This is a genomic window from Photobacterium sagamiensis, from assembly GCF_050337085.1.
GTDB lineage: Bacteria > Pseudomonadota > Gammaproteobacteria > Enterobacterales > Vibrionaceae > Photobacterium > Photobacterium sagamiensis.
Genome location: NZ_JAKJSP010000013.1, coordinates 115343 through 173013, shown reverse-complemented (window position 1 = coordinate 173013; position 57671 = coordinate 115343). Strand labels below are relative to the sequence as shown.

General features: G+C 43.8%; 52 protein-coding genes and 2 pseudogenes (2 of these 54 running past the window's edge). 22 read left to right on the top strand and 32 right to left on the bottom strand.

Annotation, left to right across the window (positions count from 1 at the left end; all coding sequences use genetic code 11):
• From L4D76_RS04420 to L4D76_RS04375, 10 genes are all read right to left on the bottom strand, one after another.
• Positions 1–351 carry the 5' portion of a nuclear transport factor 2 family protein gene (locus L4D76_RS04420; RefSeq protein WP_428439725.1) on the bottom strand. Its footprint begins 27 nt before the window's first position, so the window shows 351 of its 378 coding nt (coding positions 1–351); it begins with the start codon at positions 349–351; its stop codon lies off the left edge, out of view.
• A gap of 252 nt (positions 352–603) precedes the next feature.
• On the bottom strand, positions 604–2748 hold the full coding sequence (locus L4D76_RS04415) for a methyl-accepting chemotaxis protein (RefSeq protein WP_428439724.1): 2145 nt from the start codon (positions 2746–2748) through the stop codon (positions 604–606).
• Between the two features lie 664 nt (positions 2749–3412).
• Positions 3413–4339, bottom strand: coding sequence for a LysR family transcriptional regulator (locus L4D76_RS04410; RefSeq protein WP_428439723.1), 927 nt, complete (start codon positions 4337–4339; stop codon positions 3413–3415).
• Positions 4340–4654: 315 nt separating this feature from the next.
• On the bottom strand, positions 4655–5929 hold the full coding sequence (locus L4D76_RS04405) for an FMN-binding protein (protein WP_428439722.1): 1275 nt from the start codon (positions 5927–5929) through the stop codon (positions 4655–4657).
• 65 nt (positions 5930–5994) lie between these two features.
• Complete coding sequence (locus tag L4D76_RS04400; protein WP_428439721.1) at positions 5995–6273, bottom strand: tetrachloroethene dehalogenase; 279 nt, start codon at positions 6271–6273, stop codon at positions 5995–5997.
• A gap of 11 nt (positions 6274–6284) precedes the next feature.
• Entirely contained in the window at positions 6285–7703 is a 1419-nt protein-coding gene (locus L4D76_RS04395; protein ID WP_428439720.1) for a reductive dehalogenase, read from the bottom strand.
• Between the two features lie 244 nt (positions 7704–7947).
• The gene (locus L4D76_RS04390) at positions 7948–8226 is read right to left on the bottom strand and encodes a tetrachloroethene dehalogenase (RefSeq protein WP_428439719.1); all 279 of its coding nucleotides are present in this window, start codon (positions 8224–8226) and stop codon (positions 7948–7950) included.
• Between the two features lie 11 nt (positions 8227–8237).
• Entirely contained in the window at positions 8238–9656 is a 1419-nt protein-coding gene (locus L4D76_RS04385) for a reductive dehalogenase (RefSeq protein ID WP_428439718.1), read from the bottom strand.
• 197 nt (positions 9657–9853) lie between these two features.
• A complete protein-coding gene (locus L4D76_RS04380) occupies positions 9854–10771 on the bottom strand; it encodes a LysR family transcriptional regulator (protein ID WP_428439717.1) in 918 nt (305 codons plus the stop codon).
• Between the two features lie 399 nt (positions 10772–11170).
• Entirely contained in the window at positions 11171–11938 is a 768-nt protein-coding gene (locus L4D76_RS04375) for a DUF4344 domain-containing metallopeptidase (protein ID WP_428439716.1), read from the bottom strand.
• Between the two features lie 727 nt (positions 11939–12665).
• Between L4D76_RS04375 and L4D76_RS04370 the strand changes: the two genes are divergently transcribed.
• Together L4D76_RS04370 and L4D76_RS04365 are read left to right on the top strand one after the other, a co-directional pair.
• Positions 12666–13295, top strand: a complete 630-nt coding sequence (locus L4D76_RS04370) for a LysE family translocator (RefSeq protein ID WP_428439715.1) — start codon at positions 12666–12668, stop codon at positions 13293–13295.
• A 310-nt stretch (positions 13296–13605) separates the two neighbouring features.
• Positions 13606–14244 carry a glutathione S-transferase family protein gene (locus L4D76_RS04365; protein ID WP_428439714.1) on the top strand — a complete coding sequence of 213 codons (639 nt, stop codon included), beginning with the start codon at positions 13606–13608 and terminating at the stop codon, positions 14242–14244.
• A 44-nt stretch (positions 14245–14288) separates the two neighbouring features.
• Here the strand turns inward: L4D76_RS04365 and L4D76_RS04360 are convergent, their stop codons facing one another.
• The 6 genes from L4D76_RS04360 to L4D76_RS04335 form a co-directional block, all read right to left on the bottom strand.
• Positions 14289–14780 carry a peptidylprolyl isomerase gene (locus L4D76_RS04360; protein ID WP_428439787.1) on the bottom strand — a complete coding sequence of 164 codons (492 nt, stop codon included), beginning with the start codon at positions 14778–14780 and terminating at the stop codon, positions 14289–14291.
• Positions 14781–14918: 138 nt separating this feature from the next.
• Positions 14919–15779 (bottom strand): DMT family transporter, encoded by an 861-nt coding sequence (locus L4D76_RS04355; RefSeq protein ID WP_428439713.1) that lies wholly within the window; start codon positions 15777–15779, stop codon positions 14919–14921.
• Positions 15780–16258: 479 nt separating this feature from the next.
• Entirely contained in the window at positions 16259–17689 is a 1431-nt protein-coding gene (locus L4D76_RS04350) for a discoidin/SUN/FTP domain-containing protein (RefSeq protein ID WP_428439712.1), read from the bottom strand.
• Between the two features lie 9 nt (positions 17690–17698).
• The gene (locus tag L4D76_RS04345; protein WP_428439711.1) at positions 17699–17917 is read right to left on the bottom strand and encodes a hypothetical protein; all 219 of its coding nucleotides are present in this window, start codon (positions 17915–17917) and stop codon (positions 17699–17701) included.
• A 323-nt stretch (positions 17918–18240) separates the two neighbouring features.
• Positions 18241–19125, bottom strand: coding sequence for an aspartoacylase (locus L4D76_RS04340; protein ID WP_428439710.1), 885 nt, complete (start codon positions 19123–19125; stop codon positions 18241–18243).
• A 154-nt stretch (positions 19126–19279) separates the two neighbouring features.
• Complete coding sequence (locus L4D76_RS04335) at positions 19280–19723, bottom strand: hypothetical protein (RefSeq protein WP_428439709.1); 444 nt, start codon at positions 19721–19723, stop codon at positions 19280–19282.
• A 255-nt stretch (positions 19724–19978) separates the two neighbouring features.
• Between L4D76_RS04335 and L4D76_RS04330 the strand changes: the two genes are divergently transcribed.
• Positions 19979–20197, top strand: a complete 219-nt coding sequence (locus tag L4D76_RS04330; RefSeq protein WP_428439708.1) for a VF530 family protein — start codon at positions 19979–19981, stop codon at positions 20195–20197.
• A gap of 87 nt (positions 20198–20284) precedes the next feature.
• On the opposite strand, the gene arfB is transcribed toward L4D76_RS04330, so the two are convergent.
• Both arfB and L4D76_RS04320 read right to left on the bottom strand, forming a co-directional pair.
• Entirely contained in the window at positions 20285–20698 is a 414-nt protein-coding gene (gene arfB, locus L4D76_RS04325) for an alternative ribosome rescue aminoacyl-tRNA hydrolase ArfB (RefSeq protein ID WP_428439707.1), read from the bottom strand.
• Positions 20699–20953: 255 nt separating this feature from the next.
• Positions 20954–21400, bottom strand: coding sequence for a c-type cytochrome (locus tag L4D76_RS04320; protein WP_428439706.1), 447 nt, complete (start codon positions 21398–21400; stop codon positions 20954–20956).
• A gap of 291 nt (positions 21401–21691) precedes the next feature.
• Here L4D76_RS04320 and L4D76_RS04315 point away from each other — a divergent pair, with 291 nt between their 5' ends.
• From L4D76_RS04315 to L4D76_RS04295, 5 genes are all read left to right on the top strand, one after another.
• Positions 21692–22054 carry a hypothetical protein gene (locus tag L4D76_RS04315; protein WP_428439705.1) on the top strand — a complete coding sequence of 121 codons (363 nt, stop codon included), beginning with the start codon at positions 21692–21694 and terminating at the stop codon, positions 22052–22054.
• 189 nt (positions 22055–22243) lie between these two features.
• On the top strand, positions 22244–22957 hold the full coding sequence (locus tag L4D76_RS04310) for an SGNH/GDSL hydrolase family protein (protein ID WP_428439704.1): 714 nt from the start codon (positions 22244–22246) through the stop codon (positions 22955–22957).
• Between the two features lie 108 nt (positions 22958–23065).
• The gene (locus L4D76_RS04305) at positions 23066–24040 is read left to right on the top strand and encodes a nucleoside hydrolase (RefSeq protein WP_428439703.1); all 975 of its coding nucleotides are present in this window, start codon (positions 23066–23068) and stop codon (positions 24038–24040) included.
• Positions 24041–24357: 317 nt separating this feature from the next.
• Positions 24358–26451, top strand: coding sequence for a methyl-accepting chemotaxis protein (locus L4D76_RS04300; RefSeq protein ID WP_428439702.1), 2094 nt, complete (start codon positions 24358–24360; stop codon positions 26449–26451).
• 261 nt (positions 26452–26712) lie between these two features.
• Positions 26713–27015, top strand: coding sequence for a hypothetical protein (locus L4D76_RS04295; RefSeq protein WP_428439701.1), 303 nt, complete (start codon positions 26713–26715; stop codon positions 27013–27015).
• Positions 27016–27198: 183 nt separating this feature from the next.
• Here L4D76_RS04295 and gcvT read toward each other — a convergent pair whose 3' ends face one another.
• The 3 genes from gcvT to L4D76_RS04280 all read right to left on the bottom strand — a co-directional run bounded on the left by gcvT (position 27199) and on the right by L4D76_RS04280 (position 30749).
• Positions 27199–28317: a glycine cleavage system aminomethyltransferase GcvT gene (gcvT, locus tag L4D76_RS04290; protein ID WP_428439700.1), complete on the bottom strand. Its 1119-nt coding sequence runs from the start codon at positions 28315–28317 to the stop codon at positions 27199–27201.
• A 77-nt stretch (positions 28318–28394) separates the two neighbouring features.
• A complete protein-coding gene (locus tag L4D76_RS04285) occupies positions 28395–29774 on the bottom strand; it encodes an alanine/glycine:cation symporter family protein (RefSeq protein WP_428439699.1) in 1380 nt (459 codons plus the stop codon).
• A gap of 348 nt (positions 29775–30122) precedes the next feature.
• The gene (locus tag L4D76_RS04280; protein WP_428439698.1) at positions 30123–30749 is read right to left on the bottom strand and encodes a helix-turn-helix domain-containing protein; all 627 of its coding nucleotides are present in this window, start codon (positions 30747–30749) and stop codon (positions 30123–30125) included.
• Positions 30750–31335: 586 nt separating this feature from the next.
• On the opposite strand from L4D76_RS04280, the gene L4D76_RS04275 reads away from it, so the two are divergent.
• The 7 genes and pseudogenes from L4D76_RS04275 to L4D76_RS04245 form a co-directional block, all read left to right on the top strand.
• Positions 31336–32631, top strand: coding sequence for a serine hydroxymethyltransferase (locus tag L4D76_RS04275; protein ID WP_428439697.1), 1296 nt, complete (start codon positions 31336–31338; stop codon positions 32629–32631).
• 93 nt (positions 32632–32724) lie between these two features.
• Positions 32725–33102: a glycine cleavage system protein GcvH gene (gene gcvH, locus L4D76_RS04270; RefSeq protein ID WP_428439696.1), complete on the top strand. Its 378-nt coding sequence runs from the start codon at positions 32725–32727 to the stop codon at positions 33100–33102.
• Positions 33103–33260: 158 nt separating this feature from the next.
• The gene (gene gcvP, locus L4D76_RS04265; RefSeq protein WP_428439695.1) at positions 33261–36158 is read left to right on the top strand and encodes an aminomethyl-transferring glycine dehydrogenase; all 2898 of its coding nucleotides are present in this window, start codon (positions 33261–33263) and stop codon (positions 36156–36158) included.
• A 532-nt stretch (positions 36159–36690) separates the two neighbouring features.
• Positions 36691–36993 carry a hypothetical protein gene (locus L4D76_RS04260; RefSeq protein WP_428439694.1) on the top strand — a complete coding sequence of 101 codons (303 nt, stop codon included), beginning with the start codon at positions 36691–36693 and terminating at the stop codon, positions 36991–36993.
• A 196-nt stretch (positions 36994–37189) separates the two neighbouring features.
• Entirely contained in the window at positions 37190–37537 is a 348-nt protein-coding gene (locus L4D76_RS04255) for a phasin family protein (protein WP_428439693.1), read from the top strand.
• A gap of 69 nt (positions 37538–37606) precedes the next feature.
• On the top strand, positions 37607–39394 hold the full coding sequence (gene phaC / locus L4D76_RS04250; protein WP_428439692.1) for a class I poly(R)-hydroxyalkanoic acid synthase: 1788 nt from the start codon (positions 37607–37609) through the stop codon (positions 39392–39394).
• A 200-nt stretch (positions 39395–39594) separates the two neighbouring features.
• Positions 39595–39773: pseudogene (locus tag L4D76_RS04245) on the top strand (DDE-type integrase/transposase/recombinase); the annotation flags it as partial.
• A gap of 99 nt (positions 39774–39872) precedes the next feature.
• On the opposite strand, the gene L4D76_RS04240 reads toward L4D76_RS04245, so the two are convergent.
• From L4D76_RS04240 to L4D76_RS04230, 3 genes and pseudogenes are all read right to left on the bottom strand, one after another.
• Positions 39873–40214, bottom strand: a complete 342-nt coding sequence (locus tag L4D76_RS04240) for a phasin family protein (RefSeq protein ID WP_428439691.1) — start codon at positions 40212–40214, stop codon at positions 39873–39875.
• A 68-nt stretch (positions 40215–40282) separates the two neighbouring features.
• Positions 40283–41021: pseudogene (locus L4D76_RS04235) on the bottom strand (SDR family oxidoreductase).
• A 488-nt stretch (positions 41022–41509) separates the two neighbouring features.
• Positions 41510–41629, bottom strand: a complete 120-nt coding sequence (locus L4D76_RS04230; RefSeq protein WP_428439690.1) for an Hsp20 family protein — start codon at positions 41627–41629, stop codon at positions 41510–41512.
• A 199-nt stretch (positions 41630–41828) separates the two neighbouring features.
• Here L4D76_RS04230 and hpf point away from each other — a divergent pair, with 199 nt between their 5' ends.
• Positions 41829–42185 (top strand): ribosome hibernation-promoting factor, HPF/YfiA family, encoded by a 357-nt coding sequence (gene hpf / locus L4D76_RS04225; protein ID WP_428439689.1) that lies wholly within the window; start codon positions 41829–41831, stop codon positions 42183–42185.
• 336 nt (positions 42186–42521) lie between these two features.
• On the opposite strand, the gene L4D76_RS04220 is transcribed toward hpf, so the two are convergent.
• The 7 genes from L4D76_RS04220 to L4D76_RS04190 all read right to left on the bottom strand — a co-directional run bounded on the left by L4D76_RS04220 (position 42522) and on the right by L4D76_RS04190 (position 53100).
• Positions 42522–43058: a GNAT family N-acetyltransferase gene (locus tag L4D76_RS04220; RefSeq protein ID WP_428439688.1), complete on the bottom strand. Its 537-nt coding sequence runs from the start codon at positions 43056–43058 to the stop codon at positions 42522–42524.
• A gap of 15 nt (positions 43059–43073) precedes the next feature.
• Positions 43074–44243, bottom strand: coding sequence for a MerR family transcriptional regulator (locus L4D76_RS04215; RefSeq protein ID WP_428439786.1), 1170 nt, complete (start codon positions 44241–44243; stop codon positions 43074–43076).
• A 416-nt stretch (positions 44244–44659) separates the two neighbouring features.
• Positions 44660–45805, bottom strand: coding sequence for a dipeptidase (locus tag L4D76_RS04210; protein WP_428439687.1), 1146 nt, complete (start codon positions 45803–45805; stop codon positions 44660–44662).
• A gap of 979 nt (positions 45806–46784) precedes the next feature.
• Entirely contained in the window at positions 46785–49898 is a 3114-nt protein-coding gene (locus L4D76_RS04205; protein WP_428439686.1) for an efflux RND transporter permease subunit, read from the bottom strand.
• A gap of 2 nt (positions 49899–49900) precedes the next feature.
• Complete coding sequence (locus L4D76_RS04200; protein WP_428439685.1) at positions 49901–51271, bottom strand: efflux RND transporter periplasmic adaptor subunit; 1371 nt, start codon at positions 51269–51271, stop codon at positions 49901–49903.
• A 9-nt stretch (positions 51272–51280) separates the two neighbouring features.
• The gene (locus L4D76_RS04195; RefSeq protein ID WP_428439684.1) at positions 51281–51910 is read right to left on the bottom strand and encodes a TetR/AcrR family transcriptional regulator; all 630 of its coding nucleotides are present in this window, start codon (positions 51908–51910) and stop codon (positions 51281–51283) included.
• A gap of 845 nt (positions 51911–52755) precedes the next feature.
• The gene (locus tag L4D76_RS04190; protein WP_428439683.1) at positions 52756–53100 is read right to left on the bottom strand and encodes a hypothetical protein; all 345 of its coding nucleotides are present in this window, start codon (positions 53098–53100) and stop codon (positions 52756–52758) included.
• Positions 53101–53506: 406 nt separating this feature from the next.
• Here L4D76_RS04190 and L4D76_RS04185 point away from each other — a divergent pair, with 406 nt between their 5' ends.
• From L4D76_RS04185 to L4D76_RS04175, 3 genes are read left to right on the top strand one after another with little or no spacing between them, the layout of a single operon-like run.
• Positions 53507–54286, top strand: coding sequence for a hypothetical protein (locus tag L4D76_RS04185; protein WP_428439682.1), 780 nt, complete (start codon positions 53507–53509; stop codon positions 54284–54286).
• A gap of 3 nt (positions 54287–54289) precedes the next feature.
• Positions 54290–54703, top strand: a complete 414-nt coding sequence (locus tag L4D76_RS04180) for a hypothetical protein (RefSeq protein WP_428439681.1) — start codon at positions 54290–54292, stop codon at positions 54701–54703.
• Positions 54693–54863: a hypothetical protein gene (locus L4D76_RS04175; protein ID WP_428439680.1), complete on the top strand. Its 171-nt coding sequence runs from the start codon at positions 54693–54695 to the stop codon at positions 54861–54863. The genes L4D76_RS04180 and L4D76_RS04175 overlap by 11 nt, the downstream gene beginning before the upstream one ends.
• A 193-nt stretch (positions 54864–55056) precedes the next feature.
• On the opposite strand, the gene L4D76_RS04170 is transcribed toward L4D76_RS04175, so the two are convergent.
• Positions 55057–55215, bottom strand: a complete 159-nt coding sequence (locus L4D76_RS04170; protein WP_428439679.1) for a hypothetical protein — start codon at positions 55213–55215, stop codon at positions 55057–55059.
• 109 nt (positions 55216–55324) lie between these two features.
• Between L4D76_RS04170 and L4D76_RS04165 the strand changes: the two genes are divergently transcribed.
• The 3 genes from L4D76_RS04165 to L4D76_RS04155 form a co-directional block, all read left to right on the top strand.
• Positions 55325–56170, top strand: a complete 846-nt coding sequence (locus L4D76_RS04165) for an enoyl-CoA hydratase/isomerase family protein (RefSeq protein ID WP_428439678.1) — start codon at positions 55325–55327, stop codon at positions 56168–56170.
• 186 nt (positions 56171–56356) lie between these two features.
• Positions 56357–56929 carry a TetR/AcrR family transcriptional regulator gene (locus L4D76_RS04160; RefSeq protein ID WP_428439677.1) on the top strand — a complete coding sequence of 191 codons (573 nt, stop codon included), beginning with the start codon at positions 56357–56359 and terminating at the stop codon, positions 56927–56929.
• 567 nt (positions 56930–57496) lie between these two features.
• On the top strand, positions 57497–57671 hold the start of the coding sequence (locus L4D76_RS04155; RefSeq protein ID WP_428439676.1) for a formate dehydrogenase subunit gamma. The gene runs 593 nt beyond the window's last position; the window shows 175 of its 768 coding nt (coding positions 1–175); it begins with the start codon at positions 57497–57499; the stop codon falls past the right edge of the window.

Here is a 57671-nt window from a genome sequence, read left to right as displayed (position 1 = left end):
GATCAGATTAATGGCCTTAAGCGGGCGCAACATCACCTTGAAGTCGATAATCTTGCCATTTTCATCCCAACGGATCATATCTACCCCGTTGACGACAATTCCGTCTATTTCGACGCTAAATTCCAGTACGGCATCACGATCATTCACAACTTCACGCTCATAGCTGAATGTATCGTTAAAAAGTATGCCAAACGCAGCTGTCAGGTATTGCAAAGTGATTGCCTTTCCCTTCTGAGGCGCGTGTACCACAGGAGAATGAAAGGTGACATCGTCAGCGAGCAGCTCTTTTAATGCCGACATGTTCCTTGAGTCTACAACCTGGTGCCAAGCTTCAATTACTTTCATATTCATTAAACTCTATCCTGAGAGGCAGAAGAACAAAATGTAAGCTTATGACATAAAATAATTTTAACCAGTTCAAACACAAAAACATTCATAAGATAAATGATTAACCAACGAGATCCAGAATTCAGCGGCCCCGCTCATATTAAATAAAACTGACTAACAACATAAAACTGACCAACTGATGTCAATAAGAACGCACGATACAAAAAAAGGACGATCAGTTTTATTTGATCGCCCCTTTCCACAACACTCAATCCACTAAACTTTAAACTGCTTCACAATCTGTTGCTGATCAACAGACAGCTGCTGAAGTTCTGTACTCAAATGTGATGATGATTCAGCCTCTTGAGTTATGGTGTGACTCGCTTCTCTGATATTTACCACATTGAGGTTAATTTCATTTGCGACAGTGCTCTGCTCAGCGGCAGCTTTGGCAATTTCAGTCCCCATCTCGCTGATACGCTGAATATGTTCGGCGATAACGGACAAGGCCTTGGTCATATCACTAACTTGCTGAACGGCCCCAATCGCTTTTTCATTACCGCTGCTAATAATCCCAACCACCTCACGAGTACCAGATTGAAACTGCTCAATAACCTCTCGGATCTGACCGATGGAGTCTTGAGTTCGCTCTGCAAGGTTACGCACTTCCGCAGCTACTACGGCAAATCCCCGCCCTTGCTCACCGGCACGGGCTGCTTCAATAGCGGCATTTAAAGCCAACAGATTGGTTTGCTCGGCAATCCCCTGGATCACCGATAGAATAGATTCAATATTTTCGCTGTCTTTAGACAGGCGCTCTATCATCGGCATCGCTGCTGAAACATCATCGACTAAAGATTCAACCGCCCGTGTTGTCGCATCAGCAACTTGCTGTCCATTAACGGCAGCCTGTTGTGCTTCTCCTGCAGAACCAGCACCCTGTGCCGCATGGTCAGAAACAGAACCGGCTGTTGCGGTCATCTGCTCAAGTGCGGTTGCCACCTGCTCTACATCTAAAAACTGCTGTTGGCTACTATTACTGGTTCGCCTTGCAATTTCTGAGGTTCGTTCAGAGGTTGCCTGTACACTTTTCACCGACTCGCCAATATGTTGCACGGTACTTTGTAACTTATCGAGGAACTGATTAAACCAATGTACCAATGTCCCAACTTCATCCTTACTTTCTACTTGCAGACGCTGGGTCAGATCCCATTCCCCTGAAGCAATACTTTGCAAACGGCCTGTAACCTGCCAAATAGGCTTAACTAAATAATAAGACGCTAGCCAGATAAGCAGCAGTGCTGCCAATGCTATCGCTAATGCAACAACTAACTGAAACCGTATTGCTTCAATATTGTGCTGTTCTACCTTCTGATTTAAGGCAATGGCACTTGCCAATACGCTCTCTCGGGGAGCGCTGAATATCAAGCCCCAAGGCGTTGCACTTCCGCTAAGAGATACCGGAACAAGTGCTTGAAGCGTTTTGTTATCCTCAGTCCAATCGATACGCATGAGTTTGCGGGGCAACCAGCTTTCGATGTCCGCTTGTTGGCTTAACGGTAACACCTTCTCCAACTTGCCAAGTTGAGACTTATCCTGATCATAACCGACAATCACACCATCTTGACTCAACAGCAGAACTTGTCCCTGTCCACTGACGAAGTGGCTGTCTGCAGTCTCGATCAAAGGTTGTAATGACCGCACCGACAGGTCTATCCCCACCATACCCACCAGCTGACCGTTTTCCAGCAACGGAACGGTGACAGATGTCATCAGCAACTCTTGTGAACCAACATCATCAAGATAGGGGTTTAGGACGCAAGACTGACGGGTTCGAATTGGGCAGGCATACCATTCATTTGCAGGGCGTCCAAACTCATCATGCTCTGTATCGGTAATATCTTCCTCTTTCAGCACCTCCAGTTCCACGTTGCCACTTTCGCCCCTAGCCCAATAAGGAGCAAAACGACCCGTGCTGTTAGATGCCAAATTCTCATTGTCAATATAGAGGCTGTCATCACCACCCAACGCACTGGTTTCCAGTACGATGTACATGCCAAGCACATCAGCTTGGTGCTCGACCAATTGTTTGAGGTATTGATTAACTGAGCTGCGGAATTGTTCACTGGAGGTATCATTAAGCAAGGCATTGTTACGCATGAACAATACCGTTTGGGCCAGTATCTCTGCACGGTTGTGATTTTTGTCTAATACTGCCTTCACCTTCTGCGCCTCCTCAGAGGCTAAAACAGAAACGTACTCCTTTGCGGCCTGTTGTATGTTTTCCGATGTTTGTTCATGAACCAGATCTTGGGCCTGATCTGAGTAGTATAAAGAAAAACTAACAAGAGCAGACAGTGCAATAAGCAGGCAGAGCCCTGCCAATAAAGTAAATTTCCAACGAATCGACAAATCTTTCATTACTCTTCCTTGGGAAGTTATTTTTATTTGTTATCACCAGAACCAATAGCTTTACGCTATTTACTGGCGCATAGTGCTATGTAGACAAATAGCTCAAACGTGAAATTACAGTTATTGAAATGGATTTATATAGGTCTTATTTTATAAATCTTAAGGTAATATCTAGATCAAACTTATTGAGAAGGAAAGTAACTTGGTAGCTAGCAATGGGATTTTATAATGTTCCAAATCGCACTCCCTGCAACAAAAGAACGACATGAATGTCACTCATTTTTATTTAAACAACTATTTTCAGCGAAAAAAAAACGATCATTGATCGTTTGTGAACGGATACTAACACACGTGACATTTGTCGGGTTAATATTAGTTGCGCGATCAATTGAAAATTTTGATGTCTGTCAATTGATAATACTTTGATATGAAACAGAAGTAATAATGGTTAACTATATCACCTGAGCTATTACGCTTAAAAACAGGCATCATAATATGTTTTATTAACAACTGTGTTTAATTATGTCTGATTATGAACAGATGTATTTAGGAATACCTTCATTGGTTTTCTTGTACAAGAAAGCTAAAACCAATAACAAGGTGATGAAAAATAGTATACAGATAATTAAGACTGCCATTTAGATTTAACGCCTCATGGCAAGTCTATCCCATATTATTGGGGCGAAGGTGGCAACGGCATACCAAACAGTTTGTTATAACGCATGAAATTAATAAAAGCCTTCGTTGTAGACGGGCAATACTGGCTTCTGGGATAGATAGCGTAAATAGGAACAGCATCGGCAAAGTTGCCGTCAAACAGGGAAACCAAACGCCCTTCCTTGACATATTGCCGACACAAAAAGTCGGGCAACCAGACAATACCGTAATCCTTCAGTGCCATATGCATGGCCACTTCAAGCTCATCGCACTGCATGCGGCTGTTGATCTTCACCTGATAGGATAAATCACCTTCATACCATGACCAGTAACCCATTTCACGTTCACGTGCCGATTCGGAACAATCAATGGTATGGTAAGCGCCCAGCTCTCTCGGGTGTTGAGGCACGCCGTTTTTTGCCAGATATGCCGGACTAGCATAAAACCTTCGATGACAGAGCACCAAGGGCTCACTAATAAATGCCTGTTCATCTAACGGGGAAATATGCAGCATAAGATCGGCATCGAACTTATTGGTTTCTGGCATACCGTGAGTGGTTACCAGAGTGAGATCAACCTTCGGATACTGGCCTAAAAAATCAGCTAAACAGTGTTGCGCCATACGTCGGTTGAGCAGATCCAAACTGCATACGGTCAGTTTACCAGTCGGCTCGGCTTTCAGGCTCTGTATTTCTCCTATCGCCTGAATCCATTGTTGCTCCATTGCCACTGTATGCTCAATAAATCGCCGGCCCTCATAGGTTAATTCAAGTTTTCGGGTCGTGCGTTTAAAGAGCAATATCTGCAAGCTGTCTTCAACCGATTTTATCCGCCGGCTTACGCTTGGCCGGGTCAGGTTCAGTATATCTGCGGCTTTGGAAAAACTGCCCTGAGAGGCAATAAGGTTGATGAGCTTGAGATCGTCAACTGAGATGTTAGTCATAATCGTGCAGGGTTTCCGGGATCAGTCGATATAGGGGCATATTGTATACCCTCATCATATAGAAAGCGTTATACCATAGCGGGCATCAGGAAAAAAACCTCTTTATTCCTTCGCTTATATACCCAAGCTATGTTTGATAAAGAAGCGGCTGGTTACCGTATGGTTCCAGCCGCAAGATTATTTTCGAGGTAAGATCATAGCTCGAGGATAAATTGCTGGAAAAAAAAACCGACAATCGTGGCAACAGTAAGAAGAAACAGCGAACCACTTATTAAACGTTCAACCTTAGCAGGCTGCTCATTTCTGCCACTTCGCTTAGCGGATCGTGTCGGCCGCCGGCTCTCTTTTTTTGGGCTTGTCTGCGGGTTTATGCTCATGGGATACATCCTTAATGGCTATTTGTTTTCCTTTGCGGATTTGTTTCAGGGCTTTGGCCCGCATCTCAACACTGTAAGTTAAGAAACGTCCCAACGGACAGAGCATCCGGCACCAGAAATCGTTGACGACAAAAGCGCCGAAAATACTTAATGGCAATATGTACCACTGAATACCTACCCCTTCGAGTGAAAACAGCATTGAGAAAGGTTCGTAAGAACCAATGGCTGGGGTACGAGACAAAAAAATCAGCATCAGCGACAGCCAGAGCAGCGTATTGGTCCACAATTTCATGTGCTGTTTCAACCATGGATAAAGCTGCAGGTTGAGGCCGCTGAGTTGATGTAACCAACGCTGGATCTGGTGGAACGGGCAAAGCTGGGTGCAGTAGACATTCCGGCCTAAAAACAAGATTGAGCCCAGTGAGCCTGTCAACATGATATACCACAACAGATGTTGCTGAGGCGACGGAATATAGCCCAGCAGCAATGACCCTATCATGGTGATAGAGAGGGCACTATTAAGCCAATAACCGATCAAAATAACCGAGCTGATTGCCAGCAGCTGGTTATAGCGTTTTTGCCATTGCAGCGGCACCTTTTTAACAATGAGTGCAGCAACAAATAACAATACGGCCAGCAGCTCTTTGTAACCGACATTAAATTCGGGCCGTTGCCACTTTTGCGGTAACGAATAACGAACGGCGGCATTGTGGGCAGCCTCGCGAATACCAGACGTCAGGCCCTGAGAGGAAAGGGTTGCCCCGCTGAGCCCGTCGATATCGAGACCAAGCTGATAGTCTTTGTTCAGCAGCTGGTTATCAAACTGGCGGTAAAACCGCCCCTGACGGAATCGGTTGATATACCCCGGGGTTTCTTTGTGCTCAAGCAATATAGTGCTTGTGATGCGTCCCTTCTCATTGGTTTCAACAGCCAATAACATCGGGCCACCGTAACCTTGAGATTGTCCCAGACTGAGATAGCGAGTAACGTCGCCCTGCTTCAACTGGTACTGTTCACCTTGGGCATCCGCTATTCGCGAAATTTCATCATGGGGGAAAGCTTGCTGTAATAACTGCGGGTAATTAGGTTGCTGCCAGATCAGACCAATAACAAACGCGGCAGCCAGTGACGCCCAGCTGAAAACATGCAACCAGGGCAGACCTTTCGTTTTTGTCCGAGGCCGCCGACGAGACTGTGAGAGTCCCTGAGACATATATTTCTCCAAAATAAAAAAAGCGGTCCCTGGCTGTAAAACCAGGAAACCTCCGGACTGTCTTGTTACGATTTTATTGCTGGCTGAATAAGCTTGCGCCAGGTGTAAACAGCAATAATTAAGGCTGGCAGACCAAAGTTAAGCAGCCCCATCGCGCCTGACTGAGGCTCACCTTCAGCAAAAGATGCCCACGACCAACCGATACAGATCCAGCTGAACCCGAATGCACTTAATAAGCCTAAGTTGGCTTTAAGATCGAGCTGGTAGTTACGTCGCAGATGCACGTAGCCCCATAAGGCCGCGGTGGTGGCCATGCCCATCAAATACCACATTAATCCAATCATAAGTCTCTTCCTTAGGTGAAATCGCCGTCAATACCGCTGCGCCAGAATTTGATAACGGCTTCTTCATCATTGATGTTGCCGTAGCCGAACAGAATGTCCGCCTGCTTCATCATGGTATGCACCGCACCGCCGGTAAAGGTGTTGGAAGCGTCAATCAGTCTGTGGTGCCAGAAGTCAGGTTTATTCCAAGGGCAAGCGGCAATACAGGCACCGCAGTCGCCGCCGTTATCAGACCAGAACTTGAAACACTTTTTAGAGTCGTTATAGAACTTGCGCATTCCCGGCTGGCCGTGCCAGTTGTATTCGGGATTATCATGGCCAGGGTAAGTCGGTCCCATGGATGGCTTATCATCCATGCTGATAGCACCTGACGGACAGGATTCGGCACAACGCTTACAATTCTCACAGAAAGACATGATGCCGAAATCACGCGGTTTGTCGTAAGCAGCATCATCCAGCTCGAGATCGGTATAAACCTTAGAAATACGTACACGCGGGCCGAGGGTCGGCGCAATCAGAGTACCGTTACGTGCCCCTTCACCCAGCCCGGCAGCAATGGCATAGGCAACAGAGTTGCCGAGATCATTACCTGACCCGACAGCCTGGTATCCGAGGTTACGAAGGAACTTGGCCATAGAGCCGGCCTGAATGGTATTGTAGCTATAACCCATAGCAGCCGTTGCCGAACCCGGGATCATAGGCGCTGTTGCCATGGCCTCATAGTCCATATCCATAAGCATAACAATCACGGTTTTAGGCTCGAACGGAAAGTCTTTCTCCCAGGTCAGGGTTTCTTCTTTTCTTACATCATAAAGCGGATCATAATCCCAGCGCTTGTCTCGACGACAGATCCCGACTCGGGCTGCACCAAATGTTTTGGCTGCCGTTTTAATCGCGCTGACCATTTCAACAGAGTCTTTGAACGGATATTTGTGGGGAACGACATCTGACTGATCCCAGCTCAGAATACCGCTATCAGGTACCCCGGCAGCCTGCATAGGAGCCAACTGATTCATGACTTCCCAGCATGCTCCTTCAAGGGCATAATCGAGCTGGGTGTAGCCCACTTTGTCATTATCGGCACGTGTATGTGCCGTCCAGTAATTGACAAAATGCTGCTGGAAGTTAAACGGTTTTTCCCCTGCAACTATAGGACCACCGGTGTCATTACTGAAACTATGATTACGGTAACTATATTGCTCTGCTAAAGCCGGACTGGTGGCAAAAGTAAGAATGACATCTCGTTGATCCATAGGACGATAGTCCTGTGAAACCTCTACCGGAAACTCATCCTGCTCAACACCTTCTACCTTGTGTTTTACCCAGCTTCCAGCCCCGGCAACAACACCGACACCGGCGATAGTTCCGGCACTTAATTTTAATAGCTGGCGACGTTTTTCATCGACAACTTGTTTGTCTTGTTCGCTCATATTCACTCTTGCATTTAGTCATTGATTCGAAAACCAAAAAACGACAGATGCTGAATTTTATTCTTCTCCCCCCTTTTGGAGTACGCTTGTATTTGGGAAGGACTTTCCTAAAAAATGCAATAATTGCGACTAGGCGTGTTTATTATAGAGAGCTGATGTGCGTTTAATGGGCAGATAGGAAAAGAGTTATAACTCGGGGATAAAGCGGTTCCTGGCTTTAGTACCTGGAACCGCCTGACGGTTTTTACGATTTAATTGCAGGTTGAATAAGCTTGCGCCAGGTATAAACTGCAATAATCAAGGCAGGCAGGCCAAAGTTTAGTAGCCCCATTGCGCCCGACTGAGGCTCGCCTTCAGCAAAAGATGCCCAGGACCAGCCAATACAGATCCAGCTGAACCCGAATGCGCTTAATAAGCCTAAATTGGCTTTCAGGTCGAGCTGGTAGTTGCGGTGTAGATACACGTAACCCCATAAAGCTGCAGTGGTGGCCATACCCATCAAATACCACATTAATCCAATCATAATTCTCTTCCTTAGGTGAAATCGCCATCAATACCGCTGCGCCAGAATTTGATCACCGACTTTTCATCATTGACGTTACCGTAACCGAACAGAATATCTGCCTGCTTCATCATGGTGTGCACGGCACCGCCGGTAAAGGTGTTAGAAGCGTCGATCAATCTGTGGTGCCAGAAGTCTGGTTTGTTCCAGGGACAGGCTGAAATACAGATACCGCAATCGCCGCCGTTATCAGACCAGAACTTGAAACACTTTTTGGAATCGCTATAGAATTTGCGCATTCCCGATACGCCTTGCCAGTTGTATTCAGGATCGTCACCGCCCGGATAGGTTGGCCCCATGGAAGGTTTATCGTCCATGCTGATCGCTTGGGACGGACAGGATTCAGCACAACGTTTACAGTTTTCACAGAACGTCATAATGCCGAAATCGCGTGGCTTGTCGTAAGCGGCATCATCCAGCTCGAGATCGGTATAAACCTTAGAGATACGCACGCGCGGACCAAGGTTCGGCGCAATGAGTGTACCGTTACGTGCTCCTTCACCCAGCCCGGCAGCGATAGCATAGGCAACAGAGTTACCCATATCATTACCAGACCCAACCGCCTGATAACCAACCCCTCTAAGAAACTTGGCCATAGAGCCGGCCTGAAGTGTATTGTAGCTATAACCCATGGCCGCCGTTGCAGATGCCGGGATCATCGGCGCCGTTGCCATCGCCTCATAATCCATGTCCACCAGCATCACGATCACGGTTTTCGGCTCGAACGGAAAATCCTTTTCCCAGGTCAGGGTTTCTTCTGTTATTGAATTGTAGAGCGGATCATAGTCCCAGCGCTTGTCACGACGGCAGATCCCGACTCTGGCTGCACCGAAAGTCTTAGCGGCGGTTTTAATCGCGCTGACCATCTCAACTGAATCTTTAAACGGGTATTTTTCGGGAGCGACATCTGACTGATCCCAGCCCAGCGTTCCGCTATTCGGTACGCCGAAAGCCTGCATCGGCGCCAGATTATTCATACCATCCCAGCATGCGACCTCAAGGGCATAATCGAGCTGGGTGTAACCCACCTTATCGTTATCAGCTCGTTCCGGTGCGGTCAGGAAATTGATACAGTGCTTCTGGAAGTTAAACGGTTTTTCTCCGGCCACAATCGGGCCGCCGGTCTCTTCACTAAAATTCAGGTTGCGGTTGGGATGCTGCTTGGCCAATGCCTGGCTGGTGGCAAAAGTAAGAAGGACATCGCGTTGATCCATAGAACGATAATCCGGTGAAACTTCTACCGGAAACCCGTCTTGTTCAACCCCTTCCACCCGGTGCTTGATCCAGCTTCCGGCCCCGGCAACAACACCGACACCGGCGACAGTTCCCGCGCTTAGTTTTAACAGCTGGCGACGTTTTTCATCGACGCCTTGCTTGTCTTGTTCGCTCATATTCACCCTTGCAATTAGTCATTGATTCTAAAGCTAAATAACGACAGATATTGGGTGCACTTTATTACCCTTACCTCTTTGGGGGTACGCTTGTATTTGGGAAGGACTTTTCTAAAAAATGCAAAAGTAGTGGTTAGGGTCTGTTTATCTTTCAACATTGCAGCAATGATGTTGAAAGATAAACAGACCCTTACTAATTATTGAATCGATTCAATTTCTTGTTGTATCTGTGAGAACTGCTGCTGGAAGAAATCGAGTACGACACGTACGCGATGCGGTAAATAGTGGCGGCTGGAATAAAGCCCCCACAAATTAACATTAGAACTATATTGGCCATCAAACAGAAGTTGTAAACGGCCTGCCTTGAGATGTTCCAGACACATAACCGGAGGTACCCAGGCAACACCCTGAGAGTTAGTGGCACCAGCGATACAAAGTTCAACGCTTTCAGATTCAAACGGCCCGTTAACCTCAACACTGTGAGAGCTATTGTTATGGCTCCATAACCACATGTTGGCGGGCTGAAACCCTTTCGCCGTTAGCAGACAAGGATACTGATTAAGCTGCTTGGGGTGGATAAGCTCGGGAGCCTGGGCTACAAAATCCGGACTGGCAATGAAGCTGCGTTTGATTTCTGCCAGTTTATGACCAACCATTGAGCAATCTGGCGGAGTACCATGATTAATATAAAGCACCAGATCAGCCTGAACATCCATTGGATTTTGGCGGCTTTGATAAGAGATAAACTTAAGCCGTAAAGCAGGATAACGCTGATAAAGCAGGGGAAGCGCCTTACTACAGGCATGAATGATAAAATCCAGCGGGGCCGCAACAGTAACAATACCTTGAGGCTGGGCCTGTAATTGACCGACACTCATTTCCAGAGCTTCCACTTCGGCCAGAATTTTTTTACTTCTCTCCAATAATTCAATACCGGCGTCGGTCAGTGACAGACTGCGGGTGGTTCGTTCCAGCAAACGGGTGCCAAGGTGTTGCTCTAACTGGGCGATATGGCGACTTACTTTTGATACCGGAATACCTAAAGCACGGGCAGCTGCACTCTGGCTTTTATATTCAGCAACCGTGGTAAATAAAATGAGATCTTCCGTCTTCATGGTAACTATCGTTATATGGCATATGTAATATATCGCCCATAATCATCAGTTCTCATAAATAATAATATGATCTCAAGCAGCATTTGTTTGATTTTTATATGGAAAACTAATCTGTACGGCTCAGACAAACAGCTCCTTGTTTCAACTCATTATAATTACATGCAGCAAATGTAATTTCATCTTCGACACAAATTTCACTGAAGTGTCTACTCATTGTATGGTTTCTTGAGATACGCATGTTTTGTACTGCCAAAAAAGAGTTCTACAACGACATTACCTAAGCAGACACTAACACTACTCATTGGAGCGGAAATTCCATGTTTTACTAACAACCGCCCAAATTGAATATCTCCAATGAATAAGCCACTTTCAAAGTGGGGGGTATTTAGTTAACCCTCTCTAATTCTTGGACGAAAGGTACTGATGCCAGCTATGATCCAGTTGCTGAAAGTTATCTATACAAAAATCTTTACGTTCAGAGAGATAGTCTTTTTCTACTTCATCAAGTAGCTTTTGATGTTTCTCTGGATCGCTTCCGTAAACTAAACAAAGGGTAGAGAAGTATCTTTGAAGATCAAAGCTATGTTCATCAATATACTCACCAAAGTCGTAGTAATCGGGCCTGTTTTCCGATTCAAAAGCGAACATGTCAGCGGCACTAATGGCGGCATCATCACCTTCTTCTACGTAGTTAATCATCATTAGAGTGGCGAAATTATCAACCGCATCCTCTTCTTTACCCAATACCGGAATATTCTGGTCGGCGACTAAGGCGTGGCCAGCTTCATGGAGTAAGGTATGAAGGAAAGTGTCAATGGCACCGAGTTGTGGTTCTTTACCAAATTCATTTTGGTAGTCATTTTTCTTAAAATATTGCAGAGATTCAGCCACAAAAGAGTAAGGAACATGAACAGTATGAGTTTCGGGATCGTACATTGGCCCTTCTTCACCGCCATACCGAATGGTCAGAGTCTCATTAAACGCAAAGTGCGCATTGGATAGTTCTACTAAAGTTTCGTTGACGCCACTTTGCTCTATCAATTGCTGTACTGACTTATCTTCTTGACCTTTCGTTGTCTGGTACTCAATAACAATGTTGTTTTGGGCAGCCAAGGCAGAGCTTGCGAGCAGAGAGCTTAGGCTTAACAAAACTAGAAGTGATTTCATTTTAAATCCTTGTGAGGCTTAATATCTATACCCAAACTACTTCAAGATGCATGATTCAGAGCTTCCTCTGGGAATTCAATTCAAGCGAAATGTGTGTAGGAATGGCATCCCCTTTCAAACACATTTTGTGCGGAAGTGAGTTTCCAGAGAAGCTCCCAAGGGGCGAGTTTCAGTGGCTTTTATACTGTGTTAGCCATACTTCAAATAGAACCACTATTCGCTCATATGGCTGCCTTGCCTAAAAGCCACTGAATTCTCGCTGAACACAGCATCTTGAAGTGGTTTGGGTATAACCCTATAAACATCACTTAACGTTACAATGATAATCTTTATGTATTATATTAATGACTTGCATGGTATTAATTATCGGATTATAGCCATTGTCGAAGCTATAGCCAAATCCGTATTATGCCCATGTGCTCAGACGATGTTCTTGTTCATCAGCCGTAGTTTTGCTAGCGGCTTCCTTCAGACCGTTCCTCGCGGAAAAGCCCTTGCCATTTGCTAGTAGTTAACATCTAATAATCAATAGGTTATTAGACGGTGATTTTCCTACAGAGGACTTTCACCTCATTAGTTCATGCCCATGCTGGGCGTACACAAGACAATCAAGGTGATGCGTTTACTCGGCATTTTTGGTGCGCTTGGCTAGTTCAGTGTTGGCACACCTTATTGTAGGCATTATATATTTTTTAGGGCTTTCGATGACACTTTAGGACAATGAGCTATGGATTATTTATTGGTTGTTTTTCATGTTGTTCTTATCTGGATATTAGCGGTTATTACACCGGGAGCTAATGTGTTGTTTACCATTAACACCGCACTGCATTATGATCGCAATCTTGCAATGTTTTCTGCCTTTGGTGTCAGTTCAGCCATATTGTTATGGGCGTTATTTGGGGGTTCAGGCCTGGTTATTCTGTTTTATCATTTCCCTCAGTTGTTGTGGGTAATGAAGATTTTCGGTGGAAGTTATTTATTTTATTTAGGCGTGCGTCAGATTTATCGAGCACGAAAAGATAGAAATATGGCAAATACTACAGAAGTTCATCAAACAGTATATCCATCAAAACGAAAGGTCTTTTTTTCTGCATTTATCACCAGTATTTTAAATCCTAAAACAGGATTTTTTGTAGTTAGTTTATTCAGTGTCTCGATGCCTCAAGATATTAGTGTGGGGTTGATGTTGACTATTATGTTAATAATGTCATCAATTACATTAAGTTGGCATCTTGTGTTGGCTGCGATTTTTTCGCATAACTCAGCGAAAAGTGCATATAGCCGAGTATCAAGCCTAGTTGATTATATTACCGGTGGTCTATTCACAATATTCGGCTTAAGAGTCATGATGTCATAGTTAGTTATGACGATGCATATAACACATATGAGCCTTCGGGCGTCAAGCGCTAAAGCGAATCCTATCGGCCGCGTTAACGGTCGACTGAGAGTCGATTAACAAGCGCGTCCTCTTCTTGTACGTGTCTAAGCCAATGTAAAGTATGCTATGTTTAGTCATGGTTAGTACGGCAACATAACAAAAAGCACCATGTGATCCGTTACACTCGGCGGATTTGGTATGAGGTTCGCTCCGCTTTGCTGGTTCAGCGGGGCACACCTTAAGGCTGGTATTATAAGCAACAAGTTAACAACATCAAAAGGAATTTCATTTGTACAAACTTTATTATTACCCTAATAATGCAAGCCTTGCTCCTCATTTTTTGCTTCATGAGATGAAGTTAGATTTTGAGTTATTACTTGTTGATCGAAAATCAAATTATCAAAAATCAGCAGAATATTTAAAGCTGAATCCTGCTGGTAGAATTCCTACTTTGATCGATGGAGATTCCATAATCTTTGAAAGCCCTGCTATTTGTATTCACATTTGTGAACAGCATCCTGACAAGGGGCTAATTCCAGCATTGGGTAGTAAAGAAAGACCACAATTCTTCCAGTGGCTAACGTATTTGAATAATACTCTACAAGCTGAACTAATGGTTCGGTACTACCCTCACAAACATACAGTGGATGAAAGCTCAATTCCAAGTATTATCGAAGCACAAGATGAACGAATTGCCGATGCTTTATTAGTGTTAGATCAGGCGTTAATTGGTAAAAAGTACCTACTTGGTGATGATATATCAGCATGTGACTTTTTCTTATTCATGCTTGCTAAGTGGTCGCTAGATATCAAAAAGTCACCTTTGTCATATCCAAACTTGGGGGCTTACTTAAAGAGGCTTGCTCTATATCCGACAATTCGAGAAGTGAGCGAAATAGAAGGTATTGACCTTAGCCCATTTGAGTAGTTGCTTATAGTGCCACTCCAAAAAAGTGGCACTGGTACATCAAATTATTTAATAATCACTTTTTCTACAATGATTGCTTCACACGGTACATCATCATGGCCGTATTTTGAGGTCGTTTTAACTTTAGCCATTTTATTAACCACATCCATACCTGCGCTGACCTTGCCAAATACCGCATAACCCCAACCTGCGTTGGTGGTTGCTGTATGATCAAGAAAGTCGTTATTAGCCAAGTTGATAAAAAACTGTCCAGTCGCAGAATGTGGTGCATCAGTGCGCGCCATTGCTAGAGTGCCGATGACGTTTTTAAGTCCACGATTAGCTTCATTAGCAATACAATCACGTGTCGGCTTTTCTTGCATATCTTCAGTAAAACCTCCTCCTTGTACCATAAACCCTTTTATCACTCGGTGAAAAATAGTGCCGTCATAGAAGCCATCTTGGCAATACTTTAGAAAGTTCTTCGAACTGACAGGGGCTCGTTCCATATTAAGTTCAATCTCGATATCGCCTAAATTAGTGGTGAAAATAATCATACTAGCTGCAACCATGTTGGTATCAATTCAATCCGTGCAGTATACGCAATCAGAATCTTGAACTGTAGTGCCAAGTACGAGAACAAATTGCGGTGATTGTAATTTCACTAAACAATCACGATACAGATTGGATCTGTATTAATGAGGATTGGTGTTTTTCCGCTTATCTCTACAAAAAAACACCAGCGCAATCCCGCCAAGAATTGCTACCGATGCCAGCACTAAGCGTAATGACAAAGACTCACCAAGAAACAGGATGCCACCGATTGCGGCAATCACCGGAACACTTAACTGAATAGTTGCCGCATTGGTTGCTTTTAGTGCGGGTAAGACAGAGTACCAGATGGCATAACCAATGCCTGACGCGAAAGCACCGGATGCAATGGCATACCAGATCCCGCTTGCATCAATAGATGTATAGTTCAATGTCATGAAACTCATAAGAAGGGCGACAGGCACCGCTCTCAGAAAGTTTCCGGCAGTAACCCGTATGGGATCCCCTGCCCCTCGACCACGTAAAGAATAGATCCCCCATGAAACACCCGCGGCTAACATCAAAATTGAACCAATAAGTGGTGGTGCAGACAACCCCGGAAGCAATAGACCGATCAGCCCAGCCAGCGCGAAAATCAGGCCAAGCCATTGCCGGTTCTGCAGACGTTCTCCCGCCCAGATACCATGCCCTATCATGGTGGCTTGGACGGCACCGAACAACAGCAATGCACCCGTTCCGGTAGGCAGACTCACATAGGCAAAGGAGAATCCGGCAGCGTAAGCAAACAGTGAAAAAGCAGAAAGCCAGTTCCCCTCACCTTTAACCGTACCACGCGCATAACTTGCCACCAGCCAGAGTGTCAGCGCACCAGCGATCAAGCGAATTGTGGTGAAGCTGGCAGCATCAATATTGGTTTGTAATAAGGCAACACGGCACAGTAATGAGTTGCCGGCAAAGGCAACCATAGCTATCGAGGTTAAAGCTATGACTCTTGCATGTGTCATGTAATTATCTTTCCGTCTGTTAGTATTCTCCGTATTTCAGGTCATAAATCACCATACAATGATGGCTTAAATCGCTCTACGAAAGCTATGTGAGAAATAAATACGGTTAGGGGAGCGGCCAGAACATCACCTTTCCAACCAGGTGAAAAAACTCATAATTTTTGAGGTTATCTAGTAGATGATTTTATCGATTATCCACCCCACCAAAGAGTAAATGACAAAAAAGATTACCAGGCTTGATATGATTCTTATCTCATTAAATGGCTCTGAGAAAATGTCGAAATAAAAACCGAGCAGGCTCTTAAGCATTGAGAACAAAAACACCGCTACAATCAATGAAATTAAATACTTCATCCGAATATCCTTATTCCTGGATACTTAATCAAAGTGTAGACTTAATTACTGTAACACCACAATCCAAAAAAAAACGACAGCGATTCATACACTGTCGTTTTTCAATACTCTCTCGCGAAGGTCGTTTATTTTAGAATATCGTAAGGTTTAGCCCAATCAAAACGCTGGCTAAGATCAGCTTTAATTTGCTGATAACGTGGTGATGACTTCATGGCTTTCACATCATCTAAGGTAAGTAGATCTTTTTCACCTTGAGGATGTTGCGTACGAACATGAATGATATCCTGTGCACTTTGACGTAAAGAGCTCACAGCGACTTTCTCGCCGTTTCCATTGGTGAAATGGGTGTAGATTTTTGGTACATATCCCGAATCGACTTCTTTGCAATTATTCATCGAAGGTACCCACATACCTTTACCGTCTTCAGTAAAGTAACCAGTAACAGGACGACCTTTGGCAATATCTTCAATCATGCAGAAGGTTGGACTCTCACCGGTAAGGTTATGGGTGTTATTGAAAGCATGGCTTACCCAATCACCACCGCTAGCCTGATCGGTGCCTTTCTCTGGATCCCACACAGTCTCATCGACCCATACCCAGCTATCTGAAGGCCCTGTCAGAGATGTTTCAATTACAAAGTTTTGCGGATCAGAGTCAAAATAGGCTTTGTTGGTATTTTCCAGGGTATATTGACTTACGTAATCACGGTTAACCCAATAAACAGGACGATCAGTGTTTACGTTACGGCCTCGATACTTACCATCCATCACACCAAAAGTATTGAATACGGTTTTCGCAACATGGTTGGCTGAATCATCTGCTGCAGTATCTTCTGTATCATCAGTAATGAAATAAGGGGCCTCGCTGTACAGCAAACTTTCACCACCGGTAATGATCCCCGAACGTGGACCTGAATACTGGTAGTTAGCAACATCATAAGTCGGTTTTGTGGCCCCTGAATCCAGTATTGTCTGGCCTTTTATCACGCGAACTGAGCTACCAATCCATCGGCCTTCAAATTTCAGGACATAATCGAGGGTAAGGATCTCCGTTTTCGCCGCGACGTTGTTATCATAACTTTGAATGTCAAAATGAGACTGAGTTGGATCGAAATCCCAACGGCGGAAGAAGGTGACTTTAGTTCCCTTTTGGCTTATCGCCATCGGTTTATTATCGTAGTTACTGCTACAGCCTTCATCCCTTTTCGCGACATAAGCCAGCTTCACACCAGCCACATCAACTCGACAAACATACTGATCACGTAAGCCTTCAGGGTTCACCTTTTGCACGATGCGCTTGAACAGATCCCCATTCACGCCGCTATTTTTAGCTTGGAAATACCCTAAGGCATCATTATATGCGACAAACTGAGCCTGATACTGTGCTGGTTGTGTAAGAGCATAATCGAGCATGAAGTACTCAGCTTTATTCTGCTGAATTTTATTCGCCGTATAAGTGATCAGCTCTTTCGCCTGATAGTAGCCCTGAAGAGCAGGAGCGGCAGAAACCTGATGTGCAACAAGCATTGACGCTGCACAAAGAAGCATTTTTTTCATTATTATTCCTTACTTCTGAAAGTTTTCTGGTGTACTGAACGCAGTGCCATCATTCGATGCATACTTTACGTTCTGAAGCTCTTGCAGATCTGCCGCATCAACGCTGAGTTGCGTTTTGGAGGAGGCCCGTTGGCTATACTGGCTTTGAGATGAGTCAGATGAGGAACCTCCCCCGCCGCAGCCAACCATCAGAGCAGATAAAAATACTACTGGAACTAAATATTTCATGATAATAATACTTATGGCTTAAGTAACGACTAAAAGAACGATGTATTATTACATTTTGTAATAATTAAAAAAACATCGTTCACACTGTTTCATAATAAAATAAGTCAACATCAGAATATCTCAGATCAGCGCCTGACCTTAGCGCCTGCAAATTCTCGCTGAAACGAGTATCTTGAGGGTACTTGGGTATAGAGATGCGTAATAAACGATGATCAGGGAAGGTTTTCGACAGAATGGCGTCTATACGGATCAAGTACTTGGAAATCAGGCCCCATAGTAGGGGCCTGATATTTTTGATTTTTATATAACGATGATTCAGTCGGTCAAAGCTCTATGAGCAGTTTCTTACCTAGCGACATCGCCAGGTTGTTATCATAGTATGCCGCTTCATTAATGAAATGCGGATAAGCTTCATAATCACCTTCCCAGCAAACTTCTGTGCCATCAAACAACGTAAAGATCGGGTCACCTGAATGCAGGGGTTTGAAGTCAGCATCCTGAATATTTTTATGTACCATACCGGCACGCTCGCCGTTTTCATCTTCCGGTAATTTCAGCGTCTCGGTATATCTGAATGCTTCATAACTGGCAGGAAGTCGTGGCAACGCATTGGTATTATGCAGCTCGATATAGTCCAGAATATGACGGGTCATTTCTTCCATCCAATCCAGCACATCCTGACGGATCACCGATTGAGGTTGCGGACCTATTTCGACAATCACGCCATGGGGAGAGATTGAACTGAGGAAAAAATGCTCTTCAACGGGCACTTGATCTTCGAAAACCACAACAGCAGATGGCATACGCGACTTCACATAGGCGCCCATTTTTAGATTAAAGTCATCTGACTGCAGCAAAATAAGAGAAGGCCCCATATTACTGGTGGTGTTATGAAGATCGATGATGAAATCGGTTTTAGCATTGCCTTTCGGGCCAAGCTGATTGTTTATCGCTTTCGCTCTGCTTTGCTCATAATTGGCAAGATCCTGAGCATCCAGGTCGGCTGATAAAAACTGACGATTCAAGTCGCAATCAATATAACGTTGGTTTTCTTCATGCGCTTTCGGGTTAGCAAAAACCGTTTGTGTAGCAAAGCTGCTACGAGAAATTAGCTGAGCATTTTTTTTCCACTTTCGTAGCAAATAAATGCCACTAAATTCATTGCCATGAGTACCGCCGACAACGGCAACAGTGTTAATTTTATTCATCGTTGTTTCCACAGGCTATTTTTCCACGGGTTTAGTGCTCGCCGATTGGGTTTCAAAAAGCATCACTTGTTACTAGCTATTCATTTTTTATGCATAATTCCAGTGTACGCATTTTGCTGATTCATGCCAATGAAAGATGACTTTACTATTTCTCTCAAACCGGACATGTTTGGATCAACTTCAAATATGAATGCAATTCACCATTTTTGTACTCAATAGCAGAGTGAATGTTAACGATTTTATTCGCGATAACCGCGCAGTGGTATCGGTTATCCCCTTTGCTAATTTCAATCTCAATCACACCGTCGACTAAAGACCAGTGGCCTTGGGTTTTCATTCGATTGAACAAGGAGAATTCTTCTAATGTACCGTCGGCATGCAATATTAATTCAGTGATGTAACCGGCACTACAGGTTTTTATCCAGTGTTGACAAGCGATCTCATCAAGAGTGAAATTTCGTTTATTTTCCAGCCACTGATTAATATTCTGATGCTGATCTTCATCTAAATCAGGTAGTGCATCAGTATCTAATAATCTCGCTCTGTCTGTCTCGCGAAAGAACAACTGTAGTAACTGAAGTGTTTTTTTCTCTGACATCCCTATCGCCTCAAACGGTAAAATCATAACGAGAGTAAAGAGAAACAACGCAAATCGCTAAAACTATCACTACATATAGAATAGAAGTGTTAGCAAGATCAATAAATTACAATACTATCAGGGTGGTTTCTTGTTATCTAAAAGCCGTTTGACCGAAACCGAAGAACTCTGGCTGAGTGTTAACTCCCCTTCAGGAATACTATCGAGGATGAAGCTGATATACTTACCGCTGGTTTCATTAATCTGCTACAAGCTATGACACAAGCAAATAATCCACTACACGGCATTACCCTGGAAAAGCTTCTCACCGAACTGGTCGAATACTATGGTTGGGACGAGCTTGGTGCGCGCATCAATATCCGTTGTTTCAACGATAACCCGAGCATTAAATCCAGCCTCAAATTTTTACGTAAGACAGAGTGGGCAAGAGTGAAGGTCGAAAACCTTTACCTTAAAATGAAAAAGCATCACTAATCTCGGGTATGCAAATCCTAAAAAAGCGCTAGATAATTTAGCGCTTTTTTTATTTTTATGTGGGGGTGAAAAACCTCAAGCCAGCAACTAAAAGCTCACCTTTCCTCGTAAGGATTTAGTGCTACCTCGCTGAGTTTTTTTGTCCACTCGGCGACGTTTTGAACCTAATGTAGGTCTGGTCGCCCGACGCGCTTTCACCTGCACAGTGGCTGAAATGATTAACTCTTTTAACCGCTCCAGCGCATCTTCTTTGTTTTTTTCCAGAGTACGAAATTGCTGAGCTTTGATGATGATCACACCATCTTTGGTGATCCGGTGATCAGACAACTTTAAAAGACGTTCTTTGTAAAATGCCGGTAAGCTGGATCGATTAATATCGAACCTGAGATGCGCTGCACTGGACACCTTATTGACATTCTGCCCACCAGCACCTTGCGAGCGAATAGCTGTCATTTCGATTTCCCAATCGGCCAGCTGTACATTGTTGGAGATGGTTAACATAATTGATTTAGAAACCTGGTCAGTTGRGCCTGTATTATACCAATCGTAATTCTCTTTGGAATAGGGCTAGCGTGTAGCTTCTCGACGCCCGAGTTTGGCTTTCAACGCCCGAGGCTATCAGAAATAGATGGTTGGGGTGGTAACAATCGTTAATAAGCTGATTTAAAACAACAAAAAAGCAGCCATCAAAAAGCTGCTTTTAACTGTTCATAGAATGCCTTCAATTAATCACTCAACAAAGCAGGCTTGATCACCTTACCTGTAAGGTCGGTAAAGAGTTGGCTCATAGGGCTCAAGCTCATAACGCGACTCAAGGAAAGTAACCAAATCAATCAATTGAGTAACCGTTAATGCATCATTATAGTTAGGCATGATTGATTGACCCTCTTGTTGAATAACAGCAAGATCATACCCTTCTGCAATTTGATGCGATGGGTTTATAACCGAGGTAACGACTTCAGAATAGCTTTTTATCCGCTTAACCTCTCCACCAAGCGCAACAGAAGCCGTAGCTCTCTCCACAGCTGACTCTGGCTGGTCAAATCCCTCCATTGTATGGCATTCAAGACATTGCATCGTCAAAAATACTTTTTCCCCATTAACCACATTTCCTGCGGGTAAGCTAAAGCCCGTAGAACTCTGCTCACATCCCGTTAATCCCACTACAGCTAATAGAAAAAGGAATATCAGATTTTTATTCATAGCAGCCACTCCTTATTTTTACTAAATAATCGAGTTTACAAACGCTCAATTAAACAGAGAGTTCACTGACAAGTGTAGAATAAAAAAATTAGCCTCGTTCAAAACCACATATTTATCCAGTAATAATGATGCATATGGGTGTCATTGAGAACTGATACGGAACCTACAGAGCACACGGTTAGTAATAACAACGCCCCTGTTAGTCAGTTATTATATTGGTTAGCCATTGACGCTATATAACTCCGTTCTATAGTTAATAAGAACTAACAAACAGATAATATGGGGGGAGTTATGACATCTCAAGTTTCATATTCCAAGCTGGAAAAAGCCTACAGCCATGATTTTCGCAATAAAATCAATATGACAAGGAACACCAATGAAGTTCACGATGTGTTCTGCTATACCGTTGCTTCAATGTTTAATGAAATTGTAGACACAAAGAAATTTAGGGAAAGGGACATCGACTTCTACCCTGAAAGAGAATGCCACTATGAGCTAGGCGAAAAAATTAAGCTAGATTCCGCCATTGCAGAATGCCTGAATGGCTCTGACTTAGGGCGCATCCTGAATGATCTGGCTCAGACCGCAACCAACAGACACACCCATTTAGAAAAACATCCGGAAAAAACAAATTCAAAGATCATGCGTCATTGAACTAACTGATGCCAATCATATTAATATTACCAACCATGTACCGGTTATTTTTTAGTGAGATTGATTTTAATGTAATGGATATCATCTCGATTGATATTACTTCCCCGCCAGCCGCCAAAGGCTGGCAGCGGGTCTCATTTGTACCCAGCCACAGAGCTGATCTTGAAAGACTCCCGTAAGGAAACAGACATGATTCACTACTTAGCGCTGGTGTTAATGGGCCCCGTATTTGTGGTTCAGGGGCTTTATGTACGTAAAGTAACACCCCAGCTAGAAGAAGCGACCGGCGCCCGCAGTGGACGATGCGGACAAGGCAAATTACTTCGTCTGTTATTAATCGGAGATTCTGCTGCAGCAGGTGTTGGCGTTCACAATCAATCAAAAGCCCTGTCAGGTAATCTGGTAGGTGCATTAAGCGAAAAGTTTCAACTGGAGTGGCAATTACTGGCAAAATCTGGGTATACCACAAAAGATACCTATGACATGTTGATACATCAGCCTAAAGAACACTATGACGTTGTCGTTGCATCACTGGGAGTTAACGATGTTATCAAAACGCTCACCACTAAAGACTGGTTAAATCATCAAAAAGCTCTGGTTGTATTCATTCGTGAACATTTTTCCTGCCGGCAAATAGTACTTACCAAAATCCCTCCGATGGAAAAATTTCCCGCCTTACCCCCTCCTTTACGCTGGTATCTGGGAAGAAAAGCCAGAGATTTCAATCGACATCTAAGCCACTGGACAACAAGTCAGGATGATTGCGAACTGATAGATATTAACCATCGCTTAACGACCGAGCAGATGGCAACAGATGGCTTTCATCCCGGACCTGGGATCTATCAGTTTTGGGGACAATCTATCGCGCAAGTGATCAAAACCCGTTGGCACTCAAATGATTAAACCTCACTTGCATGACATTCCCTTACGATTTTTTTGATAACAATCACGGTTCTGGAAACTCTGCTAGTTACTATGTTTGAGTTCTAAATTTGTTGGACATAAATACAAATGACTAAAAAAATCATACTAGATACTGATCCCGGCATTGATGATGCAATGGCTATTTTGTTTGCCGAAGCACATCCTTCAATTGAAATGCTCGCCATAACAACGGTATATGGCAATGCAACCATAGACAATGCAACCCGCAATGCCCTTTACCTGAAACAGAAATTTCATCTTCAAGCCGATATTGTCAAGGGCGCGAGCAAGCCACTCAATCGTCCGCCCGTTGGCCCTACCGTCGTTGTTCATGGTGAAAGTGGTTTTGGCGATTTAGTACCACCTTCTGACATCACAGAAAAACCCGATCCTCGTCCGGCTTACCAATACATTATCGATACCGTAAAAGCACAACCTGGTGAAATTACACTGGTTGCAGTTGGCCCGCTGACAAATATTGCACTCGCACTCGAAGCAGCACCAGAAATCGTTGATTTAGTGAAAGAAGTTGTCGTGATGGGCGGTGCATTTGGTATGAATGGCCATCGTGGTAATGTCACACCTTATGCCGAAGCCAATATTCATGATGATCCCCATGCCGCTGACATTGTCTTCTGTGCTTCATGGCCGGTGGTCATTATTGGCCTGGATGTTACCCAGCAAAGCTTTTTCACAGAAGAATATTTAGACCGACTACGCGATGATGCCAGTGACGTTGGCCAGTTTATCTGGGATGTCAGTCGTTACTATCTTCGCTTCTATTCTCAAAAAGTGGGTCTTAAAGGCTGTCATGTTCATGATCCATCCGCTATTGCCTATGTGATAGATCCCGCGCTATTTACCTTACGCCAAGGTCCTGTTCGCGTTGTGACTGATGGTCCCGCCGAAGGCCATACCATACAAAAATTTGATACCCGAACGTATCAGAACGATGAGTGGTCGAGCATGCCAGCGCAGCAGGTAGGTATTTCAGTTAAAGATGAAGCACTACTTAAACTGTATCGACAAAGCATTGTTGATTACAGCCGCCGATCACAGTAAGAATGTGGCTGATTTCCAATAACTGAACATCTCGCTTAGTTAACGTAATCTTTCATAAAAATGCCTGCTTTGTGCAGGCATTTGTCCCATCGATAGGTTAGCAAGGCTTAGAATCCAACAAAATATGAAAGCTTTGTCACTTATACATACACCCCATTAATACTTGGCAATATCCTATTTATTTCTTTTATATATAATAATTTCTTGGCTTATTTTTTACATTCTCATTAAGCACATTAATATTTGTAATATTTTTGGCGCGTTACAGAATAAGTCTATTTAAGCAGTGTTAACAATATAATAAATAAGGATTTTCCGTGTTTAAAACAATAAGAACACGTATTGCCATTAGTGCTGGTATTGCAATGGCATTTACATTACTCATCGCTATGGGGATGACAACAAGAGCATTTACCAATGTCCATCAACAAGTAACTGACAAAGTAAAACATCAACTTAACGAAGCAACAGATTTCCATCTGAAATCCACAGCATCAGAAGAGGGAAAAACAATTGCAAACCAACTCTTCCCTGTTCTTGCGAATCTAGACCAAGTTCGATCCATCATTGAACTCAGCGGTGAAAGTGCTATCGGTGCCGATACCATCGTCAAACAGTTTACTGCTGCTTTAAAAGCACAAAATAAAGCGGTATTTGCTGGTTATATGGTATGGGAACAAAAAACCTGGCCAGAAAATTCCGAAACGGGTGCGGCTTCAGCAATTAACACCAAAGGCTATCTTGCCCCGTTCTTTTCTCCAAACTCTAACAATGGCTTCGATGCTGTTGCAATGGAGAGCTTCAGCAATACCAGCCTGAACAATAATGGCGAACGAACTGATGACTGGCATTTAATGCCATTCGAAACAGGTAATACTTTCGTAATGGAACCTTATATGTACCCTGTCCGCGGTACAAAGGAGCTCATTACAACTATCAGTCAACCCATTAAAATTCACGGTGAAATCGTCGGCTCGTTAGGGTTTGACTTGTCGCTGGCAGAGCTTCAGGGGCAAAGCGAAAGACTTGCGCATGATCTATTTGATGGCCAAGGTAATATCATTATTACCTCATGGAAAGGTGCCGTATTAGCAAACAGTGGTGCACCTTCTGAGGTTGGTAAAAAAGTGACCAATTCACTGTATTCACAGTGGTCAGATATTCAATCATTCGCTCGCCAAAAAGATATCGGCCTGATAACAATAGGGGCTGATAAATATGCAATTACCTCTGTAGAAACTTCAGACAAACCGTGGATCGTGATGGTTTCCGTCCCCACCAGTAAGTTAATTCAAACTGTTACCAACTTCGAAAGTTGGAGTAGCACTCAAAATGACAGTGCGATTCGTCAGGGTGTTATCGCGGGTTTTATTGCTGTAGCTCTTGGTATTTCTGCAATGACCTTTATTGCAAACTCGCTGGGCAAGCTTCTGTCAAACTTGGTTGAACGTTTTCGAGACGTTGCTGAAGGTGATGGCGATCTGACTTACCGCATTGAAGTCAGGGGCAAAGATGAAACCGCCCAACTGGCTCATTGGTTTAATACTTTTCTGATTCGATTACAGGGTACATTACGGAACGTGATGGTAACGGCCGATCAGGTTGACCACAGTGCCGTAGAAGGCAAAGTAAAAGCGGCCGACTCTAAAAACAAACTGATTGAGCAAGTTAATGAAGTTAATTCTCTCGCAACAGCCATCAATGAAATGAGTGCTACAGCACAAGATGTTGCGGGATCTGCGGTTCAGGCAGCAGCGGCTGCCAGCCAAGTGCAATCTAATAGCCTCAGCGGAATGGATAAAATGAACAATGCCGCTACATCTGTTGGCGATTTAGCTTTACGCGTTAACGATGCACAAGGACAAATCCAGAATCTTGCAGAGTCGAGTGCTGCTATCCAAGGCATTTTGTCTGAAATCGGTGGTATTGCCGATCAAACAAACTTGCTGGCATTGAATGCCGCAATCGAGGCGGCACGTGCTGGTGAAGCTGGCCGAGGCTTCGCTGTCGTTGCTGATGAAGTACGCAACCTTGCAACTCGTACTCAAAGCTCAACCGAAGAAATTCGCAGTATGCTTTCTCGTCTGGAGCAAGAAACCCAGTCAATCGTCGTATTGATGCAGCAAAGCCAGCAGCAAGCGATGGAAACCAAAGATGAGACACAGTCTGCTCAGCATGCTTTGGCAGAAATCAACGAAGCGATAAATGTGATTAATGATATGAACAATCAGATAGCCTCTGCCGCGGAAGAACAAAGTGCGGTTGCAGAGGAAATCAATCGTAACGTCGTCGTTATTAATGACACAGCAAATGAGGTGATGGACACAATGACATCTTCTCTCACAATCAGTGAAGAACTAGCTGGTAAAGCAACAGATCTTCACCAGGAACTGAATAAGTTCAAAACCTAATTCAACACCACCAATCGATCAAGTAAAGCCGCCACATCTAAGCGACCAAAATTTGGTTGCTTTTCAAACCAATCGGGACAATTATCCCGATTGGTATTATTTCCCCCGCCCAACTTTCGTCCGGTATTCAAAATACCTGCTTTGTGCTGGCATTTTCACTAGACCCGAAAGTTAGAATCGTCTCAGGTATGAGACGCATCCGTTCCCCGCTGCTTTCTATAATATCAGTAAGGAAACTGTTGAATATGGGGGGGCTATACAATGAGTGGATTTGTAGCTCCTAGAGACTGGTCTTTTGTTGCCGATATGAATTTCAGTGGCTCAGTAACCGTTACGGATGTCGGGTTATGGGTCCAATGGCTGTTTTTTTATCCCGGTGATATCGCCATTAATATTATGACCAACTTTATCCCACAAGTGTCTGATTTGCTTGGAATTAATCAGGGCGTATATGGTGGGTTGATTTCATTTATTCTGTCATGTTTTCTATGGTGGGGAGTGTTGAAGGTTGTGTACAATAATTTACTCCCATTATGGAGCAAAGAGTCCTATTTTAGAAATTAAATAGTAGTGACTTTCACCCCCAGAATGGCGCCGGGATCGGCACCCAAGAAAAAAGGAGCCTCAGGCTCCTTTCTCAGTCTTAGATGTTAATTAGGTTACCCTATTCACCGCAGCCACTGCTAATTCACAGCGGCTTTTATCACGTCGGCTTTTAACCACGACTGCTCTTAACCACGCCAGCTCTTAACCACGATAGTAGCGCTGAGGCACAAACGGCATTTTCTCAACGGTCATAGGTAGCTTCTTACCACGTACTTCGGCAAATAGCTCCGTACCGATCTGAGCCAGATCCGTTTGAACATATGCCATCGCAACCGGCATGCCTTTCGATGGGCCAAACGTACCACTGGTTACAATACCGACTTCTTTATCATTGGCATCAAATAGCTTACTGCCTTCACGCACAGGCGCTTTTGACTGGCCTAGCAGACCAACACGCTTACGAGCAACATCTTTGGTTTTGATTTGTTCAAGAATAAGCGCTGCACCAGGGAAACCACCTGCACGCTCACCGTCTGCACGACGAGACTTGCTGATCCCCCAAAGCAGACTGGCTTCTACCGGTGTTGTTGTCGGATCAAGATCGTGGCCGTACAGGCACAGACCACATTCAAGACGCAGTGAATCACGTGCACCAAGGCCAATCCACTCGACTTCAGTATGCGCCAGTAATTCACGCGCCAAAGCGTCAGCTTTATCTGCCGGTACAGAAATTTCGTAACCATCTTCTCCGGTATAACCCGAGCGGCTCACATAACATTCAACGCCCACTAACTCTAACTTGGTGGCGTCCATGAAAACCATATCACTCACGGCAGGATTAAGGCGCGCAAGCACGTCAGCAGCTTGTGGACCCTGCAATGCCAGTAACGCACGATTTTCAATCACTTCCAGTTTCACATCGTCAGGCAGGTTTGCTTTCAGGTGGGCAATATCTTGATCTTTACATGCAGCATTAACAACCACGAACAGGTGATCACCAAAGTTAGTTACCATAAGATCATCGTTAATACCGCCATTTTCATTGGTAAAGAAGGCATAACGTTGCTTACCAGCTGGCAGATCGATGATATCTACCGGTACCAGCGCTTCAATTGTTTTAGCGGCATTTGCACCATGAAGACGTACCTGCCCCATGTGCGACACATCGAACAGACCTGCTGCATCACGGCAATGCAGATGCTCTTTACGCACACCCAGCGGGTACTGAACCGGCATATCATAGCCAGCAAATGGAACCATTTTCGCACCCATTTCAATATGAAGTGCATGAAGAGGGGTAACCAGAAGTTCTTGGGACATACGTTTAATACTCCATAAGCCGCATACCTTGCGGCCAATTATCCATACAGTCGTCAGTAATACAATTCATACCAACATTATGATTCGTCTGTATATTTCTTCTCTTCATTCTGACGCGAGAAATACTCTTTTGTCAGTTTAAAGACCACAGGACTAAGCAATAACAGAGCAATCAGGTTAGGAATTGCCATCATTGCGTTTAATGTATCTGCAAGTAGCCAAATGAATTCTAAAGAACTGGTTGCACCAATTGGTACTGCAACAATCCAAAGAACTCTAAAAGGAACAACAGCCTTCACACCAAATAAATACTGAACACATTTTTCGCTGTAAAAACTCCAGCCCAAAATGGTGGTAAAAGCAAAAACAGAGAGCGCAATCGCCACAATATAGTTGCCAAGGCCAGGTAATGCAGAAGCAAAGGCCACCGAGGTTAATGCAGCCCCGGTTTCACCTGTCGACCAGGCACCTGTCACGACAATAGCAATGCCTGTGATACTACAAACCACAAGCGTATCGATGAACGTACCCAGCATCGCCACTAAACCTTGTGCGACCGGGTTCTGAGTTTGTGCTGCAGCATGCGCAATAGGCGCACTACCTAAACCCGCTTCATTTGAAAACACACCTCGTGCCACACCGAATCGGATCGCCGCCCAAACCGCGGCACCTGCGAAACCACCTTGTGCCGCAACAGGGGTAAAGGCGCTGCTAATGATCAGGGAAAAAGCCGCGGGAATTTCAGAGAAATTCATTCCCAGTACCAGCAAGCCCGAAGCGATATAGAAAGCGGCCATTAACGGAACCAATTTACCGGCCACATCAGCAATACGCTTAATTCCACCCATCAGCACCAGGCCAACGAGGATCATCATCACCAGACCCGATACCATCGGTGGAATACCGAAACTGGAACTCACCGCAGCCGCTACCGAGTTCGACTGCACGGTATTACCAATACCAAAACCCGCAATCGAACCGAAAATGGCAAACGCTGTTCCCAGCCATGCCCACTTACGGCTAAGGCCATTTTTGATGTAGTACATCGGCCCGCCAACATGGTTACCCTCTTCATCGGTCTCTCGATATTGAACCGCACAGACCGCCTCAGCGTATTTTGTTGCCATGCCCACCAGCGCAGTACACCACATCCAAAACAGAGCACCCGGTCCCCCTAAGAAAATCGCCGTTGCCACCCCTGCAATGTTACCGGTACCGATGGTGGCTGAAAGGGATGTCATTAACGCGTTAAACGGACTGATTTCACCTTTTACAATTTTTTCTTTTTCAGGAATTCGGCCTGACCACAGTAATTTAAAACCCGTTCCTAGCTTCACAATTGGCATGAGCTTTAAGCCAACGGTCAGAAATACCCCTACACCGAGGATCATCACCAGCATGGGCACGCCCCACACCAGGCTATTTATTGCAGATATAAAGTTCGTTACAGCTTCCATATGGAACTTTCTCCTTCACTTTTTTCATGTCTGCAAAAACATAGGTTGGCTCTGTTTTACATACAACAACCACCAAGGCCGAATGTTATGTTTTTGTTAACCTGTTTCCTATAATAAACAAAGTTTAATTTTGTTCAAACTGGGTTTAATCACAGAAACTCACAAAGATGGTCATTTTTACTGCCTAGATCTGAAAAATCAGTCATCATCAACGCTACCCTCCCCCGCAAAAACAACAAAAAAGCCAGCAATGTTAATGGCTTGTTTGAGTTACTGCGATATTTTCAAAATTAATAGCACCTAAAAAACTAATTACTTAAAAGAAGACCCAGTTCACATTCAATATACTTATGAAGCAGTAACCCAAAGGATATGAGCATCCTCTTCACTCGATGAAACAAGCATATGCCCCATATTGGCATCGTAATACACTGAGTCACCTTCTTTGAGATTTACCGGCTCATAGAACTCAGAATAAAAGGTGATTTCACCAGATAAGACTAGCAAGAATTCTTCACCGTCGTGGCGGATCCAGCCTGAATAATCTTCAAAAACGCGCGCCCGAACCCGAGACTTAAAAGGCATCATTTTTTTATGAGTTAGCTGGGTAGCCAGCAACTCATGTTCATAAGTCGATGTCGGATGCGGCTTACCTTCATCAACGCGTGTAATATCTCGCCGCCCGGTCGCTTTTATTTGTTTCGGTGGCGCAAAAAGCTGTGGAATATCAACATCTAAACCGTTAGCTAGTTTCTGCATCGCCTGAAAAGTTGGCGATATCTGTTCATTCTCTATCTTTGACAATGTTGAGCGTGCAAGTCCGGTTTTTTTACTTGCCTCTTCCAGCGTCAAACCATGTGCCATGCGTATTTCTTTTAATCGCTTGCCCAACTTAAGCGGCTCGATCTTGCTTGTTTCCTGCTCTTTGGCAACACTCATTGACGGATAAATGTCTTGCTTGTTTTCATTACTCATTACAGCCCTCCTTGGCGACTATTCTGTGTTCATTCTGGCATAAGCAACCAGAAACTTAAAAGTTCAAGGGAATAAAAAACATGACCTGTACAACATATTTGAAACAAAGTTTCCTTTAGGAAACTGCACATTCCCAAAGTCGATTGTTTTGTCTTTACGTACACTGAATTGAATAAAGTCACACTAGCATTAATTCAATTTAGCTTACTGGCATACATTCCTCATCCCTTTTCACAACAGGCTTCATAAGAAGTTAACACAAATTTCCAACCTAGCGTTATAAAGTAGAGATGACTATAAAGCTAGTCTTCTCTGGAAATTTCACACAACAGCGCGCAAACGTTTGCTTACAATCTTAAGTATTAAAGTGGACAATGTTCCACTATTGGAAATTTTTGTTTGATCGGCTATCTATAGATAAGGTATGTTACGTACTTGTTAGGAGCAAAGCATCATTGCACTGCACCAGAAGACACGGCGAAACATTACTTGTTACTCAATAAATATAAAACGATCCATAACTAAAACGTGTACGGCTCTGATATAGCACTAAACCGGCTTGGAGCTCGACCTGAGGATAACGTGAATGAAAGCTTCGTATCAAAATCATGATTTAGAAATGTTCTTTTCAACCAACCTTTCGCAGGTTGACGGCGCCGTCAACGCTGGCATAGAGGCAGAACTGAACCGTCAGAATCAACAGATTGAACTGATTGCCTCTGAAAACATCGTTTCTAAAGCAGTCATGCAGGCCCAGGGCAGCTGTTTAACAAACAAATACGCTGAAGGTTACGCGGGTCGCCGTTACTACGGCGGCTGTGAACATGTTGATGAAGTAGAAAAGATCGCTATTGCTCGCGCCAAGCAATTATTCCAGTGTGAATACGTGAACGTTCAGCCACACTCAGGCGCTCAGGCTAATGGGGCGGTTATGCTGGCTCTGCTCCAGCCTGGCGACACGATCTTAGGGATGTCGCTTGATGCCGGTGGTCACCTGACTCATGGTGCGCGCCCTGCCCTTTCAGGTAAATGGTTTGATGCCGTTCAGTATGGCGTAGACAAAGACACCCTGGAAATCGATTACGATCAGGTTCGTGCACTGGCTAAAGAACATCAGCCTAAAATGATCATTGCTGGCGGATCTGCTATTCCTCGCAAAATTGATTTTTCAAAATTCCGCGAAATTGCTGATGAAGTCGGCGCATTCCTGATGGTTGATATGGCTCATATTGCCGGCTTAATTGCGGTAGGTGAACACCCAAGTCCAATTCCTCATGCTCACGTTGTTACCACAACGACCCATAAAACCCTTCGTGGTCCACGTGGCGGCATGATCCTGACCAATCATGAAGACATCAATAAAAAGATTAATTCTGCGGTATTCCCAGGCCTTCAAGGTGGTCCGCTAATGCACGTTATCGCCGGTAAAGCGGTTGCTTTAGGCGAAGCCTTAGAACCCGATTTCAAGCTTTATATCAAAAATGTGATTAGCAACGCCAAAGTTCTGGCAGAAGTATTACAGACTCGTGGCTGCGATATCGTTACAAATGGTACAGACACGCACCTGATGCTGGTTGACCTGCGCCCTAAAGGCTTAAAAGGTAACGCCGTTGAACACGCACTAGAGCGCGCCGGTATTACTTGTAACAAGAACGGCATCCCATTTGATACCGAGAAACCAATGGTGACATCCGGTATCCGCTTAGGTACTCCGGCTGGTACCAGCCGTGGCTTCGGTAATGAAGAATTCAAACAAATCGGTGAGTGGATTGGCGATGTCCTGGACGGCCTGGTTGCTAACCCGGAAGACAACAGTGAAGTAGAAAAACGCGTTAAGCAGCAAGTACAGAAGCTATGCAGCCGTTTCCCTCTTTACCAGTAACAAGACGTTATTACTTCAATTGACCTGTTGCTGCCAAACGAACAGGTCGTATAACAAACATTATATGCGGAACAATTGCGCAAGGAGTTTTAAATGGAAAAGACACTGAAGTTCGCTGAAAGCCATGAGTGGGTACGTGATAACGGCGATGGCACTATCACTATGGGTATTTCTGAACACGCTCAGGGGTTATTGGGTGACGTTGTATTCGTGGATCTTCCTGAAGTAGGCGATGCAACAGAAGCGGGCGAAACGTTCTCTCTGGTTGAATCGGTAAAAGCAGCCTCTGATATCTACTCTCCGGTAACCGGTGAAATCGTTGAAATCAATGAAGATCTGGAAGACAGCCCAGAGCTGATTAACGATGAACCGTACGAAGGTGGCTGGATTGCTAAAATCAAGATCACTGATGTTGAAGAGCTGGCTAAGCTTATCGATGGTGATAAATACCTAGAAACTATCGAAGACTAAGTCAATCTCGGCTTTCTAGTTCTATATTTTAGTCATCAGATTGAAATATCAGCTAGCTTGAAAGCCGTTTTTTCAGCCCTCCCGATGACTCATAGCAATTGCATCAAGTTAGAGAAATTCTTCAGATGTAATTGGTAGCAACTGTTCAGGAAAGAACCATGACCGACATGACTCTTCTAAATGCATTAAGTGACGATCAAGATTTTGCAAGACGCCATAATGGCCCAGATGCGGCTCAGCAAAAAATCATGCTGGAAACCATCGCCGTTGAAAGCGTTGATAAGCTGATTGAACAAACGGTTCCGGCAGCTATTCGTCTACCTGAAGCGATGAAACTGGATCAGCCTCAAAGTGAAGCTGACATGCTGGCTTCACTGAAAGCTATTGCCGGCAAAAACATCATCAACCGTAGCTATATCGGTCAGGGTTACTACAACACCCTAACGCCAAATGTCGTTCTTCGTAACGTGCTGGAAAATCCGGGCTGGTACACTGCCTACACTCCTTATCAACCAGAAATATCCCAAGGCCGTCTTGAGTCTCTGCTTAACTACCAGCAGATGATCATGGATCTAACCAGCATGGAGCTGGCGAACGCCTCGCTGCTTGACGAAGCAACCGCCGCAGCCGAAGCCATGACACTGTGTCAGCGTGCTGGTAAAAACAAGAGCAAAGCCTTCTTCGTCTCGAACGACCTACACCCGCAGACCGTAGACGTGGTTCGCACTCGTGCAGGCTACATCGGCATTGAAATCATCACCGGATCTGTCGACGAGCTGGCCAATCACGATGTATTCGGCGCTTTGCTTCAGTACCCGGGCACCAGCGGTAACGTTGTAGATCTTACCGAAACTATTGAAAAAGCCCACGCAAACAAAACACTGGTCGCAGTGGCTTCTGATCTACTGGCCCTGACACTATTGAAAGCACCTGGTGAAATGGGTGCAGACGTAGTGATCGGTAGTGCACAGCGCTTTGGTGTGCCGATGGGCTTCGGTGGTCCGCACGCAGGCTTCATGGCAACCAAAGACAAGCACAAGCGTACCATGCCAGGACGTGTGATTGGAGTGTCTAAAGACTCGAAAGGCAACCAGGCACTTCGCATGGCAATGCAGACACGCGAACAACACATTCGCCGTGAAAAAGCGACATCTAACATCTGTACCGCACAGGCACTACTCGCCAACATGGCTGCATTCTATGCCCTGTATCACGGTCCGGAAGGCCTGCGTAAAATCGGCCGTCGTGTACACCACCTAACAGCGATTCTTGCTGCCGGCCTGCATAATTCAGGGATCGATCTGGCGAACGAAAGCTTCTTCGACACCATTACCCTGAACACAGGCAAGAAAACAAACGAATTCTATAAGAAAGCACTGGAAGCAGGCATCAACCTGCGTAAGTATTCTTCTGCAAATGGTAAAGGCATTCAGCTTGGGATCAGTATCGATGAAACCACCAAGGTTGAAGACATTGAAGAGCTGCTTTCACTCTTTACCGGCAACAAATTAAAAGCATCAATGTTCACTGCCGACATTGCGGCTGACGAGTTTGCCGCCATTCCTGAAAGCTGTCGCCGTACAAGCAAATACCTGACTCACCCGATCTTTAACGAGCACCACAGTGAAACGCAGATGATGCGTTACATGAAGAAGCTGGAAAATAAAGATTACTCACTGACTCACGGTATGATCCCGCTGGGCAGCTGTACCATGAAGCTTAATGCTGCCTCTGAAATGATCCCTATTACCTGGCCTGAATTTGGTGCCCTGCACCCATTTGCGCCGGCAGAGCAAACCAAAGGCTATCAAGAGCTGGCTGAGAAGTTCTCTGAAATGCTGTGCACGGTTACTGGCTACGATGCATTCTCGCTACAGCCTAACTCTGGCGCGCAGGGTGAATATGCCGGTCTGATCGCGATCCAACGCTACCACCAGCACAACGGCGATAGTCACCGTAACGTCTGCCTGATCCCAAGTTCTGCGCACGGTACTAACCCGGCATCAGCTGCCATGGTGTCGATGAAAGTGGTCGTGGTTGGCTGTGATGACAAGGGTAATATCGACGTTGAAGATCTGAAAGCGAAGATCGAAAAACACCGCGATAACCTGTCGTGCATCATGATCACCTACCCTTCGACGCACGGTGTGTACGAAGAAGCCGTTCGTGAAGTGTGTGAACTGGTTCATGCGGCTGGCGGTCAGGTTTACCTTGATGGCGCCAACATGAACGCACAGGTTGGCCTGACTAGTCCAGGCTTCATTGGTTCTGATGTCTCGCACCTGAACCTGCACAAAACGTTCTGTATCCCACACGGTGGCGGCGGTCCGGGTATGGGTCCTATCGGTGTTAAATCTCACCTCGCGCCATTCCTGCCAGGTCACGTTGAAGCCGTCGAAAGCGAGCAACAGCAGTATGCTGTTTCTGCCGCAGAGCTGGGATCTGCGTCTATTTTACCTATCTCATACGCGTATATTGCAATGATGGGTGAACAAGGCCTGACTGAAGCCACTAAGCTGGCAATCCTGAACGCTAACTACGTGATGGAACGCCTGCGTGTTCACTACCCTGTTCTGTACCGCGGCAGTGAAGGCCGTATTGCTCACGAATGTATTATCGACATCCGCCCGCTGAAAGAAGCCTCTGGCATCTCTGAAGAAGATATTGCCAAGCGTCTGATGGACTATGGCTTCCACGCGCCGACAATGTCGTTCCCAGTTGCCGGTACACTGATGATCGAACCGACAGAATCTGAAGATTTAGCTGAGCTTGATCGCTTCTGTGACGCAATGATTGCTATCCGTCAGGAAATCACACGCGTACAAGGTGGTGAATGGCCGCTAGACGACAATCCATTAGTGAATGCGCCACATACGCAAGTAGATCTAATGGACGCCGAGTGGAGTCACAGCTACAGCCGTGAACTGGCATGCTTCCCGTCAAACCAGACTAAAGCTTCAAAGTACTGGCCGACGGTTAACCGCGTTGACAATGTCTTCGGTGACCGTAACTTAATTTGCTCATGCCCGAGCATCGAGAGTTATATTGAGGATTAATCTGTGTGTCTGAGTATTTAAAATTTAGACAAAGGTAATAAAAAATGGACAAACTTCGGTTTGTCCATTTTTTTCCCGTATCACGCTAATCATTTGAAGGTAACTAATAACTGAACAGATCTGAATCAAATCAGTCCAGTTGCTCTAACTCACTTCTGCCCCAAACCTACTTAGAATTATTACTCATTCGTAGCCTATTAATGTGGATTTGCAATACCAGTACTAATCTGGTGCTGGGGAGTGATCCTTTAAGTCAGCAACGCTCACAAACTCCCATTAGTAATCCAGAATGATCGTCCTCATGTGACTATCAAAGTTGAATGCTTATTCACTAATTGATTGAAAAAAGGCCGCTTGTGCGGCCTTAGAATCGATGAATGAATGGATGTTAACACAACTCTAACAGCAACAAAGCCCAGTTCGGGTGTTATGGTAAATCGACATAAACTAATCTACTGAAAATAGCTTACTGCTGTTTTCATTCATCTATACTTTAATCTTGATTTACATGGTAATTATTAGAGTTGGTAATATGTTTGCTAAACATCGATCTTATGTTTTAGCAGGAAAAGTGCATCATCATGCTCATCTTACGGTAAACCCTTTAGGAGTTCTGTACATCGAAATTGTAGAGGAACAAAGAAAATTTAAAGCTGAGTTCGAGGATTTACTCTTTGAGAACAATGGAAAAACAACAGGATTAGTTTGTATTAAACACGGCAAACCAAAGCATAAATGTTGGCATGTTGATCTTTCTTGTAATGATGCCAAAGAACTCACCATGTTAATTAATAGCGCCAGAGAAGAGTACGAAATTCTAATGCGGGATCTTTAATTGAATTGGTGATGACCAGAGAAGTTCAACTGCGTCGTGAAACGGAATATGGTCTGGCAACACTTTGTGTGGGTGGCGGTATGGGTACAGCCATCATCCTGAAGAACGTTTAAATAGCCGTTTATCCAAGATTGTACCTGGATAATTCGTGATCCAGGTACTTAACTCATTATTTTTAATTTAAGGAATCAAGACTATGTATACGGAAATATTTAAATCTTTCTCTGAGCAAACTGAACAAACACTTGCACCATACGTTAAGTTCAACAAGTTGTTTACGAAAAATATTGAAGAGCTGACTGAGCTTCAGCTTGCCGCAATGCGCGCATACAGCGAGCTGGGTGTGTCTCAGCTGAAAGCTGTTGGTGAAGTAAAAGATCTTCAGTCTTTGACTACTTTCAATGGTAAGCAGCTAGAAACGTTAACTAAATTTTCTCAGCAGCTAATGGAAGATAGCAACAAGTTTTCTGCCGTTGCTCAATCATTCCAAACTGACGTTGAAGAGCTAGTTGCTGAAACTGTGAAGCCAGTAACTCCAGTTTAAGCAAAATGACCCGTCGGCCGCCTCTTCTTGTGGGCGGTATTTTTTAGTCCAAAAACTGAGGTCATTGTAATGAACCATAACTTCTTTACGGACTACTTTGCCAAGCTCCAAGATATGAACCAGGCATGGTGGAATCAACTGAATTCCGGCAAGGTGGCCATAAATACCCCGCTAAATAAAGCGATGAATGAGGTCAATTTAGACGATGCCGCTAAATTGATTGAAAAATCTGCGGCACAACCATGCGTCCTTGCACAAGTACAAATGGACTGGTGGGAAAACCAAATGAAAATTTGGCAAAACGTCATCATGAATGGTGGTGAAGGCAATGATTTAATCAAGCCAGAGAAAGATGACAGACGTTTCAATGATCCGGCATGGGATAACGAAGCGTTTTATAATTACATTAAGCAGTCCTATCTGCTCTTCAGTAATACGATGAAAGAAACCATTGACTCGATTGAAGGGCTGGATGAAAAAGCAAAAGAGCGACTGAGTTTCTTCTCGCGCCAGACTATTAATGCATTATCACCAACAAACTTTATAACAACTAACCCGGAGATCGCAAAGCTAACCGTTGAAACTAATGGTGAAAACCTGATTAAAGGCATGGAATTGCTACAGGAAGACATGCTGGCGAGTGCTGATGTCCTCAAAATTCGCATGACCAATCAGGATGCCTTTAAGCTGGGTGAAAATGTTGCGAATACTGTGGGTGATGTGGTGTTTAAGAATGAGCTATTCGAGCTGATTCAATATAAGCCACTGACAGAGAAAGTGAATCAAACGCCGTTACTGATTGTTCCTCCGTTTATCAATAAATATTACATTCTGGATCTTCGCGAGCAGAACTCAATGATGCGTTGGTTGCTAGAACAAGGCCATACAGTATTTATGATGTCATGGCGAAATCCTGATGCCACTATGGCTGATGTCGATTTTGATAATTATGTACTCGATGGTGTAGTGAAAGCAATTGATGCTGTAGAAGACATTACCGGCGAGAAACAAATTAATGCGGCAGGTTACTGCATTGGCGGTACATTATTGGCAACAACGTTAGCGTATTGTACAGCTAAGCGTATGCGTAACCGTGTTAAGTCTGCATCATTATTTACAACATTGCTGGATTTTTCACAGCCTGGTGAGGTTGGTGCCTACATCAATGATCCGATTGTTAAGGCGATTGAAGCGCAGAATGAAGCTAAAGGTTACATGGACGGCCGTTCACTCAGTGTAACTTTCAGTTTGTTGCGTGAAAACAGCTTATATTGGAACTACTACATCAGTAATTACCTTAAGGGTAGTAGCCCTATAGATTTTGACATTCTGTATTGGAATGACGATAGCACCAATATATCAGTAGCTTGTCACAGTACGCTGCTTCGCCAGTTCTACCTGAATAATAAATTGGTGGAGCCAAAAGGTTATAAAGTAGGGGGCGTTTATATCGATCTGGCAAAGATCAAAGTGCCGACGTATTTTATCTCAACCCAAGACGACCATATTGCGCCTTGGCAAGGGACTTATCGCGGCGCTCAAAAGCTGAATGGTAATACAACGTTTGTGCTTGGCGAATCGGGGCACATTGCAGGTATCGTCAATCACCCGGCCAATAACAAATATGGTTTCTGGACCAATGATAAGCCTGTTGAAGATGCTGACGAATGGTTAAGTGGTGCAAACCGTCAGGATGGTTCTTGGTGGAATCACTGGAATAATTGGTTGATAGACTTTAATCAGGATGATCAGGAACAGATTGATGTTCGAGCTGCAGGAAGTGGAAATTATCCTGTATTGGCTTCGGCGCCTGGCTCATATGTACTGCAAAAATTGCCAATCGAAATAGATAAGTAAGAGGTCAGAGAAACGTAGCATTGACCTGATTACGCTCCATTAAAAAACCAACGAAGATTCGTTGGTTTTTTAATGGCTTCGTTGCAATACGTAAAACTACGTGGTCTTTTGATACGGTTAGGGCTGGGTTGTTATTGGGCATCCCAAGGTGCGTGAAGCGATTTCAAATAGAACAACCGAGTAACATTACCTTTGACTGATTTTCAAACTCTCTGCTGAACCAGTGGGCCATCAAATATGCCCCTTACTGGAGCATCGTGCCCGACAAATAAAAAAGCCAGTCGCGTTTTGTGGCGTATGGACGAGACCTATATTAACGTCAAAGGCAAGTGGAAGTATTACTACCGGGCCCGTTGATAAATACGGCAATATAATTGATGGGCAAAGCCTGACTGTGCCCCATAATTTATTATTAACGCTTAACTGACAGCTTTCATCCAGAATGAAACTCGGTTGATAGTCAGCAAAGCCTCTAAAGCTAAAGTGATGCTTTTGCGTTTTCAGCAATTAAGTGATCGACGTCCTTTATGAATTTTTCCGTCATGGCTGTCAGCTTATGACTATCATCATTCATTTGCTGAGAGAGTTTAGTCAGGTTTTCTAATTGTTGGATATTGCAAACAGCTAAAGACTGAACATCTTTGACTTCACCAGCAGCCTTTAGCTGAGATAAACCAATATCTCTATATTTGTGTATTGCCGCTAATTGAAGCCCTACAATATCTTCAATATTTTTAGTAATGAGCTGATTGAACTTCACATATGGGGCAAATGTTTTTTCTGTTTGTTCTGTAAAAGTTTCAAACATTTCCGGGTACATATCGCGACTCCTCATTGGGGGATTATTAGTCCGCTCATGCGGCCAATTTTGATCTAAATTGCTAATGCTTATTGCATGTATAAACCGCCGTTAACGGACAACGTTTCTCCGGTGATATAGGTGGCGGCGTCACTTGCAAGATAGGCAACGGCTCCAGCGACTTCATCTGGTGTAGCTAGGCGTCCCATTGGTATTTGTGCTTTGATGCGTTCAAGTGCGGCAGGTTGAATCGCTTCTACCATTGCTGTGCCTGTATAGCCTGGCGCAATGACATTAACGGTTACCCCAAAGCGGGCGCCTTCTGCGGCAAGGGCCTTAGTAAAGCCAATCATGCCAGCCTTGGCTGCCGAATAGTTCGTCTGACCGAACTGCCCCTTTAAGCCATTGACTGAGGAGATATTGATGATGCGAGCATTACCACGCTCACACATAGAAGCAAAAAGAGGTTGGGTGACATTAAACAGACTATTGAGATTAGTATTGATAACCTCGTTCCACTGTTCTGCAGACATACGTTTAAAGGTTGAATCGCGCGTTATCCCTGCGTTATTCACCAGAACATCGATATGACCTTCATCTTGAAGCAAACATTCAAGAGATTCCCTGCAAGATTGGGTGTCAGTAATATCAAGGGGTAGTAAGCGAACCTGGCTTTCTGAATAGTTGTTTTTTTAACCATTCAATAGCATATTCTTTATTATTCGGGGAGTAACCGGCAATAACACGATAACCCGCATTAAGCAGAACATTTGTAATTGAAGATCCAATTCCGCCCTTTGCACCCGTTACTAATACTTTCTTATTCATCAAAGTTAATTCCCTGTCGTTATCTCATGAAATTCTGATATAAACGTTAATTATTAAGACAAGTCTCGCCAGTAAGATTGTTTGACGTAATTAAATAATCACTTTGCAGCACTGATTTTACTGATAAATACAGCACGGCTAACTCCGGCTCACTAGTCTGTAGCACTCAGTTACACCCTCTCTTCTAGTTGAAATTGTATCGTAACAGGTCTGATGACTGACCTCTTCGTCACTATTGACCTTTTGCATTATAGGACATAAAAAAGTAATGCATTGCAGATGTACCTAAAAAATTTGATTATTAACTAGCTTCGAAAATTGTTGGGTAATCTTATACCAGATTTTTGTAGACAATCAGGGAGACAGGCAGTGGGTAAACAAAAGCTAGGCCAGACCTAACTAATGTCAAAAATATCAACCCTATAATGTAAAAAAGGCTGCAAATAATATCAGCCTTTTATCAATATTTTCATGACATCAATCTGTATCTATTTCACTTCAATTTGAATCGGTTGAGGTTTACTTGATTCAGGTCTAGGGACTTGAATTTTCAGTAAACCATTGTGAAATTCAGCTTGAATATCTTCTTGCTTGATATTTTCGCCCACATAAAAACTGAGCTAATGAACGAGGCAAAACACAAGGACTGACCCTGCATATTCTTTCGCAGTTGGGCGTATTCAAGGAGTAGAGGCAAGATTATTTGATAACACAGAACTCAATCACACATGTGCAAATCTACACTTGGTCAAAGTACACTGCGTTTGCTACGTTTAAATGACATAGTGATTGGAAAGGTATAATTAKATGAAAGTAACCGTTCAAACACATCACATATCAATTAATGACGACTCACGAAAAGAAATTGAAAGTAAATTTGAGAAAGTATCCGCTCACTTTCCACAACTGATCAGCAGCGACATCATCATCACAAAAGAACACGGACAGCACGAAGTGGAAATTTTTACCAACTATGAAGGTGTACGGGTTTCAGCAAAATCTACTAACGATGTAATGTATCCTGCCATTTCAGCAGCATTGAAAAAACTAGAGACAGGCCTACGTAACCGCAAAGGACAACTGAAAGCAGACCTTCACGCAAAGCCAACCAGCACGAAACCAGAGATTGCTTCAGATATCATCCAAGAGATGAAATTAGTTTAATCAAATTAAATTGACCAGATTCATGAAGCCAGCAACTTAATGCTGGCTTTTTTAAACTTGAATTCGCAGTAAGCAAAGGGCTCAAGTCTTGCCTTTGCCCTTCCGAGGTTTTCCATACTTAGATTAATTCGATAAATGTCAAATTAAGCATTCGCTCTAACAAGCTTCTGTCCCAAAGTGCCCCAAACCATCACAGCGTTTCCCTTGATACAAAAGTGGCAAACACCAGGTTTGCCATAGTTTTTTGATGCTAATCTACCTGAAACTTCAGAACCGCTAACATTTAATGCAAGTGATATGAAACTTCGGTTTATTGGATGTTTATTCGGTAAACGATTACCAATATTCCTGCTTGTTTAAAGCTTCCACACACTCAGATGCCCCTTGGATTGGTGATATTTCATCACTCGTTAGTGACTGACCAAGCCAACCATGAGGGTAACTCAGTTTCAATGGTGCTTTAATAACATCTTCACTGATTTGTTGAAAGCCAACCTTCGAGTAAAAGCTTGGATCACCGTATGTCACGAGCAGTTCAACGCCTTGCTCTTTCAAGGTATTTAAGCCATGTTGGATCAAAGCCTGACCAATACCGTTACCTTGATAGCTCGTCGAAATCGCCATCGGGGAAAGCAGAAAGGCCTTCGTCTTGTCTTCGAGACTGAATGTAGTAAATATGACGCTTCCGATGAGCTTTTCCTCATCCATCGCGACAAAAATTACAAGATCGTTATTATCTGTCATCGTCATCAAATCGTTGGCTAAACTGCCGATCATTTTGCCTTCTTCTACCCCTTCTGAATCTGAAAAGGTGTCTCTAAATAGTCGTGTAATTTCTGCTTCTTGTTTTTTCTGAGAAATGGAAAATTTCATATAGCTCTCAATAAATTATTGTTTACTTAATACAAATAGTTGATAGTCAAATTCACCTTGATACTTTTCGTATATTTGCAGTTCTTCTAGTAAATTCTTTAGTGCTGTCGATTCTGACATCTCGGCTTTTAATTCATCCACTCGCATCTTTAATGGCTCATAGTAATTTCGCCATGCTGCCTGACCCATCGAAAAATGATCGAGCACTTCATATCCTGCTTTTTTAGCGTCTTTAAGGCGACTTTTTACCGTGGTCATGTCTGGATACTCTTTTTGCCAAAATAAAAGTGCTTCTGTACTTGGGCTAGCCGTGTTCCAAACTAAATCGCTGATAACCAGCACACCCTTTTCTCTAAGCAAAGAACGCCACTGATGCATCGCATTCTGCACACCCATAATGTAAGCGCTGCATTCCGACCAAATCACATCAAAACTCTCAGGCTTAAGAGGTAAAGCTGTCATACTTTCGCATATCGTTTTCACTCTACCTTTGAATCCAGCCTCCTCTACTCGTTCCGATAATCGTGCTAATGCCTGCTCATCGTTATCAACAGCGGTTATCTGCACTTGGCTATGTTCAAGTAGTACCGTTGTAGCTATCCCTTTACCGCACCCGACTTCTAGTAAGGTTTTCGGCACAAAAGGGATTTTAGTTAACGCCTTAGATGTATTTTCTTCTGAGCCCGGCCCCCATCTGTCAAGTGTTTCAAAGACTCTTTCAAAATCAGCCATGTAACGATCATGCTCATTCATGTCTTTCGATAACCACTTTAGCCTCATCGCTTCTTTTTCAGTGAAGCCTTGCCTTATCAGCCACTGTAAGTGTTCATTTGGGGCGACTTTATCGATAGACTCATGCCATTCATTCAGCCCACTTTCACCCAGTAAAGCCGCTAGTAACTGCCGAGATCTTTGCTTTTTAACAATCTCTTCATCAAGTTGGCTAAGCCGATTCATTAGAACTTGCCGCTCCATTTTTGCATCCAAACATGCTTTACACTCTTTCAGTGTTAAACCTCCTGCTTGCAGCTGCTGAAGCAATCGCAAGCGTTGAATATCATTCTCGCTATATACGCGGTAGCCATTGCTTAGTCGCTGCCCTTTAACTAGGCCGAGTTTTTCGTAGTAGAGTAACGTCGTTCGTGACACCCCTAGCTGCTTTGCAAATTCTGATATTCGGTACATGATTTGTTCCCAATTTGTAGGCACAGTCAGAATCTTAAACTGTAGAGTAATAGACATGTCAATATTTAGTTTAGATAAATGCTACAGGGAGGCTCAGTGGCTATATAGCCCTCCTAGGCCGAGAACGCTATTTGGGCTACAGCGTTTAAGACTTCGAGTCACCTTTCCTAATAAAAATTAACCGATTTATAGCGTATGCTTTAAATCGGTTTTTCTAAGAGAGAATCAGCCGACTCCGCTGAATTGAATGTGCCCCTTTCCGCGTTAGAGCTGAAACTCATCTATATCCTGTTAATGTCTATTTGTCATAGCTCAACTAATGTGGTGATCATGGGGCGCTTACAGATTAGCATCGGTATTTCGTGATGGTATGCATATAGTCGCCTCAGGAATAAAGCACTGAGGCGATAAGCCGTCTATTCGGGCAGGTTTGATTTCAGAACCCTAAGAACGTTTCCGCCCAACACTTTACTGACATCCTCCCGTGATAGCCCTTGAGCAAGTAGCGCCTCGGTAAGCAAGGGGACGCCGGTTGTATCAAATGGCGTTGTGACATTACCATCAAAATCGGAACCAAGCCCCACGTGATCAATCCCTGCTACCTTGATGGTATAGAGGATTGCCTTAACAATCCCTTTTACGCCGGGATCACAAACCGCGCTTTTCCAGTAACCTATACCAATAACGCCAGCGTTCTTGGCAACGGCACCAATTTGCTCATCGGTGAGATTACGATTCCCCGGACAGGTACCCTGCACACCCCCGTGGGATACAACAATCGGCTTTGTTGCCAGTTCGAGTGTTTCTCTGAATGCGGCGGGGGATGCATGAGCCAGATCTATGGTAATACCAAGAGACTCCATCTGTGGTATCAGAGTTCGGCCCAATTCTGTCAGGCCTCCTTTGTTCACCCCATGGGCTGAGCCGGCAATTTGGTTATCGGAAAAGTGAGTTAAACCCATCATCCTGTATCCGGCTAGATAAAACTCTTTCAGGGCATCGCTGCCGCCCTGCAGTGCGTGCATACCTTCCAGTGAAAGCAGACCTTTTACACCATACGCAGTCAGATCTTGTTGCTTCAGCACCAGCGTCAGTTCCGATTGTTTTGCCAGCGCTTCAAGTTCCGCTGCCTGGGCTAAAGCACGCTGCTTCGGGCTAAACCAGGTAACCGGAGAACGCCATGAGCTGATAAACAGAAGTGGCAATATATCCGACTCATTGCTGGTAGAGTTGTAATTGCGAACCTTGGGAACCTGAGTTACAACCCCAAATACCTGAAGATCTATACCGCCCTCAACCAGGCGGGGTATATCAATATGCCCAAATCTGTTTCTTATCCTAAGGTCTCTTCCCCAGAGAAGCGGATCTGCATGCAGGTCGGCAACGAAAGTTTGTTGGTGGAAGTCACGGGTTTCAGCAGACACAGAATAGGGAGCGACGTCTAGCACAGCGTTGTTTTTGCTGTCTACATCCTTTAAAACGATAAAGCGAAGCACAAAGAGTGCAATCACAATAAGTGTTATCAGACTGATGAGGCCAATACTCAATAGGCGGCGGTTCATATGTATGTACTCTTGGTATTCATTCACGGAGTGGAAGTTTGCGTAGGTTACGCGCCACAATGAGGTGCCAATGATGACCTGACTTTACGCTATCCACTGTTTTAAAATATGTTTTAGCTAAACAGATTGTCTGGGGTTCCAGATGTGGGCTGACACGCACCTTGCCTTCTGAACTAATGAATTTCGCCAAAAACCGCATGACGGGCGAAGCAGGTAATCTTGTTTAGTTTTTTTGAGCTAAAACCGCTGTGAAGTGGTACGGTGATGAAGAAAGCATTCGGATAAATGGATATCGTGATATTATTTTCCATATCTTCGAATATCATTATCAAGACGTCTAAACGCCTGTTGTACAGCGACATAACTAAACATAAATAGAATCCAAGCGAAATGTCCATAACCGGGGAAGTATCCCCTTTCTGCCCAGATAGATATTGCAAGCACTGAAAGGACTATGGTTGTTGGAACTACGATGGTAGCGCAAATAGACCACATACTCAGCAAAAAATCATCTGCAAAACAAGGCTCATACTGGGAGCTCTCTTTCTTACTGCATATGTATCATTAATACAATATTTAACGTATATAAATGCCACTATGGAACTGAATAGGAATATCAGCAGAATTAATGGTATGGATAAGAGGATCACTTCCCATACGCTAATAGTTAGCCACGGACTCATAGCGCCACCAGTTGCATAGCATCTAATAATAAGACTATAGCTGTTGCTGATTTTTTATGTGGCAGTTTTGCTCGGTATTGGGAGTTTACTAGTGTAGGTTCGTCAAATTACGTTGAGCCTGAAAGACTGAACTGTCAGATCCAGTATGAGCACTATTTATGGTTGTCAGAGATAGTTCCAACCGTCAGTTTCTAACTTTATTTATCTGCGCTACAAAATGCAGCACAGAATAAAAAATGTTTTATGCTGAATCACTCCACCATGCCAAAAGACAGCCATCAGAATGATATAACCTTTTAGCTGGTCGAGCCTTGAGGAGATGAATGCTCCAGGCTAACTTGTTTCCGTCCTCGCCAATCTTCCAATATAGTGTACAAACAAGGCAGTATAACCAGTACTAGAACGGTTGATACCAGTAGACCAAACGCAATACTGATGACTAGCGGGATAAGCACTTGAGCTTGCAGACTGGTCTCAAATAGCAGAGGCAGCATACCGGCAACAGTTGTAGACGTGGTCAGGACGATGGCTCGAAGCCTGTCCTGGCTGGCTTGACGTGCCGCACTATGCAGATCTTTACCTTCACTGACGTGTTGTTTGACGAATTCAACCAACAAAATGGCGTTATTCACAACGATCCCCGCCAAAGAGACAAAACCCACCATGCTTGGCATGGACAAGTCATGGCCCATTATCAGATGGCCAAGTATTACCCCTATCAAAGCCAATGGAATTGACAGCATGACAAGGACAGGTTCCGAATAGCAGCGGAACTGGAAGCTGAGCAAAACGAACACCCCAATCATACCTAATATCAGCCCCTTGCCCAGTGATTGCCCAGTGGTTTCAGCATTTTTAACTTCGCCTTCAATACCAATTATCAGCCCCGGATATTCCTCTTTCAGTTTGGGAGCAAATTGACTTAAGGTGTCCTTAATCACTTCCTGAGTGTTTGCTTCCTGGGTATTCACTGAGCCATAAATGGAAACCGTACGTATATTATTGATGCGCTGAATTCGTGATACATCGCGCTCCGTTTCGAATGTGACTAAGCTCGCCAGTGGAATCGTTGTACCTGTGACCGGATGCGTGATGGGAAAGCGCTTCAGTTCATTTAATGTTTGTTCATCCTGTTTAAGCTGTACCGCAATTTCCAGATTGTCATTACCACGGTAAAATTCACTGATAGTCATACCTGAGTAGGCACTGCGAAGCTGAGTAGCAATGCTCTCGGCATCAATGTTCAATGAATAAGCGCTGGGTTTAAAGCGGATATAAACTTCAGGTTTTCCCGGACGCAAATCATCAAATACGTTGTAAACACCGGGATAGCCCGTTAACCATTGCTGTAGCTGGTAAGACGCGGAAGAAAGTGTGTTCAGATCCAGACCACTCAACCGAATATCAATAGCTCGTCCTGATGGCCCCAGTGCAGGCTCGGTTAGCGTCAGACTAACGACACCGGGTAATTCGGGCAAGCGTTTTTGCCATTGTGAGATAAAGGTATCTAAATTCGTATTACGTGACTCGGCAGTTAACAGGTCGACACTAATGGTGGCAAGATGCGGCCCTTGTTCAAATGAGTCTATATTCTTTCCATAATTGACGCTGGTGTGCTGCACCAGAGGTTGCTCCTCTTGCTCGGACAAGGAAGCGTTTGTTTGTTGCAAGGCATCAACAATGGAAGCAACGGTTGCCTCGGTTTCTGTTAAGGGCGTTCCTGACGGCATAATTAGCCGCGCTTCCAGTACATTTCCATCGATTTTCGGTAATGCATTGAACTTGAGAAAGCCCGAAGTAAGGGTAGATATGCAAACGAAGAATATTGCAATCGTGACACCGATTACGGCATAGCGAAATCGAATCGCCGTTTCAAGTAAACTCCCGAGCCTTTCTTTCTGTCTTTCGAACCAGTTGTTGATCACTGTTTGAAGACGTGATGTGGATTCGTTTTGATCTTTGATAGCATGGTGCAGATGATTTGGCAAAATCAGAAATGCTTCAACCAGACTTACTGTGATCACGGTTAACAGAACAATTGGAACGACTCGCAGGACCTGACCGAGGTCTCCTTTCAACCCGACCAGTGCACCAAATACAAAAACTGTGGTTAAGAACGAAGAGATTACGCCACGGGCAACCCTTGCAGTGCCATCCACGACAGCATCAAGTACAGACTTACCTGACTGACGTTGTGACGCAATACTCTCTGCAATGACTATTGCATCATCCATAAGAATGCCCAATGCCAATAGCAAAGCCACCATACTCATCATATTGATGGTTATACCCAGCTGTACCATGACGAACATACTGGCTAAGAAGCTTACAGGTAAGCCCATGACGACCCAAAAGCTGTATTTGAAGCCGAAAAATAGCACCAGAGTGAAAAAGACCAACAGCAGGCCCTGCCAGGCATTTTCTCCCAGCATCGACAAACGGTCTTTAATGATGGAGGTATTATCCTGGGTCAAATTGAAATTAACGCCATGCGGAAGTGTCTTGCTTATATCATTGATAAAGTCTTCAACAGCAGATAACACAGTCAGACTATCGTCGGTTGAATTTTTAGAAATTTTCAACAGCGCAGCGCGACGACCATCGAAGGTGACATAATCTTCCGGGTCTTCAAAGGTATCAGTTATGAAAGCGATGTCTTTTAGTCTGACTTCTGCACCATTATCACCGCTAAGAACGACGATATCACCAAGCTCGGCTGCGGTAACACGCTCATCGTTAAAACGAAGGCTGTATTCCCTCGTTCGGCTCTCAAGATTGCCCAGCGGTAAATCAAGATTCTGATTTTGTAAGATCCCGGCTAATTGCTGAATGCTTAAATTGTAACGACGAAGCATGGTCGGTTTTAGTTCTACCCTAAGCTGACGCTGACTAAACCCTTCCAGCGCTACCAAAGGTATGTTTGGGTCTTGTATCATTTTTGCCTTAACATGTTCTGCCAGATCTTTGAGTTCTGCAACAGGTATGTCGGCACTAAGAGCAACCGTGACTACCGGGCTGGTGCGGCCAAGTTCTGTGACCACGGGTGTTTCAGAATTATTTGGGAAATTATCAATACCATCAACTGCGGAGCGTACATCATCGATAAATTCGTTAAAGTCACCTTCCTCGCGCATCTTGATGGTCATTGTCCCTAAATTGGAACGTGATTCGCAGCGTTTCTCATCGACAAAGCTAATACTATCGGTTGCTTCATCCAGAGCGCGGCAAATACCTTCTTCGACATCTCTCGGGCCTGCTCCGGGATAAGCCACGCTGACTTGAACTTCATAGCGCTGAATTTCCGGAAAGGTTTCCCGTTTAAGCATTGGCGTATGCCATAGTCCAATGACAATAAACAGAAACATCAACAAATTGGCAGCTGTTGGGTGGTCAGCAAATAAACGCAACATGATTACTGCTCCTCATCTACGGAATATTTAGCTAACTCATCTTGCAGTTTCTGGCTGTGAATGAGCTTGATGGGCATCCCTTCAATGGCAGGTACCAGATCACTGGTGATAATTTTGTTACCTGCAGCAACCAACTCACGATCAAATAAGGCAATAGAATCCATCATCAGCAATGGTTTAACGTTAATTTTTTTCAAATTGAGATCATTGTCAGCCAGGTAGATCTGATCTTGTTGCAACGCCTTAATTGGCAAAGCAATAACGTTAACTGATGCTCCTTTTAGCTCGACTTCTACGTGCATACCATCAAGAAGTGGTGGGCGTTTACCCGGAATAACACCTTGGTAGGGGTGGTCAATGCGAACGACAATACCTATTGTGCGGCTCTGTGGGTTCAATTGTTCCCGAATTGAAACTACCTCAGCACGCCACTGTTCGCCTGGTACGACGGGCAAACGAATAACGGCCGATAGTTGCGCAGCATTTATAAAGCTATTAATAGATTCAGCGCGTATATCGATGTTTTGTGAGTTTTGAGAAGTAATCAGTTCGAGAAAAGGGACGAACTGCTCCAAAGTAAATTGCGCCTCCACTTCCACCTGCTCAATTCCATAAACCTGGAATAGCGTTTGACCTGCTGCAACAAATTGTTCGGTTTCAATATTGCTCTGGCTGATCCGGCCGGTAACGGGCATACGAATTTGTGTTCTTTCGATATTACGTTGCTGCTGCGTTACCTGAGCGTTAGCGGAATCTAACTGGGCAATAAGTATATTGCGCTGGCTGGGCAGTGTTGCCAACTGCTGTTGAAGCGAGATTTTTTCTTGTTGTAGTTGCAGAACTTTCAGACGTTCCGCATCCACTTGAGATTGAGAGATCGATTTCTTTTTCCGCAGCTCTTGTTTTCGTTTCAACTCTTTCTCGGAAAAAACCAGTTTTTCTTTTACAACTTCAAGGTTCTCAGCCAGGCTGCTCTGATTTTCTTTCAACTCCTCCAATTGTGCCTGGGCGATAGCGACATTGGCTTCTGCCTGTCTGAACGCCAGGCGGTAGTCGATATCATCTATGCTGACAACTAGCGTATCTTTTTCTAACAACGCCCCCGATATCAGCTGTGGATGAATATAATTGATACGTCCGGCAACTTCCGCCAGATTGTTTATCTGCACTACAGGCTTAACAATGCCGTAGCCGCGTACGCGGGGAGTAATATCTTGAGGAATAGCCTCGATATATTCAGCGTTCCGGGGCTGTTTACTGACATCTAGATGCTGTGGTGTCGGACGTAATATCACAGCCAAAATCAAGGCAACCAGGCCAAGTAGAGCCAGAATAAGCAAAGCAGTTTTTGATGATAATAAACGTATGGCCATATCGGCACCTCAATCTTGATGGGCGTTAAGGCCCACTTTCAGTAAATTCACCAGATGCTGTTTCCATTCAGGAGAACGCAATACCTGTATATTGGTTCCCGCCACTGGGCTTAACAATGGCTCGGCAATGACAGGAAACATGATGACGCTGAACAAAGAAGCTGTGACGAATTTAGGCTCAAGATCGGCTCGGATAACCCCTAACTGACGTAATTTCGTAAACAGTTCGATTAATCCAGCGCCAAATTTTGTTGGTACAGAGTCCCGTAATTTTGAGTCCCTGCTATAGATCTCATCTTGGAGCAGTCGTACCAGCCAGGGCACACTAGTGACCAAACCCACCATTGAATCCACCAACAGATCAATCGCCTGCTGTGGATTAGCCTGAATACGTTGTATCAGATCTCCCATGAATTGCTGGCGCTGTGCTCCTAGCTCTTCCAGCAAGTTAATAAACAGCCCTTCTTTATTGCCGAAGTAGTAACTCACCATGCCCGATTGAGTACCTGCCATCTCAGCCAGCTCTCGGATCGTTATGGAGCGATAGGACTTCTGCATCAGCAACTGCTTAGCTGCATCTCGTAGCGCCTGCCTGGTTTGTTCCTGTTTTTCCGGATCCCTAGGTCTTCCGCGTGTCATGTTATTCACTTTTATTTCATTAATCGCATGATCAGTAAAATAGTGGAACGCTGAATAAGTGTCAAAGCGTTTTATTAATCACACGATCAGTAAAATGGTGAAGTGCTGAATAATGTTAAAAGAAAATCGCAATCTGTTGGCTTAATAGGAAAAGGGTCGACTGTTGACTCTTGATAGTTGGCTCAGAGTCACTGAAGTCAGTTGAGTAAAAAGGCTAGATAGAAATCATGGAGGAGCGATGCAGGAAAATGTCAAATGAGCGCGGTAAGAACCTAAGGTGAGCATGAATATGCCATCAGAATTAGCAGATAAGAAAGTTCCACTTGAATATATTGGTTTGATCAAAAATCCCAACGCTTAGTAATTCACTAAGCGGGCGCAATCATTTTGTGATTCACCTTTAACCCAGTAATTTCCGGTGAAAAGGGGCTGTTTGCATTTTAATCTGCCTTACCTAAACCTAAACTTCTGAAATAGAAAGGGAGCTCTAAATCACTTCGCCCCCACAGTGTGATGCCAAGAGGTACAGAAAATGATAACTGTGAATAGAAAGTCGTATTTTTTTGCATCTTGAAAGCTGGCTGAGTTAGAAGGGTGGTGATCGGAATTTGCTGAAAGCGAGCGTTTTGACAGGGCTTATACGGTCTAAGGGTCAGTAACACAGCTAACTTTGAGATACTTTTTCTTATTTGAAGGGAATAAGTTAGAGCATAAGTTCTAACTTGTTTTTGTCCCAATACGTGCTCGGCTGGCAACAAGGATAAAAAGAACGGGAGAAAGCCTGACTATATCACCGTAATCAGGTCCAAATTTTTTATGTCGGAACAACTTCAAAACATGACTAACTAGTGTTTAAAGGTATTCGTTTCATTCTCGCTAGTTGCAGTGAGATCACCAGCAGGATTAATGAGGTGAGGCAAAATCTTAGCTAAGTTTAGCTCGATATCTTTATCTTCCACAGGACCAATTACCTCGTTATACCAACCAAGCAAGCCAAGTACAGCATAGCCAATAGCATCATCACTCTCGCGGTGCTCAAGAATGATCTGTAGAAACCGTAAGACAGCCTTATCATTTGATTTAGCTTGTTTTAGTGTTGCTTGAAAGATATCTGTTACTTCAGCAATTAAACCTTCATATTCAATCTCAATCGCGACTTTAAAAGATCCACCATCAACGGAAATTTTCATATCAATTTAGCCTGTTATTCTAATTGGGTTGAATATTAACGAATAAAGTACAACTTGTCGCTAAGCTCCCTCTAAAACACACTTTAAATGGTATATACCTAAGTGAATAATGGGGTCAGGTCTTGTCTTTTGCCACATAGACTTACTTTTCCTAATCCTAAACATCCGAGTTAGCCCATTGCCCTAACAGACAAGAATATGACACTTTACCCAATCTTCCTCGCTTCAGAAAGGGATTATAAATTCGGTATATCTTTGTTCTTTTCAGACTGCCGATTCCTGACGTTAGTTCGGGATCTAACGCGATGTTTAGTATGATATGAAGTGCTCTCCAGCATCACACAAATCTATTTAATTCTCGTGTATTATTACATTATTGGTATGCCACGTCAGTTAGGATGCTCAAATGAGCCCACAAGAAAAAGCCCTCTCACAAGCAAAAAGTCTGCTTAAAGACATTGCTGGTGAATTGCACTTTCGGTCTCCCCATTCCTCTAAATTGGCCGAAATCCAGGATATGCTTAAGTGGCTGGAAACGGGAATACCTAACGGCAGTTACCAACCTCTGTACGCGGATCCGGAAGAGCAAAAACAGCAAAGTGATGAACCCCATGTCTGGAAAGGTGGTGCTGTCTGGATATCACCACTTAAGTGTTGTCTAGCCCAATTGGATGTGGTGGGCCAAATTTTACTGAATTTGCCCAAGCGCCATGCCAGCGAACTTTTCTATAAGACCTACTATTCCGAGGCGGGACGGCCCTATTTTTTCATATTGCCCAAATCCCGAACCGAAGATGTATTCGAAGCCTTCTTTATCTTGTTTGCCCACTACTTAAGATACGGCGAAGAGATGTCATGGCTGGACATCCACACTGATAATATGAACGATATCTTTGGTGATATTCTGGCCCCCGCCCTAGCCGAGTGCAATACCAGACTCGCCTATGACGTGGAAGTTATGGATGAAACCAACTGGCATACCAGTGTCGCGCTCAGCGACATCTTGGATCATCCGGACGATCAATATGTCGGTATTGTCCATGACAAAAAAAAGCTGGGTATCGATGGTGAGTATTTGCCTCCGATTCACTCCTGGATATTGAACGCCATGCAGCTGAAACGCGGTACCGAAAATCCTCTGTATTTTTATGAGACAAAATCAGAATTCGTGTTTTTTGGGAGTTAAGGCATGAACGGGTTATTGAAAAAGACACTCTGTATTGCTTTGGGTTATGCCTGCTTGGCATCGCATGCGTATTCATCGGATGACCAGGTTCTTCGTCACATCAAGGAGGTCAGCCGTGACTACTACTATATCCACATCGATAAGCCTGCCGAGCCGTTTCAGATCCAGGATATCGTCGGCGGCGAGCACGAGAATCAATACCACATCCTTGGATTTTGGGGAGAGAGATTCTCGATTGCCATTGAGTCGACCGAAGGCAAGGCTGGCTATTCGCTGCGCGGGGAAGGCTTTAACATCATAAGAACGGATGCAGGCGACAAAGTTGAGGTGAACGACACTCATCTCTGGATCACCATCGCCGTTTCAGCGCACCCCTATGCACAATACATTCTCACGGTAAAAAAACATGACAAATAATGTACAATCTAAAGAAGATACTATCCAGGCACAGATAGAGACGCTACTCCAGTTACTGCCGACATTAAAGGCCGAGCTACGCTTTGCTGGGTGTGAAGAGAATGCACCTATACTCGAGCGCATTGAGGATATTCGCAATAAATTGAAAAGTGTGCAATGACAGTGAGAGCTCATTTTTAGTTAGTGAATAAAATATAATATAGATAGTTGTTAATTAAAAGAAAACTAGTCCAAAAAGTGAATCTTCTTTATGTTTCTGGATTAGATAAACCATTATCTTTCAGGTTGAATAACCACCAACTTGATAGATACCTGATATTAGCCAGCGTAAGTTAATAAAGACAGCACAAGCGTTAACAGATCAGGAAGTCATTGATCGCTGGTGTACCCTTCATAACAAACCGGTACTGATCCAGCGGTTGCTGACTGGTGAAACCAAAAGCGATGCCGAATTCAACGCCTGCAAAACCATCATCGACGAGTGGCGTTCTTGTTAAATATGCCTGTCCCATTTTACATTTTAAGTGATAGCCGATTCTCTAATCACGTTACATGATCTGGTTTAAGGATGACGGGTGTAGTAGTCTTATTAGAACGATATTGTTTTAACAGGAAAAAACCTTGAATGACCTGAATTTAACAAGTATTGCTGCTAGTTACCTATTAACCAGTATCAAAGACGGTGTGCTCATCATTGCCATGAATCGTCCCGAAAAATTAAACGGTTGGACTTTGGAAATGATGGAAGCATTAAGTGAAGTGTTTTCAAAAGCGAATACCAACGATGCGGTCAGGGCCGTAATACTTACCGGATCAGGTAAATATTATTCCGCTGGAGTAAATTTAGGTGGCTCACTCAAATTAATGCCTCCTAAAAAGCTACGCAAATTAATCGTAGAAAATAATCAGGCGCTATTCGATATATTCCTAAACTGCAACAACCCCCTATTAATAGCGGTGAATGGCCCGGCATTAGGAGCCAGCGTAACAGCCGCCACATTAGCTAATAGTATTATCGCATCAGAAAACGCAACCTTTTCAACACCTTTTGCAGCCTTAGGCATCACCCCTGAAGGATGCTCTAGCTTTCATTTCCCCCGCTTAATGGGTGAAAAGAATGCTCAGCGTATGTTAGGAAGTGAAGGCTGGAAACCAAATGCTAAAGAAGCGTTAGATGCAGGGTTAATTCAAAGGGTGGTGCCGCAAGACCAATTAATGGCAGAAGCAGAACGTATTGCTCAAGATTGGGTTGCCAACGAGGAACAACGTAAGTTTCTAGCCGGTAGTCAATTAGAAGAACTAAAAGCTACTAATGCTCGAGAATCAGAACAACTCGCAGATTCATTTTTAGGTGCAGACTTTTTAAAAGAACAATCGTGGTTTTTATGGAGCAAAAAGAAATATGCACCTTCGGTCGTGTTTTTTTCGCTATGGGTGTTAAGGCCACTTTGGTCACGCTTAATTTAAGTACTCCAAAAAATGGATAGAACATTACTTACGATTTAACATGCTTGTATGCATTGATTACGAAAAGTATACTTATTATCAGTAGGTTATTAGAACTCGTTTAATCACATCAAGTGTCATATAGGAAGTATGAACTCCTAATCTATCTTGGTGATGACAGGTTTCAGAGATTTTTCAGGATACAACATGTCAAAACGTATGCTTAAAGATGAAAGAAGGGAGCAGCTCTTATCAATAGCTGTTTCGATTATTAAAAATCGTGGTGCAGAAGCATTGACGCTGGCAACGGTTGCAGAACAAGCTGGAGTGACAAAGCCCGTTGCTTACAACCATTTTGAAAACAAAGAGAACTTACTGAAGCAAATCTATCAGGGCATTGATAATCGTTTAATTGATTCAATACAAATAGCTAAAGAATCAAGTAGCCAATCAATCACAGATCTTGTTTCCATTCTTTGTGAATCTTATGTTGATTGCATGCTGGTGAATGGCGAAATTTATGGACTTACAATTGCAGCGCTAAAATGTTATCCGAACAATGCTGAGCTCTCTAATAATATTCAGGATTTTTTTGTGGGAGCATATTCTGATATCTTTCAGCTACCGATTTCGGATGTAAATCACCAAAATCGTTTAAAGCTAATTGCTAGTTATGGAATCATCGAGTCTGTAGGTGAAGCTGTGATTTCTGGTCACGTACCAAGAGACATCGCATTAGCTTACTTGAAGGAAGAGGTCTATCGCATAATTATCAAGTAGAATTTTAAGAGACCTATACGGTCAGTCAAACTAGGTCAATAAGATCCCGCACCGTTACTATCATGTGTGGGGGCTTCCCCCGTATCCAGTGGTTCACAACAAAGACTATGAAAATTGGCAAGATGATGATGATTGTGAGCTGAAATCACAGCAGAAATTCGCTAGCACATGCCATCTTTATGATTTAAATCAAAGAACACCTAATAAGCCAACAAGCTAGTTACTACTAGTAACCTTTCATCACTAAAACACAATAATAATCACACTTTCCTCAACTTACCAATGGTAACATCATTTCCGCAAGTACTTACTAATGGTAACTTACGTGTTTTTATCAGCACTTACCAATGGTGATTCGTTATTTTTGCCAGTCTTATCGATAGTAACATGGCGTTTTGACTTGCTTCACAATTATCAATGTCGATATATACTCCAATTTATCGCACGTTAATGAAAGCTAATGTAACTTACCAATAAAAAGGAAGTGTGAAACCAAAATTTATCTATTTCACAAATGATTTATTAACAGCTATTTTCATAATGTAATAATAAACATGAAGGTTTAACATGAAACAATCTTCTATATGGCTCGATGTATTATCTAATCAATCTATCATGCCATGGTTATTAGTCGGCAGTGTTGTAGGTGTCGCACTGATCATGGGACTTTTTGTCTTTGTTAACGGGACTTCCAAGTTAGACGCTGGCTTTAGTGGCAAACTTATTCAGCGCTGGTCAATAC

What these genes read in the sequence shown, in the direction of transcription:
- L4D76_RS04280 (WP_428439698.1), bottom strand. Translation starts at nt 30,749, where the DNA reads ATGAGTAATGAAAACAAGCAAGACATTTATCCGTCAATGAGTGTTGCC.
- L4D76_RS04320 (WP_428439706.1), bottom strand. Translation starts at nt 21,400, where the DNA reads ATGAATAAAAATCTGATATTCCTTTTTCTATTAGCTGTAGTGGGATTA.
- arfB (WP_428439707.1), bottom strand. Translation starts at nt 20,698, where the DNA reads ATGTTAACCATCTCCAACAATGTACAGCTGGCCGATTGGGAAATCGAA.
- hpf (WP_428439689.1), top strand. Translation starts at nt 41,829, where the DNA reads ATGAAAGTAACCGTTCAAACACATCACATATCAATTAATGACGACTCA.
- L4D76_RS04170 (WP_428439679.1), bottom strand. Translation starts at nt 55,215, where the DNA reads ATGGGACAGGCATATTTAACAAGAACGCCACTCGTCGATGATGGTTTT.
- L4D76_RS04205 (WP_428439686.1), bottom strand. Translation starts at nt 49,898, where the DNA reads ATGTTGCGTTTATTTGCTGACCACCCAACAGCTGCCAATTTGTTGATG.
- L4D76_RS04335 (WP_428439709.1), bottom strand. Translation starts at nt 19,723, where the DNA reads ATGTCAGAGAAAAAAACACTTCAGTTACTACAGTTGTTCTTTCGCGAG.
- L4D76_RS04330 (WP_428439708.1), top strand. Translation starts at nt 19,979, where the DNA reads ATGACACAAGCAAATAATCCACTACACGGCATTACCCTGGAAAAGCTT.
- L4D76_RS04295 (WP_428439701.1), top strand. Translation starts at nt 26,713, where the DNA reads ATGAGTGGATTTGTAGCTCCTAGAGACTGGTCTTTTGTTGCCGATATG.
- L4D76_RS04185 (WP_428439682.1), top strand. Translation starts at nt 53,507, where the DNA reads ATGAGCCCACAAGAAAAAGCCCTCTCACAAGCAAAAAGTCTGCTTAAA.
- L4D76_RS04390 (WP_428439719.1), bottom strand. Translation starts at nt 8,226, where the DNA reads ATGATTGGATTAATGTGGTATTTGATGGGTATGGCCACCACTGCAGCT.
- L4D76_RS04275 (WP_428439697.1), top strand. Translation starts at nt 31,336, where the DNA reads ATGAAAGCTTCGTATCAAAATCATGATTTAGAAATGTTCTTTTCAACC.
- L4D76_RS04180 (WP_428439681.1), top strand. Translation starts at nt 54,290, where the DNA reads ATGAACGGGTTATTGAAAAAGACACTCTGTATTGCTTTGGGTTATGCC.
- L4D76_RS04255 (WP_428439693.1), top strand. Translation starts at nt 37,190, where the DNA reads ATGTATACGGAAATATTTAAATCTTTCTCTGAGCAAACTGAACAAACA.
- L4D76_RS04160 (WP_428439677.1), top strand. Translation starts at nt 56,357, where the DNA reads ATGTCAAAACGTATGCTTAAAGATGAAAGAAGGGAGCAGCTCTTATCA.
- gcvT (WP_428439700.1), bottom strand. Translation starts at nt 28,317, where the DNA reads ATGTCCCAAGAACTTCTGGTTACCCCTCTTCATGCACTTCATATTGAA.
- L4D76_RS04350 (WP_428439712.1), bottom strand. Translation starts at nt 17,689, where the DNA reads ATGAAAAAAATGCTTCTTTGTGCAGCGTCAATGCTTGTTGCACATCAG.
- L4D76_RS04215 (WP_428439786.1), bottom strand. Translation starts at nt 44,243, where the DNA reads ATGTACCGAATATCAGAATTTGCAAAGCAGCTAGGGGTGTCACGAACG.
- L4D76_RS04310 (WP_428439704.1), top strand. Translation starts at nt 22,244, where the DNA reads ATGATTCACTACTTAGCGCTGGTGTTAATGGGCCCCGTATTTGTGGTT.
- L4D76_RS04315 (WP_428439705.1), top strand. Translation starts at nt 21,692, where the DNA reads ATGACATCTCAAGTTTCATATTCCAAGCTGGAAAAAGCCTACAGCCAT.
- L4D76_RS04380 (WP_428439717.1), bottom strand. Translation starts at nt 10,771, where the DNA reads ATGAAGACGGAAGATCTCATTTTATTTACCACGGTTGCTGAATATAAA.
- L4D76_RS04410 (WP_428439723.1), bottom strand. Translation starts at nt 4,339, where the DNA reads ATGACTAACATCTCAGTTGACGATCTCAAGCTCATCAACCTTATTGCC.
- L4D76_RS04175 (WP_428439680.1), top strand. Translation starts at nt 54,693, where the DNA reads ATGACAAATAATGTACAATCTAAAGAAGATACTATCCAGGCACAGATA.
- L4D76_RS04375 (WP_428439716.1), bottom strand. Translation starts at nt 11,938, where the DNA reads ATGAAATCACTTCTAGTTTTGTTAAGCCTAAGCTCTCTGCTCGCAAGC.
- L4D76_RS04210 (WP_428439687.1), bottom strand. Translation starts at nt 45,805, where the DNA reads ATGAACCGCCGCCTATTGAGTATTGGCCTCATCAGTCTGATAACACTT.
- L4D76_RS04260 (WP_428439694.1), top strand. Translation starts at nt 36,691, where the DNA reads ATGTTTGCTAAACATCGATCTTATGTTTTAGCAGGAAAAGTGCATCAT.
- L4D76_RS04415 (WP_428439724.1), bottom strand. Translation starts at nt 2,748, where the DNA reads ATGAAAGATTTGTCGATTCGTTGGAAATTTACTTTATTGGCAGGGCTC.
- L4D76_RS04240 (WP_428439691.1), bottom strand. Translation starts at nt 40,214, where the DNA reads ATGTACCCGGAAATGTTTGAAACTTTTACAGAACAAACAGAAAAAACA.
- L4D76_RS04405 (WP_428439722.1), bottom strand. Translation starts at nt 5,929, where the DNA reads ATGTCTCAGGGACTCTCACAGTCTCGTCGGCGGCCTCGGACAAAAACG.
- L4D76_RS04400 (WP_428439721.1), bottom strand. Translation starts at nt 6,273, where the DNA reads ATGATTGGATTAATGTGGTATTTGATGGGCATGGCCACCACCGCGGCC.
- phaC (WP_428439692.1), top strand. Translation starts at nt 37,607, where the DNA reads ATGAACCATAACTTCTTTACGGACTACTTTGCCAAGCTCCAAGATATG.
- L4D76_RS04345 (WP_428439711.1), bottom strand. Translation starts at nt 17,917, where the DNA reads ATGAAATATTTAGTTCCAGTAGTATTTTTATCTGCTCTGATGGTTGGC.
- L4D76_RS04360 (WP_428439787.1), bottom strand. Translation starts at nt 14,780, where the DNA reads ATGATTATTTTCACCACTAATTTAGGCGATATCGAGATTGAACTTAAT.
- L4D76_RS04200 (WP_428439685.1), bottom strand. Translation starts at nt 51,271, where the DNA reads ATGGCCATACGTTTATTATCATCAAAAACTGCTTTGCTTATTCTGGCT.
- L4D76_RS04355 (WP_428439713.1), bottom strand. Translation starts at nt 15,779, where the DNA reads ATGACACATGCAAGAGTCATAGCTTTAACCTCGATAGCTATGGTTGCC.
- gcvH (WP_428439696.1), top strand. Translation starts at nt 32,725, where the DNA reads ATGGAAAAGACACTGAAGTTCGCTGAAAGCCATGAGTGGGTACGTGAT.
- L4D76_RS04385 (WP_428439718.1), bottom strand. Translation starts at nt 9,656, where the DNA reads ATGAGCGAACAAGACAAGCAAGGCGTCGATGAAAAACGTCGCCAGCTG.
- L4D76_RS04340 (WP_428439710.1), bottom strand. Translation starts at nt 19,125, where the DNA reads ATGAATAAAATTAACACTGTTGCCGTTGTCGGCGGTACTCATGGCAAT.
- L4D76_RS04195 (WP_428439684.1), bottom strand. Translation starts at nt 51,910, where the DNA reads ATGACACGCGGAAGACCTAGGGATCCGGAAAAACAGGAACAAACCAGG.
- L4D76_RS04395 (WP_428439720.1), bottom strand. Translation starts at nt 7,703, where the DNA reads ATGAGCGAACAAGACAAACAAGTTGTCGATGAAAAACGTCGCCAGCTA.
- L4D76_RS04220 (WP_428439688.1), bottom strand. Translation starts at nt 43,058, where the DNA reads ATGAAATTTTCCATTTCTCAGAAAAAACAAGAAGCAGAAATTACACGA.
- L4D76_RS04190 (WP_428439683.1), bottom strand. Translation starts at nt 53,100, where the DNA reads ATGAAAATTTCCGTTGATGGTGGATCTTTTAAAGTCGCGATTGAGATT.
- gcvP (WP_428439695.1), top strand. Translation starts at nt 33,261, where the DNA reads ATGACCGACATGACTCTTCTAAATGCATTAAGTGACGATCAAGATTTT.
- L4D76_RS04285 (WP_428439699.1), bottom strand. Translation starts at nt 29,774, where the DNA reads ATGGAAGCTGTAACGAACTTTATATCTGCAATAAATAGCCTGGTGTGG.
- L4D76_RS04305 (WP_428439703.1), top strand. Translation starts at nt 23,066, where the DNA reads ATGACTAAAAAAATCATACTAGATACTGATCCCGGCATTGATGATGCA.
- L4D76_RS04370 (WP_428439715.1), top strand. Translation starts at nt 12,666, where the DNA reads ATGGATTATTTATTGGTTGTTTTTCATGTTGTTCTTATCTGGATATTA.